55 protein-coding genes (1 of these 55 only partly in view) are annotated in these 57,009 nt (G+C 61.0%); 29 read left to right on the plus strand and 26 right to left on the minus strand.

What is annotated here, in order from left to right; genetic code table 11:
- Positions 1–313 precede the first annotated feature (313 nt).
- Positions 314–595 (plus strand): glutaredoxin 3, encoded by a 282-nt coding sequence (gene grxC / locus IEX57_RS17025; protein WP_188705773.1) that lies wholly within the window; start codon positions 314–316, stop codon positions 593–595.
- A gap of 101 nt (positions 596–696) precedes the next feature.
- On the opposite strand, the gene IEX57_RS17030 is transcribed toward grxC, so the two are convergent.
- On the minus strand, positions 697–1,119 hold the full coding sequence (locus IEX57_RS17030; protein ID WP_188705775.1) for a hypothetical protein: 423 nt from the start codon (positions 1,117–1,119) through the stop codon (positions 697–699).
- A gap of 384 nt (positions 1,120–1,503) precedes the next feature.
- On the opposite strand from IEX57_RS17030, the gene secB reads away from it, so the two are divergent.
- The 4 genes from secB (at position 1,504) to IEX57_RS17050 (ending at position 5,183) form a co-directional block, all read left to right on the plus strand.
- Positions 1,504–1,983: a protein-export chaperone SecB gene (gene secB / locus IEX57_RS17035; protein WP_188705777.1), complete on the plus strand. Its 480-nt coding sequence runs from the start codon at positions 1,504–1,506 to the stop codon at positions 1,981–1,983.
- Between the two features lie 10 nt (positions 1,984–1,993).
- Entirely contained in the window at positions 1,994–2,416 is a 423-nt protein-coding gene (locus tag IEX57_RS17040) for an SH3 domain-containing protein (RefSeq protein ID WP_188705780.1), read from the plus strand.
- Positions 2,413–3,405, plus strand: coding sequence for an NAD(P)H-dependent glycerol-3-phosphate dehydrogenase (locus IEX57_RS17045; protein WP_188705782.1), 993 nt, complete (start codon positions 2,413–2,415; stop codon positions 3,403–3,405). Before IEX57_RS17040 ends, IEX57_RS17045 begins: the two co-directional genes overlap by 4 nt.
- A 164-nt stretch (positions 3,406–3,569) precedes the next feature.
- Complete coding sequence (locus IEX57_RS17050; protein ID WP_188705784.1) at positions 3,570–5,183, plus strand: inorganic phosphate transporter; 1,614 nt, start codon at positions 3,570–3,572, stop codon at positions 5,181–5,183.
- Between the two features lie 60 nt (positions 5,184–5,243).
- Here the strand turns inward: IEX57_RS17050 and bioH are convergent, their stop codons facing one another.
- Genes bioH through IEX57_RS17070 form a run of 4 tightly spaced genes read right to left on the minus strand, consistent with a single transcriptional unit; the run spans position 5,244 to position 8,236 of the window.
- Positions 5,244–6,011: a pimeloyl-ACP methyl ester esterase BioH gene (bioH, locus tag IEX57_RS17055; protein ID WP_188705787.1), complete on the minus strand. Its 768-nt coding sequence runs from the start codon at positions 6,009–6,011 to the stop codon at positions 5,244–5,246.
- Positions 6,008–7,186, minus strand: a complete 1,179-nt coding sequence (gene bioF / locus IEX57_RS17060; protein WP_188705789.1) for an 8-amino-7-oxononanoate synthase — start codon at positions 7,184–7,186, stop codon at positions 6,008–6,010. The genes bioH and bioF overlap by 4 nt, the downstream gene beginning before the upstream one ends.
- Before the next feature lie 10 nt (positions 7,187–7,196).
- Positions 7,197–7,508: an AzlD domain-containing protein gene (locus tag IEX57_RS17065; protein WP_229709084.1), complete on the minus strand. Its 312-nt coding sequence runs from the start codon at positions 7,506–7,508 to the stop codon at positions 7,197–7,199.
- Positions 7,505–8,236, minus strand: coding sequence for an AzlC family ABC transporter permease (locus tag IEX57_RS17070; protein WP_229709085.1), 732 nt, complete (start codon positions 8,234–8,236; stop codon positions 7,505–7,507). The genes IEX57_RS17065 and IEX57_RS17070 overlap by 4 nt, the downstream gene beginning before the upstream one ends.
- A 107-nt stretch (positions 8,237–8,343) precedes the next feature.
- Between IEX57_RS17070 and IEX57_RS17075 the strand changes: the two genes are divergently transcribed.
- Positions 8,344–8,907, plus strand: coding sequence for a chorismate--pyruvate lyase family protein (locus IEX57_RS17075; RefSeq protein ID WP_188705790.1), 564 nt, complete (start codon positions 8,344–8,346; stop codon positions 8,905–8,907).
- A 72-nt stretch (positions 8,908–8,979) separates the two neighbouring features.
- Here IEX57_RS17075 and IEX57_RS17080 read toward each other — a convergent pair whose 3' ends face one another.
- The gene (locus IEX57_RS17080; RefSeq protein ID WP_188705792.1) at positions 8,980–10,197 is read right to left on the minus strand and encodes a hypothetical protein; all 1,218 of its coding nucleotides are present in this window, start codon (positions 10,195–10,197) and stop codon (positions 8,980–8,982) included.
- A 228-nt stretch (positions 10,198–10,425) separates the two neighbouring features.
- Here IEX57_RS17080 and ubiA point away from each other — a divergent pair, with 228 nt between their 5' ends.
- The 8 genes from ubiA to IEX57_RS17120 all read left to right on the plus strand — a co-directional run bounded on the left by ubiA (position 10,426) and on the right by IEX57_RS17120 (position 17,891).
- Positions 10,426–11,301 (plus strand): 4-hydroxybenzoate octaprenyltransferase, encoded by an 876-nt coding sequence (gene ubiA / locus IEX57_RS17085; RefSeq protein WP_188705795.1) that lies wholly within the window; start codon positions 10,426–10,428, stop codon positions 11,299–11,301.
- A 1-nt stretch (position 11,302) separates the two neighbouring features.
- Complete coding sequence (locus IEX57_RS17090; protein WP_188705797.1) at positions 11,303–12,133, plus strand: hypothetical protein; 831 nt, start codon at positions 11,303–11,305, stop codon at positions 12,131–12,133.
- Between the two features lie 80 nt (positions 12,134–12,213).
- Entirely contained in the window at positions 12,214–12,945 is a 732-nt protein-coding gene (locus IEX57_RS17095) for a YebC/PmpR family DNA-binding transcriptional regulator (RefSeq protein ID WP_188705799.1), read from the plus strand.
- A gap of 174 nt (positions 12,946–13,119) precedes the next feature.
- Complete coding sequence (locus tag IEX57_RS17100; protein WP_188705801.1) at positions 13,120–13,668, plus strand: YbhB/YbcL family Raf kinase inhibitor-like protein; 549 nt, start codon at positions 13,120–13,122, stop codon at positions 13,666–13,668.
- A 55-nt stretch (positions 13,669–13,723) separates the two neighbouring features.
- Positions 13,724–14,563 carry a helix-turn-helix transcriptional regulator gene (locus IEX57_RS17105; protein WP_188705803.1) on the plus strand — a complete coding sequence of 280 codons (840 nt, stop codon included), beginning with the start codon at positions 13,724–13,726 and terminating at the stop codon, positions 14,561–14,563.
- A gap of 60 nt (positions 14,564–14,623) precedes the next feature.
- Positions 14,624–16,447: a CHASE2 domain-containing protein gene (locus tag IEX57_RS17110; RefSeq protein ID WP_188705805.1), complete on the plus strand. Its 1,824-nt coding sequence runs from the start codon at positions 14,624–14,626 to the stop codon at positions 16,445–16,447.
- Positions 16,444–16,998: an SH3 domain-containing protein gene (locus tag IEX57_RS17115; RefSeq protein WP_188705806.1), complete on the plus strand. Its 555-nt coding sequence runs from the start codon at positions 16,444–16,446 to the stop codon at positions 16,996–16,998. Before IEX57_RS17110 ends, IEX57_RS17115 begins: the two co-directional genes overlap by 4 nt.
- Positions 16,995–17,891 (plus strand): M48 family metalloprotease, encoded by an 897-nt coding sequence (locus tag IEX57_RS17120; RefSeq protein WP_188705809.1) that lies wholly within the window; start codon positions 16,995–16,997, stop codon positions 17,889–17,891. Before IEX57_RS17115 ends, IEX57_RS17120 begins: the two co-directional genes overlap by 4 nt.
- Before the next feature lie 367 nt (positions 17,892–18,258).
- Here the strand turns inward: IEX57_RS17120 and IEX57_RS17125 are convergent, their stop codons facing one another.
- Together IEX57_RS17125 and IEX57_RS17130 are read right to left on the minus strand one after the other, a co-directional pair.
- Entirely contained in the window at positions 18,259–18,903 is a 645-nt protein-coding gene (locus IEX57_RS17125; protein ID WP_188705811.1) for a hypothetical protein, read from the minus strand.
- Positions 18,904–18,967: 64 nt separating this feature from the next.
- Positions 18,968–19,879 carry an Ig-like domain-containing protein gene (locus IEX57_RS17130; RefSeq protein WP_188705813.1) on the minus strand — a complete coding sequence of 304 codons (912 nt, stop codon included), beginning with the start codon at positions 19,877–19,879 and terminating at the stop codon, positions 18,968–18,970.
- Between the two features lie 100 nt (positions 19,880–19,979).
- Between IEX57_RS17130 and IEX57_RS17135 the strand changes: the two genes are divergently transcribed.
- From IEX57_RS17135 to IEX57_RS17145, 3 genes are all read left to right on the plus strand, one after another.
- The gene (locus IEX57_RS17135) at positions 19,980–20,516 is read left to right on the plus strand and encodes a MarR family winged helix-turn-helix transcriptional regulator (RefSeq protein WP_188705815.1); all 537 of its coding nucleotides are present in this window, start codon (positions 19,980–19,982) and stop codon (positions 20,514–20,516) included.
- Complete coding sequence (locus tag IEX57_RS17140; protein ID WP_188705818.1) at positions 20,513–21,676, plus strand: MFS transporter; 1,164 nt, start codon at positions 20,513–20,515, stop codon at positions 21,674–21,676. The genes IEX57_RS17135 and IEX57_RS17140 overlap by 4 nt, the downstream gene beginning before the upstream one ends.
- Positions 21,677–21,902: 226 nt before the next feature.
- The gene (locus tag IEX57_RS17145) at positions 21,903–23,225 is read left to right on the plus strand and encodes a methyl-accepting chemotaxis protein (protein WP_188705821.1); all 1,323 of its coding nucleotides are present in this window, start codon (positions 21,903–21,905) and stop codon (positions 23,223–23,225) included.
- A gap of 61 nt (positions 23,226–23,286) precedes the next feature.
- Here the strand turns inward: IEX57_RS17145 and IEX57_RS17150 are convergent, their stop codons facing one another.
- From IEX57_RS17150 to IEX57_RS17160, 3 genes are all read right to left on the minus strand, one after another.
- A complete protein-coding gene (locus IEX57_RS17150; protein WP_188705823.1) occupies positions 23,287–24,669 on the minus strand; it encodes an MFS transporter in 1,383 nt (460 codons plus the stop codon).
- Between the two features lie 125 nt (positions 24,670–24,794).
- Positions 24,795–25,757 carry a VTT domain-containing protein gene (locus IEX57_RS17155; RefSeq protein WP_188705825.1) on the minus strand — a complete coding sequence of 321 codons (963 nt, stop codon included), beginning with the start codon at positions 25,755–25,757 and terminating at the stop codon, positions 24,795–24,797.
- 233 nt (positions 25,758–25,990) lie between these two features.
- The gene (locus tag IEX57_RS17160) at positions 25,991–26,356 is read right to left on the minus strand and encodes a hypothetical protein (protein ID WP_188705826.1); all 366 of its coding nucleotides are present in this window, start codon (positions 26,354–26,356) and stop codon (positions 25,991–25,993) included.
- A 178-nt stretch (positions 26,357–26,534) separates the two neighbouring features.
- On the opposite strand from IEX57_RS17160, the gene IEX57_RS17165 reads away from it, so the two are divergent.
- Complete coding sequence (locus tag IEX57_RS17165) at positions 26,535–27,992, plus strand: aminotransferase-like domain-containing protein (RefSeq protein ID WP_188705828.1); 1,458 nt, start codon at positions 26,535–26,537, stop codon at positions 27,990–27,992.
- Here the strand turns inward: IEX57_RS17165 and IEX57_RS17170 are convergent.
- From IEX57_RS17170 to IEX57_RS17180, 3 genes are all read right to left on the minus strand, one after another.
- Positions 27,981–29,186, minus strand: coding sequence for a winged helix-turn-helix domain-containing protein (locus IEX57_RS17170; protein ID WP_188705831.1), 1,206 nt, complete (start codon positions 29,184–29,186; stop codon positions 27,981–27,983). The genes IEX57_RS17165 and IEX57_RS17170 overlap by 12 nt on opposite strands.
- A gap of 77 nt (positions 29,187–29,263) precedes the next feature.
- Positions 29,264–29,902, minus strand: coding sequence for a trimeric intracellular cation channel family protein (locus tag IEX57_RS17175; RefSeq protein WP_229709086.1), 639 nt, complete (start codon positions 29,900–29,902; stop codon positions 29,264–29,266).
- Positions 29,892–32,237: a penicillin-binding protein 1A gene (locus IEX57_RS17180; protein ID WP_188705833.1), complete on the minus strand. Its 2,346-nt coding sequence runs from the start codon at positions 32,235–32,237 to the stop codon at positions 29,892–29,894. Before IEX57_RS17180 ends, IEX57_RS17175 begins: the two co-directional genes overlap by 11 nt.
- 142 nt (positions 32,238–32,379) lie before the next feature.
- Here IEX57_RS17180 and IEX57_RS17185 point away from each other — a divergent pair, with 142 nt between their 5' ends.
- A complete protein-coding gene (locus IEX57_RS17185; protein ID WP_188705834.1) occupies positions 32,380–33,273 on the plus strand; it encodes an HTH-type transcriptional regulator ArgP in 894 nt (297 codons plus the stop codon).
- A gap of 20 nt (positions 33,274–33,293) precedes the next feature.
- Here IEX57_RS17185 and IEX57_RS17190 read toward each other — a convergent pair whose 3' ends face one another.
- Together IEX57_RS17190 and IEX57_RS17195 are read right to left on the minus strand one after the other, a co-directional pair.
- A complete protein-coding gene (locus tag IEX57_RS17190; RefSeq protein ID WP_188705836.1) occupies positions 33,294–33,533 on the minus strand; it encodes a hypothetical protein in 240 nt (79 codons plus the stop codon).
- Positions 33,533–33,769, minus strand: coding sequence for a hypothetical protein (locus IEX57_RS17195; RefSeq protein ID WP_188705838.1), 237 nt, complete (start codon positions 33,767–33,769; stop codon positions 33,533–33,535). Before IEX57_RS17195 ends, IEX57_RS17190 begins: the two co-directional genes overlap by 1 nt.
- A gap of 308 nt (positions 33,770–34,077) precedes the next feature.
- Between IEX57_RS17195 and IEX57_RS17200 the strand changes: the two genes are divergently transcribed.
- The 7 genes from IEX57_RS17200 to IEX57_RS17230 all read left to right on the plus strand — a co-directional run bounded on the left by IEX57_RS17200 (position 34,078) and on the right by IEX57_RS17230 (position 41,482).
- The gene (locus tag IEX57_RS17200) at positions 34,078–36,144 is read left to right on the plus strand and encodes a S46 family peptidase (protein ID WP_229709087.1); all 2,067 of its coding nucleotides are present in this window, start codon (positions 34,078–34,080) and stop codon (positions 36,142–36,144) included.
- A 197-nt stretch (positions 36,145–36,341) separates the two neighbouring features.
- Positions 36,342–36,944: a hypothetical protein gene (locus IEX57_RS17205; RefSeq protein WP_188705842.1), complete on the plus strand. Its 603-nt coding sequence runs from the start codon at positions 36,342–36,344 to the stop codon at positions 36,942–36,944.
- 405 nt (positions 36,945–37,349) lie between these two features.
- Positions 37,350–38,741 (plus strand): GntP family permease, encoded by a 1,392-nt coding sequence (locus tag IEX57_RS17210; protein ID WP_188705843.1) that lies wholly within the window; start codon positions 37,350–37,352, stop codon positions 38,739–38,741.
- A gap of 23 nt (positions 38,742–38,764) precedes the next feature.
- Complete coding sequence (locus IEX57_RS17215; protein WP_188705845.1) at positions 38,765–39,541, plus strand: 3-hydroxybutyrate dehydrogenase; 777 nt, start codon at positions 38,765–38,767, stop codon at positions 39,539–39,541.
- A gap of 39 nt (positions 39,542–39,580) precedes the next feature.
- Positions 39,581–40,288, plus strand: coding sequence for a CoA transferase subunit A (locus IEX57_RS17220; RefSeq protein WP_188705847.1), 708 nt, complete (start codon positions 39,581–39,583; stop codon positions 40,286–40,288).
- Positions 40,289–40,290: 2 nt separating this feature from the next.
- Entirely contained in the window at positions 40,291–40,935 is a 645-nt protein-coding gene (locus IEX57_RS17225; RefSeq protein ID WP_188705849.1) for a 3-oxoacid CoA-transferase subunit B, read from the plus strand.
- Positions 40,936–41,296: 361 nt separating this feature from the next.
- The gene (locus tag IEX57_RS17230) at positions 41,297–41,482 is read left to right on the plus strand and encodes a hypothetical protein (RefSeq protein ID WP_188705851.1); all 186 of its coding nucleotides are present in this window, start codon (positions 41,297–41,299) and stop codon (positions 41,480–41,482) included.
- A gap of 781 nt (positions 41,483–42,263) precedes the next feature.
- On the opposite strand, the gene IEX57_RS17235 is transcribed toward IEX57_RS17230, so the two are convergent.
- From IEX57_RS17235 to IEX57_RS17265, 7 genes are all read right to left on the minus strand, one after another.
- On the minus strand, positions 42,264–43,442 hold the full coding sequence (locus IEX57_RS17235; protein WP_188705853.1) for an FAD-dependent monooxygenase: 1,179 nt from the start codon (positions 43,440–43,442) through the stop codon (positions 42,264–42,266).
- A gap of 48 nt (positions 43,443–43,490) precedes the next feature.
- Positions 43,491–44,801 (minus strand): Xaa-Pro aminopeptidase, encoded by a 1,311-nt coding sequence (gene pepP / locus IEX57_RS17240; RefSeq protein ID WP_188705855.1) that lies wholly within the window; start codon positions 44,799–44,801, stop codon positions 43,491–43,493.
- 93 nt (positions 44,802–44,894) lie between these two features.
- Positions 44,895–45,392 carry an ureidoglycolate lyase gene (locus IEX57_RS17245; protein ID WP_188705858.1) on the minus strand — a complete coding sequence of 166 codons (498 nt, stop codon included), beginning with the start codon at positions 45,390–45,392 and terminating at the stop codon, positions 44,895–44,897.
- Positions 45,389–46,393 (minus strand): allantoicase, encoded by a 1,005-nt coding sequence (gene alc, locus IEX57_RS17250; RefSeq protein ID WP_188705859.1) that lies wholly within the window; start codon positions 46,391–46,393, stop codon positions 45,389–45,391. The genes IEX57_RS17245 and alc overlap by 4 nt, the downstream gene beginning before the upstream one ends.
- 706 nt (positions 46,394–47,099) lie before the next feature.
- Positions 47,100–48,023: an allantoinase PuuE gene (gene puuE, locus IEX57_RS17255; RefSeq protein WP_188705861.1), complete on the minus strand. Its 924-nt coding sequence runs from the start codon at positions 48,021–48,023 to the stop codon at positions 47,100–47,102.
- Positions 48,024–48,040: 17 nt separating this feature from the next.
- Positions 48,041–48,772: an aspartate/glutamate racemase family protein gene (locus IEX57_RS17260; protein ID WP_188705863.1), complete on the minus strand. Its 732-nt coding sequence runs from the start codon at positions 48,770–48,772 to the stop codon at positions 48,041–48,043.
- 145 nt (positions 48,773–48,917) lie between these two features.
- Positions 48,918–49,619: a GntR family transcriptional regulator gene (locus IEX57_RS17265; protein WP_188705865.1), complete on the minus strand. Its 702-nt coding sequence runs from the start codon at positions 49,617–49,619 to the stop codon at positions 48,918–48,920.
- A gap of 326 nt (positions 49,620–49,945) precedes the next feature.
- Between IEX57_RS17265 and IEX57_RS17270 the strand changes: the two genes are divergently transcribed.
- Positions 49,946–51,385, plus strand: coding sequence for an NCS1 family nucleobase:cation symporter-1 (locus IEX57_RS17270; protein ID WP_188705867.1), 1,440 nt, complete (start codon positions 49,946–49,948; stop codon positions 51,383–51,385).
- Positions 51,386–51,464: 79 nt separating this feature from the next.
- Here IEX57_RS17270 and IEX57_RS17275 read toward each other — a convergent pair whose 3' ends face one another.
- Positions 51,465–51,641, minus strand: coding sequence for a hypothetical protein (locus IEX57_RS17275; RefSeq protein WP_188705869.1), 177 nt, complete (start codon positions 51,639–51,641; stop codon positions 51,465–51,467).
- Between the two features lie 45 nt (positions 51,642–51,686).
- Positions 51,687–52,097 carry a PilZ domain-containing protein gene (locus tag IEX57_RS17280; protein ID WP_188705870.1) on the minus strand — a complete coding sequence of 137 codons (411 nt, stop codon included), beginning with the start codon at positions 52,095–52,097 and terminating at the stop codon, positions 51,687–51,689.
- A 189-nt stretch (positions 52,098–52,286) separates the two neighbouring features.
- Here IEX57_RS17280 and IEX57_RS17285 point away from each other — a divergent pair, with 189 nt between their 5' ends.
- Complete coding sequence (locus IEX57_RS17285; protein WP_188705872.1) at positions 52,287–52,673, plus strand: hypothetical protein; 387 nt, start codon at positions 52,287–52,289, stop codon at positions 52,671–52,673.
- Complete coding sequence (locus tag IEX57_RS17290) at positions 52,670–53,497, plus strand: ferritin-like domain-containing protein (RefSeq protein WP_188705874.1); 828 nt, start codon at positions 52,670–52,672, stop codon at positions 53,495–53,497. Before IEX57_RS17285 ends, IEX57_RS17290 begins: the two co-directional genes overlap by 4 nt.
- A gap of 84 nt (positions 53,498–53,581) precedes the next feature.
- On the opposite strand, the gene IEX57_RS17295 is transcribed toward IEX57_RS17290, so the two are convergent.
- Positions 53,582–57,009, minus strand: partial view of a DUF748 domain-containing protein gene (locus IEX57_RS17295; protein WP_444544643.1) — the 3' portion only. 268 nt of this gene lie beyond the right edge of the window; the window shows 3,428 of its 3,696 coding nt (coding positions 269–3,696); the start codon falls outside the window, past its right edge; the stop codon is at positions 53,582–53,584.

The raw sequence follows: 57,009 nt of genomic DNA on the forward strand, positions 1-57,009 counted from the left end.
AAGATCGTTTGCCACATCCACTACGAAACCTGCTAGACTCTTCGTTTTCGCTGTTTCGCTGTTGTGTCTGCAGCGGAGAAACCGAACTATACGGACCTCCCCGACACCCGTCAACACCTTCCTGCAATATTCTTGACCTATTTATGGCAAGAGCCTGATCTGTAAGTGATTTTGATCGGAAATATTTCAGTGCTGTTGTCCGCCCCTCTTGTTTCGGCTTATTCCACCCTCATAATCTTTGCTGTATCCGGCCGTTTTGCGGTCTGTTTTCTGCGCTTTTGAGCGCTTGTATATATAAAAGGGTCTAGAGACGATGCCCAAAGTCGTGATGTACAGCACCGGTGTGTGCCCCTATTGCATGATGGCCGAGCGCTTGCTGAGCCAGCGTGGTGTCACCACTATTGAAAAGGTCCGCATTGATCTGGAAGCCGGCCGCAAGGAAGAGATGATGGCGCGCACCGGCCGCCGTACCGTGCCGCAGATCTTTATTGGTGATACACACGTGGGTGGCTTTGATGATCTGTCCGCGCTGGACCGCGCCGGTGGCCTTTTGCCACTGCTGGCAGGCGAGCCCAGCGAGACGACCAACAAGTAAGCACCCAGGCGTGCTACTTGCAAAACAAAACCCCGCAGTTGCGGGGTTTTGTTTTATACGCGCACATATACATATCTATATATATGTCGTCGTGGCTGGCATCAGGCGTGCCAGGAGCCCTTCACCCAGACCCAGCCGCCATGGCCATTGAATTGCCATACCCAGTGACCCGGCACCCAGTAGTGGTGGTTCGACGGCGGTGGCGGTACCTGTTCAACGATCACAACAGGCATGGGCGGTACGGCTTGTTGCACCCAGCGACCGTGCACCCAGAACCAGTCGTTGCCTTCCCATTTCCAGTGACCCGCTACCCAGCCCCACTCCGGCCCCGGCGCAGTGCCGCGATCTTCATGGATGGGTGTCGGCATCTTGCGCACCACAGGTTGTGCCACCACGGTTTCCTTGACCACGACTTTTTCATGCGTGGCGCAACCTGCAAATGCGCCGACGATGCATGCTGCGGCCATAGTCAGCGCGAGCGTACGTGTCGCCCCTGTCACCGTATTCTTGCCCGACAACTTCATGTTGCTACTCCTCATACTTCTGGATTTGTTGTATTTGCCCCTGAGCGCCAGCGCGTTGCACTGGCGTCGTGTGGCAATCAACGGCGCGCAACAGCCCAGGTTGACCGGATACAGCCGTCGGGCAGGCGGACGGTGATGCGGTTCATCTGAACGGCAGCGGCAATCTGACTGGCCGTGCTGCGGGCGGGACCGGCGTACGCCATGGAAGTCAAAATACCGGCAGGCAGTTCACCGGCATTTCACCCGGTGCACGTCCGGGCGATTCGTGCGATGATTTCGCCCGCGGGTGCGCTCGCAAGCCAGTGCATGCCAGACATGCATTGTTTAAACGATGAATATGAATGAGTCGCGCGACCCAAGCGCAATACCAAGGAAGGAATCGCGATGAGCGAACAGAATCAAGAAGCGAAGCAACCGGTCTTCGCAGTACAGAAAGTGTATGTAAAAGATGTTTCGCTGGAATCGCCCAACAGCCCGCAAAGCTTCATGGAGCAAGAACAGCCGGAATTCTCCGTGCAGTTCCGCAACTCGGCGACCAGCTTTGACAACGGCTTCTACGAAGCCTCGCTGACCGCAACCGTGCAAGCCAAGATTGGTGAACGCACCCTGTTCCTGGTTGAAGTCACCCAGGCTGGCCTGTTCTCTATCGAGAACGTACCGGCAGAAGAAATGGACCCGCTGCTGGGCATCGGCTGCCCGAGCATCCTGTTCCCGTACCTGCGTGAAGCCGTGTCTGACCTGACCACGCGCGCCGGTTACATGCCGTTCCTGCTGCAACCGATCAACTTTGAAGCCATCTATCTGCAACAGCGCGCCCAGGCTGCCGCCGCTGCTCAAAACGATGCAGACCAGACTACCCACTAAGGCGTTCTGGATGTCCGCGCTGCTGGCCCTGCTGGCCAGTGGTGCGGCGCACGCCCTCGATATCCGTTCGGTTTCCCGCCATGGCGTGGTGCTGTACCAGGCGCCACAGGATTCCAGCAAAAAACTGTTCGTCATCAGCCGCGATACCCCGCTTGAAGCACTGTCCGAGACAGATACCTGGGTGCGTGTGCGTGATCGTGACGGCACGCTGGCATGGGTACACAAAGCCGATCTATCCACCCGACATTTTGTACAAGCCGTGAAGCCGCTCGATGTTCGTCAGCGCGCTGATCTGGATTCTCCGGTCCTGTTGCATGCCGACAAGGACGTTCTGCTGGAACTGCTCGACAACAATCACGCTGGCTGGCTCAAGGTGAAACACCGCGACGGCGTGGTCGGGTATGTCCGGATCGAAGAGGTTTGGGGCGCATGAAGTTAGCTGTATTGGGCGCTGGTGCATGGGGTACCGCGCTGGCCATCCGTTTTGCCGAGCAACATCAGGTGGTGTTGTGGTGTCGTGATGCCGATCAGGCCGCCAGCATGGCAGCCGATCACGCCAACACGCGCTATCTGCCCGGCATTCCGTTCCCGGCCAATCTGAGTGTAGAGGCCGATTTCGGCAAAGCCGTTGCCGGCGCCGATCTGGTGCTGGTGGTCACACCGTTGTCCGGTCTGCGCCCGACGCTCAAGGCCCTGCGTGCACTGGATCACCGTGCACCGCTGCTGTGGGCTTGCAAGGGTCTGGAAGCGGGCACGATGAAGTTTCCGCATCAGGTGGCAGAAGAAGAAATGCCGGCCGATGTACCGCGCGGCATGCTCTCCGGCCCCAGTTTTGCCCAGGAAGTCGCCCGGGGCCAGCCGGCTGCGGTGACGATTGCATCCAGTGATCCCCAGTTCGCCCGCAATACCGTGAATGCCCTGAACACCAGCGTTCTGCGCTTGTACGCCAGCGACGATCTGATCGGGGTTGAGATCGGTGCTGCGGTGAAAAACGTGCTGGCGATTGCCGCCGGCATTTGCGACGGGCTGAATCTGGGCCTGAACGCCCGTGCCGCCCTGTTGACGCGCGGTCTGGTTGAAATGGCCCGGTTTGGTGCAGCTGTGGGTGCCCACCAGGAAACCTTTATGGGTCTGGCCGGCATTGGCGATTTGCTGCTGACCGCAACGGGCGATCTTTCGCGCAACCGGCGCGTGGGTTTGCTGCTGGCTGAAGGCCTGAATCTGGACGACGTGCTGGCCAACCTGGGCCACGTGGCCGAAGGTGTACCGGCAGCGCGTGAGGTACTCAAGCAGGCGCATGCCCTGGGGGTCGACATGCCGATCACCGAAGGCGTCTGCCGTGTCCTGTTTGAAAATGCCAGGGTTCCGGATGTCATCAGCACCTTGATGGAGCGTGCTCCCAGAATGGAAAACGGCCTTTGAGGCCGTTTTTTTTCGCCCCGTTTTTGTGCGGCATCCGCCAGGCTTTAACAGGCATTTCTGATCTACTACACCAATAGTCAGACCAGCTTGCGTCATCACGAATCTGCAATAAATCATGCGTAGGTTCATGGGGTTACGTTACCTCATCAACCCGGAGATTCGTCATGTCTGACGCCACGACCGCTGACTCTGCGATGTCAGCCAGCCGTCTGCAGCTTGAAAAGAAAAACGGCCCGTTTGCGGCAATGCTGTTCCTTGTATTGCTGGTGGCCGGTCTGGCATTTACGACGATCAGTCTGGTTAACGATATCGGTACCAGCGCCGCGCCGCAGACCGGCTGGGTGCCTTATGGCCTGCTGGGTCTGGCCTTGCTGATTGCGCTGGGTTTTGAGTTTGTGAATGGTTTTCACGATACCGCCAACGCGGTGGCCACCGTGATCTACACCAATACCCTGCCGGCGACCTTCGCCGTGGTCTGGTCCGGGTTCTTCAACTTTCTGGGCGTGTTGTTGTCCAGCGGTGCGGTGGCGTTCGGGATCATTTCCTTGCTGCCAGTCGAGTTGATCCTGCATGTGGGCAGCAACGCCGGGTTTGCCATGGTGTTTGCGCTGCTGCTGGCTTCCATTGTGTGGAACCTGGGTACCTGGGCGCTGGGCCTGCCGGCGTCCAGCTCGCACACCTTGATTGGCTCGATCATCGGTGTCGGTCTGGCCAACCAGTTGATGGCAGCGGGCAACACCCATACCAGCGGTGTGGATTGGGGCCAGGCCATGAACGTGGGCAAATCGCTGCTGCTCTCGCCCATTGTCGGCTTTATCTGTGCCGCCCTGTTGCTGATCATTCTCAAAAATCTGGTCAAGGTGCCGGCGCTGTACAAAGAACCCAAGCCGGGCAAGGCCCCGCCGTGGTGGATTCGTGGCCTGCTGGTGCTGACCTGCACCGGCGTGAGCTTTGCGCATGGCTCTAATGACGGCCAGAAAGGCATGGGCTTGATCATGCTGATCCTGATCGGGATTCTGCCGACCACCTACGCACTGAACCGCGCCATGCCGGCCAAAGACGTGCTGACCTTCCAGGCTGTATCGCAACAGGCCTCGCACACGCTGGCCCGATATGCCCATGGTCAGGCTCCGGCCGATTTTCGCGCGGATGTAGAACGCTATGTGCAGTCGCACCAGTTGCAGCCGCAAACCGCTGCATCGGTCGCGGCTTTGTCTGATGCCGTATCCGAACAGATTGGCCATTACGACAACCTGCAGCAAGTGCCGCATGCCGTGATCCAGAACGTGCGCAATGACATGTATCTGAACTCTGAAGCGCTGCGCATCCTGCTCAAGGATGACCACAGCGGCCTGAACGATGCCGACAAGTCCGTGCTGACCAACTATCGCAAGTCTCTGGATGGCGCGACCAAGTTCATTCCCAACTGGGTGAAAGTCGCGGTCGCCATTGCGCTGGGGCTGGGTACGCTGGTGGGCTGGAAACGCATTGTGGTGACGGTGGGCGAGAAGATTGGCAAGACGCACCTGACCTATGCCCAGGGCGCCAGTGCCGAGCTGGTGGCCATGGCGACCATTGGTGCGGCTGATGCTTATGGCTTGCCGGTATCGACCACGCACGTGTTGTCATCCGGGATTGCGGGGACGATGGCGGCCAATAAATCGGGTCTGCAGATGTCGACCGTGCGCAATCTGGTCATGGCCTGGGTGCTGACCCTGCCGGCCGCCATGCTGCTGTCGGGCACGCTGTACTGGGTGTTTGTCCAGTTTACGCACTGAGTGCGCGGCCATACGCAAAAAACCCGGCCGCGGCCGGGTTTTTTGTCTGCGCAGACCAGATCACACCGAGTGCAAAAACGCCCGCTGCGCGCTGACGAATTCATCCAGGTGAGAAAGAAACGGCACATGTGCCGCGCCGCGATAAGCATGCAGCTGCGCGCCCTTGATCTGCTGCGCCAGCCATTCTCCGGCCGCCAGCGGTGTCATGGCATCGCGATCGCCGTAATGCAGCATCACCGGCAAATCCAGGGCGCCCACCTGCGGGCGCAGATCGGTATCACGCAGGATATCCAGCCCACGCTGCAGGGCCGCGGCATCTGGCTCGCCGTTGTTGAACAGGTCATCAACCAGCTCGCGCGCAATGGCCCGCGCCTCGCCGCCGCCCATGGTTTGCAGCGAGATAAACCGCTTGAGCGTGCCTTTCCAGTCACCCGCCAGGTTGTCGGTGAACTGCTGTAGCACCGGCAGCGGCGTAGCCTGCGGCCAGTCGTCACGCTGGGCAAAACTGGGCGAGGACGCCACCAGCGTCAGCGAGCGGATTTTCTCTGGCCGTTGCAAAGCCCAGCGCGTGGCGACCGCGCCGCCCAGCGACCAGCCCACCACATGCACCGGAAACGGAAAAGTCTCATCAACCGCCGCCACGAGGCCATCGAGCGTGTAGGGGTTGATGGTGGCGCTGCTGCCGCAACCGGGCAAATCAACCAGCGCGCAACTGAAGTCATCAGCAAGTTGTTCTGCGGCACGCTTGAACACCATGCGGTTCATCGCCCAGCCATGCAGAAAGACCACGCTGTCGCCGTGGCCCAGGGAATCAAAATGAACGCTCAAGAAAGGCTCCGCGGCGATGAAAGAGTGGGCAACAGCGCAATGAGATCATCCGCCAGTTGCTGGACAGCCGCCGTGTCATGCGCGGCAGACAAGGTGATGCGCAAGCGTGGCGTCGGCACCGTGGGCGGGCGGATAGCGGCCACCCAGTGCCCGCGCTGGCGCAATGCCGCCGACAACGCCAGCGCCGCTTCGCTGGAGGGCATCTCCAGTGGCTGAATGGCGGTGGCTGAGGGCATCAGCTGGCAGCCGCCCGCAGCCAGACGATCACGCAGCAGCCTGATGTGATCCTGCAAGCGCTCGCGGCGCCAGGCTTCGTCGGCAATGACGTCGACACTGGCGCTGACCGCCTCGGCAATCAGTGCGGGGGCCGCCGTGGTGTAGATATAGGGCCGCGCCATGTTGACGAGGTAGTCGATGACGATCTCTTCGGCCGCTACAAATGCGCCAGCCACGCCGGCCGCCTTGCCCAGGGTGGCCATATAAATGATGCGGGGCGAATCCAGACCGCACTCGGCCATGCTGCCGCGCCCCTCACCCAGCACGCCAAAGCCGTGGGCGTCATCAATAAACAGCCAGGCATCATGGCGCTCGGCCAGTGCCAGCAAGCCAGCCAGTGGCGCGGTATCGCCATCCATGCTGAATACGGCGTCGGCCACGATCAGCTTGCGCCGGGCCGGTGTGTCGGCCAGCTGGCGTTCGAGCATGTCCAGATCATTGTGGGCATAGCGCTTGAACGTGGCGCGCGATAACAGGCAGGCATCATTGAGCGATGCGTGATTGAGCTTGTCGGCAAAAACGGCGTCTTCACGCCCGACCAGCGCGGTGATCACGGCCAGGTTGGCCAGGTAGCCAGTGGCCAGCGTCAGCGCAGCCGGCTTGCCGACAAATGCCGCGAGTTTGCGCTCGCAGTCTTCGTGCGCGGCTTGATGTCCGCACACCAGATGAGACGCGCCGCTACCCACGCCCCAGCGCGCTGCGCCCGCCTGGGCGGCCGCAACAAGACCCGGATGGGCGGCGAGGCCCAGATAATCGTTGCTGCAAAAACTGGTCAGCGTAACGCCATCTACCACCACCGTGGGGCCTTGCGGTGTGGAGACCACCGGACGGCGCCGGTACAGATGCGCGGCGCGACGTTCGGCCAGGTCTGCTTCAAGTTGCTGGAACGGGTTGGTCATGCGTTTCTCTTCAGAACAGCCATTGCCACAGGCCAAACACCACCAGTCCGCCGCCGATACCCCACAGCAGATGGCGCGTGCGCCAGACAATCAGGCCCGTGACAATCGCGCCCACCAGCTGCGCATTGCGCCAGTCCAGCGACAGATGATCGTGCTGGATCAACACCGTTGGCACGACAATGGCAGTCAGTACGGCGGTGGGTACATACGCCAGTGCCTGTTTGAGCCGGTGCGGAATATGCCCCTTGCCCAGCCAGGTACTGACACGCACCGGATAAGTGACCGCGGCCATGCCCAGAATCAGCAGCAAAGTGGACATCATGATTGCTTGCCCTCCGTCGTCGCCACGGCCATGCCAACGGCGATGCCGGCAAAGGCCGCCGCCATCAGACCCAGTTTATAAGGCAGCCCGTTGGCCAGCATGGCCACTGCGCCGGCACTGAGCGCCGCCGCCACTTGCGAACGGCTCTTGAGCAGCGGCACAACGATCCCGACAAAGGTGGCCACCATGGCGAACTCCAGCCCCCAGCCGGCAATGCCCGGCACGCTCTGCCCAATGACAATGCCCACTGCAGTCCAGAACTGCCAGTTGCTGTACATGGCCGCAGCCGAACCCATGTAATAGCTGGCAATGCGCACGGGCTCGCCGCTATCGATCTTGTGATACACGATGGCAAAGGTTTCATCTGTCAGAAACCAGGCCATACAGGCGCGCAAGGGTTTGGGGATGCCTTGCACGTGCGGCATCAGTGTCGCGCTGTACAGGGCGTGGCGCAGGTTAACGATAAACGTGGTGGCGATAATGACCGGGATGGACGCGCCAGAGGCCAGCAGGGTAACGGCAACAAACTGGCTGGAGCCGCCAAACACCACCAGCGACATCATCATGGTGGCCCAGGTCGGTAAACCGGCCGTGGAGGCCAGTGTGCCAAAGATGACGCCAAATGGCGCGGCCCCGACCAGCATGGGCAAGGTATCGCGCGCACCATGCCAGACGCCGGCGGCAGGTTCAGTACGCTGAACCGGTACAGAAGAAGCAGTGTGATCCATCAACCGGATGATAAATCGGGAAGGCCCCGCTTGTATCGGTGCAGTTCGTCGGGCCCGCCGGCCGAACAGTGCATATAATGGCGCACCGGAACGTTACCCCGAACCCAATGCCTCATCAGTCCCGCTGGCATCACCCGCTGTGCATCGCGCCACGCAAACTCAAGCCGTGGCTGACCGAACGTGGCTCACTCACAGCCCGTCTTGTTGCACACTTCCCGCGCTTTTCCGTGCGTGTGCTGCGCCAGCATGCCCACACCGTCCATAACGATGAACTGCGCACGTTGCATATCCAGCGCCAGCAAAAGGCCATCACCCGCGATGTGCTATTGATGAGTGGCGATACGCCACTGGTCTACGCCCATAGCGTGGCCACCCGCGCCGCCACAAAGCGCGGTTTCCGAGGGTTGCGCGGCATTGGTAACCGCTCGCTGGGCTCCATGCTGTTTGCCGATCCCACCATCCGCCGCAGCCCGCTGGCCTGGCGCCGGGTAGATAAACGCCATCCCTTGTGGCGGCAGGCGCAAGCGGCCGTCGGCCCCATGCCACGCGGCTTGTGGGCGCGGCGCTCGCTGTTTGCCACCGGGCCTGATCTGTTGCTGGTCACCGAAGTGTTTCTGCCACCCGCCTTTGAGGTGCCGTTTGGCCCCGGTCTGACCTTGACCCCCACATAAACGCATCAAAAAAATGTATCAATAAAAAAACCCCGGCGCTGAACCGGGGTTTTGTTTTGCCGCACGACCAGATCAGTACGACAAGGTATTGGTGCCGCCCGTACCCAGCGCCAGCAAGCGGTAGTAAAAGAAGCTGACCGAGCGCAGATCGGACGACGTTTGCGGGTTGGAACCCGTCCAGGCCGTGCCGGTGGTGGTGCCGTTCAGCGCGATACCGCCGCCACCGACCGCAACAAATTGCGAGCCGTACACTACCGAATACAGGTTCTCTGTGGTGTTGCTGGTCTGCGGATACCAGGTCGATGCATCAGCGCTTTGCAGGATCGTGCCATTGGCGCCGACCGCCACCCACAGGCTGTTGCCGGTCGCGATGCTGTACAGATCCTGGCTTGTACCGGAGTTCAGCAGCGTCCACTGCCAGCCGTTGGTGCTGGACATCAGCAAGCCACCCTGACCCACCGCATAGAACGTGCTGTTGGTGCTGTCATAGGTAATGCCGTAGAAATTGCTGGAGGTCGGCGAGGTCTGCACGGTCCAGTCATAGGCATTGGTCGAGGTCATGACGGTGCCGTTATCACCCACGGCCACATAAAACGCGCCGTTCTGCGCCACCGCGCGCAAGGTGGAACTGGTCAGCGTACCGCTGGTCTGCACCTTCCAGGTTACACCGTCCTGGCTGGTCACCACGGTGCCGTTGGCACCGACCGCGACATACACGTCTGCCAGCGAGGAGGTATACGTTGCCGAATACAAATCTTCACTGGTGCCGGAGCTTTGCGGTGCCCAGGTCGCGCCGTCACTGCTGGTCAGGATGGCCCCGCCCGCACCAACCGCCACATACATACCCAGGTTGAAGGTCTGACCATAGATATTGGCCGCCGACATCGGCGCGCTGTTGGTCCAGGTGTAACCCGATGCCTGCGGAATGACCGAGAGCGCCGCCGTGGCCGGGCCCGCTTTGTCCGAGCCGGTGTTGGCATTCATCAGATACGAATACACCAGACCGTTGGTAAGCCCGGTGGCGACATAAGGCGAGGTCACGCCATCGACCAGCAGGCTGCCCGGTTGGGAGAGCACGTTCTGTACGGTCAGGTCAGACGATTGCGCCCCGAACATCCAGTAGTTGACGCCCAGTTCCTGATTCCAGGTAATGATGGCCGCACCATCGGCCGGCTGAACCTTGAAGCCGGTGGGTGCAGGCTGGTTGGACGAAGACGAGTCACCCGAGTTGCAGGCCGCCAGCAAGGCGCACGTGCCCGCAATAGCCAGCAAGTTGAAAAGCGTGTTCACGATGAACGGATTCCCTGTTTGTTGACTCCGCCGCTGCGGAAATGGTCTGGATTCTGTGCGCTGCGCCCGTGCCGGCCGTACCGGCGACAGGGGCAGCCTTGTCATTAACGTGCCATAAAGCCGGCGGATTACACGCCCGCACGCCGCCAGGGAAGTTCTGTACGGCTTTTCAGTGGCCGGTGCTTTGCGGCACACTGCGCGCTTGCACCAACTGCCTGCCTGATCGCCATGAATACCACCGCCAAACCGTCGCGCCTGTCGCTGTATCTGAAACTGACCCGGATGGATAAGCCCATCGGCACGTTGCTGCTGCTGTGGCCCACCCTGTGGGGCCTATGGTTTGCCGGCGCCGGGCATCCGGATGTGCTGGTGGTGCTGATTTTTGTGGCCGGCACGTTCCTGATGCGCTCTGCCGGTTGTGTCATCAACGATTACGCCGACCGGGATTTCGACGGCCACGTTGAGCGCACCAAAAACCGCCCCATGGCCGCCGGTCTGGTCAGCACCAAAGAGGCGCTGTGGCTGGCCACCATCCTGGCGCTGATTGCCTTTGCGCTGATCCTGCCCTTGAACGCGCTGACCAAATGGATGTCGATCCCGGCGGTGTTCGTTGCCGCCAGCTACCCGTTCACCAAACGTTTCCTGGCGATCCCGCAGGCCTATCTGGGCATTGCCTTCGGCTTTGGCATTCCCATGGCGTTTGCCGCACTGACCGGCACACTGCCCGCGCTGGCGTGGCTGTTGTTGCTGGCCAATGTGTTCTGGAGCGTCGCTTACGATACGGCCTACGCCATGACCGATCGCCCGGATGATCTGAAAATCGGCATCCGCACCTCTGCCATCACCTTTGGCCGCTTTGACGTGGCGGCAATCATGCTGTGCCACTTTGCTTTCCTCGCCCTGATGGCGTTGGGCGGTTACCTGGCCGGGCGCGGTGTGGTCTATGCCATCGGTCTGGGTGCCGCATTTCTGTTGATGGTGTTTGATCAGTACCCGCGCATTCGCGGTCGCGAACGCCAGCCCTGCTTCCAGGCGTTTCTTGCCAACAACCGGATCGGCGCGGTGATCTTTGCCGGTACCGTGCTTGATTACTGGCTGCACTGATTTGCGTGCTGACCCGCGCCAGGTGGCGCTGACGCTGTCTGATCTGGAATCCGGCACTGCGCGCCAGTGGTACTGGCTGGAGATCGCCGCGCTGTATCCGGCTGCGGCGGCTTCTGGCACCAGCCGCTTTGTCTGCCGCCTGTTGCGGCGTTTTGGCCCGTTGCTGTGCTGGTCGGCCTTGCTCAAAAGCGGGGTGGAAGGCACCGGGCTGTACGCCCCCCAGATGCAGTTGTTGCAAAGACGCACGCGCCAGGTCCTGCAAGATGCCGCGTTGTTTACCGCCGTAATACCCATGCTGCTGGCCGGTTTTGGCCGGCTGCCCGCCACGGTGGCGTTTACGCTGTGGCTGGGCGTTTTGCTGGGTCCGGTGTGGCTGGCCCTTAATATCGTGCGCAAAACCCCTGCCCCGGTCGTACCCGACCTGAACGGCACCGATGAGCTCCCTGATCGGGCAGGCCCGGAAGACGTGGTCGGCCTGCAAGCCATGCTGGTCGCCACCGGCATTGCGCCGCGCCAGGCCGGCCTGTTGATCAGCAATCTGCATACCGAACCGCTTACCGCCCTGCCCATGCTGGGCAGCCTGTTGCCTGATCTGGTCCCGCCGCCGCCCACGCGCCGCGAGTACATCCTGAACGCCATCCGCACCTGGCTGGCGGTGACGCTGCCCGCTGCGGTGGCGTGTGTATATCTGCCGCTGGTGGGCACGCTGGCGTGGTGCGTCGTGTGGAGTGCGCTGGCCGTGGCACGGGCCGGCCGCCGGCGCGCAGCCTTGCTGATCCTGGTCAGCGCGGTGGTGGCCTACGCGTTCGGACGGGTATCGCACTGGTTGTAATTGCTGGTGGCTCTCTTGTTTACAGACGCTGTGCTAAAATCACCGGCTATTTTCTTTTACCGTTTTCAGGAATCCGCATCATGGCCGGCCATAGCAAATGGGCGAACATTCAACACCGTAAAGGCCGTCAGGACGCCAAGCGCGGCCAGGTCTTCACGCGTCTGATCAAGGAAATCACCGTTGCCGCCAAGATGGGCGGGGGCGATCTGAACATGAATCCGCGTCTGCGTCTGGCCGTGGATAAAGGCCTTGCGGCCAACATGCCCAAGGACAACATCCAGCGCGCCATCGACCGCGGCACCGGCAATCTGGAAGGTGTCGACTACGTTGAAACCCGTTACGAGGGTTACGGCATTGGCGGCGCCGCCGTCATGGTGGACTGTCTGACCGACAACAAGACCCGTACTGTTGCAGATGTGCGTCACGCGTTCTCCAAGTACGGCGGCAACATGGGTACTGACGGCTGCGTGGCGTTCCAGTTCAAACACTGCGGTTATCTGGTGTTTGCCCCGGGCACCAGCGAAGACGCCCTGATGGAAGCCGCGCTGGAAGCCGGCGCAGAAGACGTGATCACCAATGACGACGGCTCCATTGAAGTCATCACCCCGCCGTACGAGTTCGTCGGTATTCGCGATACGCTGGAAGCCGCAGGCTTCAAGGCAGAAATGGGCGAAGTCACCATGAAGCCGCAAAGTGAAACCGAACTGCTCGGCGACGACATCGCCAGGATGCAAAAGCTGATCGATGCGCTGGAAAGCCTGGATGATGTACAGGACGTGTACACCACCGCCCTGATGGACGAAGAAGAATAATCGTTCAGCCAGCACCGGCAACCACAAAAAGCCCGTTCACCTGAGCGGGCTTTTTTTGTGGCCGCCATTCACGCAATTGATCGGATCGGCACCAAAGTTGCCGATTCTGGAACGGTGGCCCAAGGCCCACATGGGCAGACTGAAGTCATCCCTTCAGCCCACAAGGAGCCCACCATGACTTCCCCCATTGCCGCTGTGATCATCGCCGGCAGTTTTATTGCCGCCGGCGCCGCCATGGCCGAGCCGTTCACTGTCAGCAGCCCGGACCTGCAATCGGGCGTCTTCAGCAACAGCCAGATTGCGGGCGCGTTTGGTTGCCAGGGCGGCAATACTTCGCCCGCCGTGGCATGGCACAACGCGCCGGCCGGCACCAAAAGCTTCCTGGTCACCATGTATGACCCGGACGCCCCGACCGGTTCCGGCTTCTGGCACTGGGTGCTGGCCAATGTGCCGGCCAGCGCCAGCAGCCTGCCGCGCGGCGCCGGCAGTGACGCCAGCCTGTTGCCGGCCGGTGTCATGCAGATCAGTAACGATACCGGCAAGCCCGGTTATCTTGGCCCCTGCCCGCCCACTGGCGAGACGCATCGCTATGTCATTACCGTCACCGCGCTGAATGTCGATAAACTGGCCATTGAACCCGGCGTGACGCCTGCGGTGGCCGGCTTTGTGGCGCACTTCCAGACGCTGGGCCAGGCCACGTTTACTGCGCGTTACGGCCGTTGATCGCCCCGCCCCGGCCCATGTCGGGGCGGCTTTGCAACCTGAATGAAGATTGCGCATGGAACGCACCATCACCACCCGTCCCGGCATTGGCGCCAGCGCCCATATCCTGCAATACGGCGGGCTGGAGATGGCACGCGTGCCGATTGACCTGGCCATGCTGATTCTGGTGACGGCCGGCAGCAAGCTGATGCGCTGGGGCGATGAAGCGCGCATGGTAGAACAAGGCCAGGCCATCGTGATTGCGCCGGGCCAGACTTTTGATGTCACCAACCGGCGGCCCCATGCAGGCGTGTATGAATCTGTCTGGCTGGCCTGGGAGCCTGCGATCATGGCGCCCTTTGCGGCCGGCATGGGGCAAATGGCCGTGGCCGACGCCTGCATGATCGAGCGTCCGGATCAGACCTTGCTGCAATCCATTGCCCAGGCGCGCGCCGCCTTGGCCGATAACAGCATGCCAGCCGCCATTGCCACGCACCGCATGCAGGAAGTCTTGCTGTGTCTGGCCATGCAGGGCGTGCGGTTCAAGCCTGAAGCGCCGGCCACGCTGACGCAGCGGGTACGTGCGCTGATCAAGGCGGCACCCGCGCACGACTGGCGCGGCCCAGATCTGGCGGCGCAACTGGCCATGAGTGAGGCCACACTGCGGCGCAAACTGGCGGCAGAGGGGATGTCCTTGTCTGACTTGCTGGTGGATGTACGCATGTCGCTGGCGCTGATCCAGCTGCAATCGACCGACCATCCGGTGTCGCAGATCGCGCTGGATTCGGGTTACGAGTCGCAATCCAGGTTTGCCATCCGCTTTCGCAAACGCTTCGGTTTTGCGCCGAGCGAGGTGCGTGGTCACTTGCGTCACCCTGAGCCAGGTCAGCAACAAGGCATTTTGCGTCGGGCCTGATTGGGTCGCGTCACTGCGCATGATATAAATCTGCGCAAGATCACAACTCACTCTTCACCCATGTGGCAACAACGCCTCGGCTTCTGGCCTGTCCTGCTGTTCATGTTGCTGCTGATTGCCGCAGATTACGGCGGCCTGCACCTGACCCGCGCGGTCGATCACGCCGTCAATGACCGCTTGCTGGCCAGGCACGCCCAGACCCGCGCGCCGTCGCCGGATATCGTCCTGGTCGATATCGACCAGAAAAGCCTGACTGCACTGGCCGATGAAGCCGGCGCCTGGCCCTGGCCGCGCGCCCTGCATGCCGAAATGCTGGATGCGCTGGCACGCCAGCAACCCAAAGCCATCATTTTTGACCTGATGTTCAACGAGCCCGATACCTTCCGGGCCGACAGCGACAAGCTGTTCCAGGACACCGCACGCCAGCACGCCAGCCTGTTGTATCTGCCCAGCGTGCAACTGGCCGATGGCACCGGCCCGCTCTTGCGTAATCTGCCGCCTTCGCTGGGCCTGCAGCGCAGCGCCAGGGCCGTGCCGGATGCCAGCCTGCCCTTGCTGTTGCCCTGGGTGTTACCGCAAGACGTATGGCGCGGCGGGCTGATCAATTTCCTTGCCGATGCCGACGGCATTGGGCGCCGCTACCGGCTGGCCCAGGAAACGCAAGGCTGGCGGATTTTGTCGCTGCCCGCGCAACTGGCGGCCGATCAGCACTGGCCGTTGCCTGACAGCAAGGCGATCACGCTGAACTGGACCGCCCCGCACCCGCGCGTGAGCTACAGCGATCTGTATCTGGATTTCAACAGCGAGCACCCCAAACGGGCAGCCAATGAGTTTGCCGGCAAGATCGTTATCATCGGCACCGCTGCACCGGGCCTGCAAGACCTGCGCCCGACGCCGTTATCAGCCACCTGGCCGGGCGTGGAAATCCTGGCCACCGCCATCGACAACCTGCAGCACCAGGACTGGCTGCGCCAGCCGCATCGCGCGGGGTTTGGCCTGTGGGCTGCGGTGCTGTGCGCGCTGCTCGTTACCGGCTTTGCGCGCAGCCTGAATACGCTGGGTCTGGGCGCGGCTTTGCTGCTGGCCAGCGCGGCCAGCATGGCCACCGGCTGGCTGGCCCTGGGGCGGCACTGGCTGCTGCCCTTGTATGCGCCCCTGTTGTTTGCCTGGGTGTGTTACATCCTTTGCGCCTTGCAAGCCTGGCTGGCCGAAAAGCGCCGGCGCGAACGCACCATGCAGATGTTCGGCCGGTTTCTGGACCCGCGCGTGGCCAGCACACTGGTTGAAAGCGGCGACATGGCCGCCACCATGCAGCCGCAGACCCGCAATATCACGGTACTGTTTTCCGACATCCGCGGCTTCACCAGCCTGTCAGAAAGCCGGCCGCCCGAATACATTGTGGCGCTCCTGAACCAGTACTTTACCCGCCAGGTCGAAGTGGTCTTCAAACACGGCGGCACGCTGGACAAATTCATTGGCGATTGCATCATGGCCTTCTGGGGCGCCCCGGCAGACGACCCGCAGCACGCCCGTCATGCCGTTGCCGCAGCGCTGGATATGGCCCGCGAACTGGAGGCCTTCCGCCAGAGCCTGACTGATCTGGATGTCGAATTTGATGTCGGCATCGGTATTCACACCGGCCCGGCTGTGGTGGGCTTCATAGGCGCGCCGTCACGGCTCGATTACACCGTCATCGGCGACACGGTGAATCTGGCCAGTCGCATTGAAGGACAAACCAAAGGCATTGCACGTGTGCTGGTTTCTGAGGCCACGCGCCAGGCTTGCGGCCCGGATTGCGAATTTGATTTTGTCGATCATGGCCAGCATCAGGTCAAAGGCCGCGACAAACCCGTACAGTTGTTCGCCCCCCAGGAAAAACAATGACAACACAACCGCACCTGTTACACCGGATCAAGCCGCTGGCTTTGGGTCTGGCGCTTTGCCTGGCGCTGGCCGGCAACGCGCTGGCTGAAAGCGGGGTCTTGATCCGCAAATCAGACCTGAAACAAAAACCGTTTCTGGATGCCGCCACCACGGGCAGCGTGGCCAGTGGCAGCACCGTGACCATTACCAGCCGCCAGGGCGCATGGTTGCAGGTCAAATCGGCCAGTGGCCAGAGTGGCTGGGTCAAGCTGCTGAACGTGCGCACCTCCACCGCGAACAGCAGCGGCAGCGTCGGCGGCACCCTGGGTACGCTGGGCAAAGTCATTACCACCGGTTCATCCGGCACCACGGTCACCACGGGCGTGAAGGGTCTGACCAGTGGCGAAGTCACCTCCACCCATCCGGACCCGCAGCAGTTATCCCGGCTGAACAGCTACGCCACCAGTTCCAGCCAGGCCGCGCAAAGCGCCCGCAGCGCCAACCTGAGCCGCAAGAACGTGCCGGACATCAGCGTCACCAGCACCGCCACCAGCCAGGGGGGCGACCAATGATGCGCCGTAGCCTGATTGCATTCGCGCTGAGCGCCGCCTGCGCCGCGCCCGTACAGGCCGCCAACCTGGGCGATATTCTGAACCAGCTCAACAACAACCCGGATCTGGTCAACGCCATTGGCGGCACGGTGAAAAACCTGACCAATGCCAACCGCACCATCGGCCCGCAGGAAGAACAGGAGATCGGCAACGGTCTGGCCTCCAACATGCTGGGTGCTGCGCCGCTGGTCAACGACAGCAACCTGCAACGCTACGTCAACGATGTTGGCGTCTGGGTAGCCAGCCAAAGCGGCGCCACCGGCATCAACTGGCGCTTTGGCGTGATCGATACCAATACGATCAACAGCTTTGCCATGCCCGGCGGCGTGGTGTTCATCACCAAGGGCCTGCTGGCCCAACTGCATAGCGAAGCCGAACTGGCCTGCGTGCTGGGGCATGAATCCACCCACGTGCTGCGCCATCATCACATCCGCGCCATCCAGTCTGCCGCCGGCAAGGATGCGCTCTCCAATGCGCTGCAAGGCGTGGTGGCGTACAAGGGCAACCAGCAGGCGCAACAGATCGGCGCCAACCTGGCGTCGGGTTTCTCTGAGGTCTACGTGCGTGGCCTGGACAAGAGCGACGAGTTTGAAGCCGATATAAACGGCATGGTGTTGTGTGCGCGCGCCGGCTATAACCCCTACGCCCTGCCCGCCGTGCTGCAGACGCTGGACGCCCTCAACCCGCAGGACTCCAACCTGCAAATGATGTTCAGCACCCACCCCAGCCCGCGCGCCCGGCTGGACAAGATCGATCAGGTGGTTGGTGACCGGCTGGAACCCTGGGCCAGCGGCACTGAAAACACCTTGCGGTTTGGCGCAGCCACGGCCCGCTATACCACGCCTGCCCGTTGATCTGCCGCGCAACCGTCTGTCGCGCTTTGCTAATGGCGAGATTGAGATTCTTTAAGAAACAACGCATTGAAAGTAGTGCGTTCAACATAAATTGAGACTATCTACCTCAAAAGCTGAGACAACGCGGCAAGACATGCAAAAGCTGAGACAATATATTTTTTTCCCCTCTCGTAATTAAGCGGATAAGCCTGGTTCAGCCCTTGATTGGCACCTTGCATCTATTGCCGCCTAAAAAGTAAACGCCGCACAGTTTTGGCTGATGCGGCGTGCACTTACTTGAACTACCCCAAAGGTTATCCACAGATTTTGTGGGTAATTTCAGGCAGTAACGGCGATGCATCTTGTCGGATTGAGTTTCCGCGCAATATCAGGCCGGGATGGGGTAACGCGCCGAGGTGATGTATTTGCGGGCGTTGTTGATTGCCGTGTCGCTACCCTGTGGGGTCTCGCCGGGTCTGCGAATGCCCGAGGTCCAGCTGGCAATGGAGCGGAGTGGAAGCTTGCCGTTGATGTTGTCTGCAACATCATCGTAAGCGCGACCATCTTGCCCCATCAGCGTGGGTATCCAGTGGTGATCCGAGGTCCCTTGATAGAACGTGACGACTGACGCGCTGTATCGTTTTGCCGCCCCGACTAGCGTGGTGTTGGCATTGAGTTGCTGTTCAAGCCAGGTCCGATCTTTATCAGAGAGGTTGCCGGTGACTTTGAGTTTGCCGTCCTGCAAAACCGTATCCCAGTTGCTGTTTGCAATCTGGGGGTGGTTTTTTGCCAGATCACTCTGGATCTTGGACATCTGGTCGTACACGATCTGCATTGAGTCGGTCGCCTGCTGCGACGGCTGTTCAATGTATTTATCTACCCCATTCAGGAACTCACTCATCTTGGTTGGGGCAGCAGAGGAAGCAATTTTTGGATCGACGCCTGTTAACTTGTTTGCATCCGCCATCTGCGGGGTAGCCTGACCGAGACTTAGGGTTGAGCCGCCGGTAGTCGGAATATAAGAAACACTCATGTGGGTTGCCTCCTGTTTTAATCCCGGCCAGGGAGAGAACATGACCGGGTGCAAATCAAATCAATTACCAGCGTCCAAGGTAAGTTTCCTGGCAGATCCGCCACCATTCGATGGTGTCGCTGGTATTCGCACCCACATTGGGTGCAACTGGCTGTGCAGATGCCGCAGAGATCATCCACTCCCCTTGCTCAGCCGTACCTTGCCAATGATCAGTCGGTAATCCTGGCGCGGCATACGTCACGGGGGCTAGCGGGCTAAGGCACGAACCAAAGTTGAATGTCGTCGTTGCCATGCCAAACACGTCGGTCTGCGCAGTCTGGGTCTGTGTTATGCCGGGTTGCCTCACGATGAAAGTGACCGTCTCACCAGGAATAGCCCTGTTCTGGCTATCCTTGATGGTCGCACTGAGGGTCAGATAATTCGCTGCCTGCAATTGCCCGCGTACCGGATACCAACGACTGATGTTTTCGTTGTTGATCTGGTTCATGCTCGCGATGTAGCCATCGCCCACACCCGCACGCAACGAATACCACTCGATCCCGGCGGCAGCATTTGCACCCCAGACCCGGACCATGATCCCGTAGGGGGTTGTCGTGCCGGCGGTATTCCCAGGCAACCCGGTGAACGTGAAGGTCTTGCCCGTATCGGTCGTGGCAATGTTTTGCGGTGTGGACCAGAGATAGCCATTCGCCAGTTTCTGCACCAACCAGAAAGTCACACCCACATTAGCAGTGAAATTCAACTTTATTTCGGCTGCAGTCTGACCAACCTTTAGCGGAAAGAAGTAATAATCCTGGTCAGCGGCAGGGGTGTCGATGTTGGCGGAGATGGACGTATTCATGTTCAATTGTGTTGCCGTCGATGGCTTGTCGTTCGGCTCATAGCTATTCCAGTTCGCTCTGGAGAAGGCTCGGAACTGGAACGTTTGGCCCCCGGTTGTCTCATCTTTTGGTTGGAAAATCTCATCTTTAGTCAAACATGACACCGTCTGTCCATCCAGGCAGGCGGTTGCGCTTTCTGTTCTGCGCGTTTATATGCATGATGCATACATCAGTCTCTCTGGTGATGAGGACATCATGGCGCTGCCTGTCGAAAACCTGTTGGGCGTACTGGCCTTGCATGTGATGGATGAACTGCAAGACTTGCCGGCCCCGGCGCCCTTGCATGGCCTCACCACCCGCGCCGCGCTCAACGCGGTGCATGCTTACCCGGGCTGTTCTATCGAAACCCTGCGCGAAGTCCTGGACCTGTGCCACCCGGCGGCGGTGCGTGCCGTGGCGGGGCTGGTCGAGGCCGGGCTGGTCCGCAAAGACCCTGGTCGCGACAAACGCACGGCGGCGCTCAACCTGACCGAAGCGGGCAAGCTGGAGCTTCACCGCATCATGCGCGCGCGCGACCATATGCTGTCGCGCGTGGTGGGCCGGCTGGACGCCCCGGAGCAACAGCAGCTGGAACAACTCTTGATCAAGATGCTCTGGTCCGAGACCCGTGACAGCCCGCATTCCATGCGCTTGTGCCGGCTGTGCGACGATGGCCCGTGTCTGGCTGCAGGCTGCCCGGTTGAAAACCGCGCCACCGACTTGCCCATGCCCCTGCGGGAAACCACTGCATGACCACCGTCACCCGTCCCGACTGGCGCGCGATTTTCGCGCTGACCAGTGTTTCCAGCCTGGCGCAGATCGGGCAGTTTGGCTTTGGCTTCATGGTGTTGCCATTGTGGCTGGCTGATCACGCGCTGGACCCTGCCCGCGCCGGGCTGTTTGCCTCATTGCAATGGGCCGGCATGCTGGTGGGTTTGCTGGGCACGCCATGGCTGGGCGCCCGCGTGGGGCCGCGTTACGCGGTGCTGGCGGGCCTGCTGGTCAGCGTGGCCGGGTTTGCGCTGATGCCGTGGGTACAATGGCCCTGGTGGTTGTTATCGGCGTTCCTGATTGGCGCGGGTCTGGGCATGCGCTGGATCGCCAATGAATCCTGGCTGTATGGCCTCGTCCCGCCCCGCTGGAGTGGCCGTGTGGTGGGCGCACATGAAACGCTGATTTCGCTAGCGGAAATCATAGCGCCGACGCTGGCCTTGCTGCTGGGCAGTGGTGGCAACGCGCCCTTCATCGCCGGGATTGTGATGACGCTGATCGCCGCACCGCCTCTGTGGCTGGCACCGCAACCCCATCATCATGACGCGGCCAGCGGCGCCGCCGAACCCGGTCAGTTGCGCTTGCCCACCGTCCAGCTTGGGCTGGCGACGGCGCTGGTGGGCGGCTTGTGTGCGGGTGCGCTGTATGGGCTGTTTCCACAATTTGCCACGGCGCACCAGTTCTCTGCCGCGCAAACCGCCACGCTGCTCACCATTCTGGGGGTCGGCGCCATGGTCTGGCAGATTCCGGTTGGCTGGCTGGCAGACCGGGCCGGGCTGGCTGGCGCGGTGCTGGCAGCCAGTGTCGCCGCGCTGATCGCCTGTGTTTTGTTGCTGGCCGGATCAACGCTGTTGATCGGTGCCGGGGTGTTTTTGCTGGGCGGGGTCAGCGCGGCGTTTCTGACCCTGGCAGTGTATGCCGCCGCCACCCGGCCCGCGCCACAAATCGCCCGTGTCATGCGCTGGATTACAGTCAGCTATACCGGCGCATCCATCATCGGCCCGCTGGGTGCGGGCGTGGCCATGAAAACCGTCAGCGCCGATGCGCTGGTCTGGCAAGAGGCGGCCCTGACCCTGCTGCTGGCTGTGGCGGCGCTGGTGAGCGTCAACCGCGTGCGCGCGCGCACCGGTGCGGCCGCGTAATCTACCACGGCGGTTTTTGCTGGTCCTGATCTGATCCTGGCACCCTGATATGGATGTCAGATTGTCATTGTATTGCTGTCGCATATAGTAACCATTGGGCTGGTATAACCGGAACGCCCGACCCCATGGTTCTGGCGAACAAATGCGTACACCTCGTACCCGGTGTCCTGGCTCTCAGGCAGTCTTGATTGTCGCCCTGGAATGCCCTTGAATCCGAGGAGATCGCATGTTTAGTCAGAATATGAAGGATCAGCTATCCAAGCAGGCCGGTTTGCTTCGCCAACATGATGCGTTCCTGAAAGCGCTGGATCGCTCCATGGCCGTCATCGAATTCCTGCCCGACGGCACCGTCATCAACGCCAATGATAATTTTCTGAAAGTCACCGGATACGAGCGCGGCGAGCTGCAAGGCAAGCATCACCGCATTCTGTGTGACAGCAGCTACGCTTCCTCACCTGAATACGCCGATTTCTGGCGCCGCCTGGCGGCGGGTGAATACTTCAGTGGCCATTACAAACGCATGGCCAAGGACGGCCACCGCATCTGGCTGGAAGCCACGTACAACCCGATCTTTGATGATGATCGCAAAGTCGTCAAAGTCATCAAGTTTGCCCAGGATATCACCCAGCAGATTGAACACGATCTGGCGCAGGAGAACATGCTCAGCGCCATCGACCGCTCCATGGCGGTGATCGAGTTCAACATGGATGGCACCATCATCAACGCCAACGAGAACTTTCTTAAAGCCACCGGTTACCGGCTGGATGAAATCAAGGGCCAGCATCACCGCATGTTCTGTCAGCCCGACTACCGCAACAGCCAGGAATACGCCGATTTCTGGCGTGCGCTCAACCGGGGCCAGTTCATGTCCGGCCAGTTCAAGCGCATGAACAAGCAAGGTGGCGAGTTGTGGCTGGAAGCCACCTACAACCCCATCTTCGATAGCGATCACAAACCGTACAAAGTGGTGAAGTTTGCCAACGACATCACCCTGCGCATGGAGCAACAGGAAGCCGATGCGCAAAATGCGCGCCACGCTTATGAGATCTCTGAAGAGACTGACGCCGTCTCAGAGCAAGGCAAACAGGTGATCCAGAACGCCGCGCAGGAAATGCACGATATCGCCAGCAATGTGCAATCGGCCTCCCGGCTGATTGAAGACCTGGGTTCCAAGTCCAGCCAGATCAGCAGCATTGTGAACACGATCAAGGAAATTGCCGACCAGACCAACCTGCTGGCCCTGAATGCTGCCATTGAGGCGGCCCGCGCGGGCGAGCAAGGCCGCGGCTTTGCCGTGGTGGCCGACGAAGTGCGCAAGCTGGCAGAGCGCACCGGGGTATCGACCACCGAAATTGCCGGCATGACCAGCAAGATCCAGGAAGGCACCCGATCGGCCATCCAGAGTATGGAAGCGTGCGTGAATCAGGCCAACGACGGGGTGAACCTGGCCAATCAGGCCGGGGATGCCATTATCCGCATCAGCGAGGGTTCCAAGCAGGTGGTGCGGGTGATCCGGGAGTTTTCTTCAGTCAAGACGGCCCGGCTTTGACTGCGTGCCGTTGCCCACAAAAAAGCCCCTGCGAAAGGGGCTTTTTTGTTGTGGGGTGCGTTCAGGAGCGCCGGGCCATTTCGGCGCCCGCATCATGCGGCAAGCGGCTGGTGACCGGGATCGACAGAATCGAGAAAAACCCGACCACGACAAAGGCCGGCCAGAAGTCGGCCTCGGTAATATGCGCGTGGCCTTGCAGGTGGTTGGACAACTGCAACGTCATACCGGCAATGATCACGCCCAGGCCCAGCGACAATTGCTGTACCACGCTGGCAAGACTGGTGGCGCGGCCGGCGTCTTCACTGCGGATATCGGCGTAGACAATCGAGTTCAGACAAGTGAACTGTAAAGACGGGAAGAAGCCGCCCAGCACCACAATGGTCAGGATCAGCCAGACCGGCATGCTGGAGGTAAACAGGCCGAATGACGCCAGCGCCAGGCCGGCCAGCAAGGCATTGATCATCAGTACGCTGCGAAACCCGTAACGCTTGAGCACACGCGGGCCGATACTCTTCATGAACAGCGCGCCAAACGCCGAGGCGCAAGTGATCATGCCAGAGTGAAACGCGCTCATGCCCATGCCTTCTTGCAGCGCCAGCGGCAGCAAGAACGGCACCGAACCCAGGCCAATCCGGAACAGGGAACCGCCCAGCACACTGGCGCGGAAGGTGGGAATCTGCAAAAAGCGCGGGTCCAGCAAAGGACGGCTGGCGTGCATGGCGCCGCGGAAGTACCACACCAGAATGGCCACGCCGACCACCGTCATGCCGATGGCCCAGCCCAGCGGCACCAGATGGCTACCCAGCAGCGCCAGCCCTAGCATGGTCAGCGAACTGCCCAGCGCAGAGGTAATGAAACCAGGAACGTCCAGCGGGTCCTGACTGTCTTCGCGGGTATTGCTGATAAAGCGCCCGGCCAGATACAGGCCCAGCAAGCTCACCGGGATATTGACGAGGAAAATCCAGCGCCAGTGAAAATACGTGGTGATAAAGCCACCCAGCGGCGGCCCGATGACCGGCCCGAACAAGGCCGGCATGGTCAGATAGCCGATGGCCTTGACCAGATCGGCCCGCGGCACCGCCCGGAAAATGATGATGCGCCCGACCGGCACCATCATCGCGCCGCCCATGCCTTGCAAAAAGCGCGCGCCTACAAACGCCGGCAAGGTGCTGGACACCGCACACAGCAGCGAGCCGGCCATGAAAATGCCGATCGCAGTCCGGAACACGGTGCGGGCGCCAAAGCGGTCTGCCACCCAGCCGCATACCGGAATGAACACACCCAGCCCGACCACGTACGCGGTCAGCGCCAGCTTGAGGGTAATGGGGTTCTGGCCAAGGTCTCGCGCCAGCACGGGCAACGAGGTGGAGATCACCGTGGCATCCATGTTTTCCATGAATAGCGCACAGGCCACAATCAGCGGAATGATAAACGGGCGGGACATGCGTGAAACCGGGAAGCACCACCTTGCAAGTGGTGCCCGCATTGTACCGGGCCGACTGATATTTCAGCGTAACAGGCTGTAAGCGGGCAACCGGGGCACAACCCGGCTGCGCGGCTGACGGGTCATCACGTGGTGGCGGGCGTGGCGGGGTGCAAGAGTTCGGGCAGTTCTGCCTCAAACCAGGCTTCCAGACCGCCTGCCAGCGGCAAGGTACGGGTCCAGCCCATGCCACGCAACTGGCGGGCCGCCGCTACGGCGGTCACGTCGTTCGGGCAACTGCAATAGACCACGATATCCCGGTCTGGCAGCAAGATCGACGCCGCCGTGCCGATCTCCTTGAGTGCGATCGTGTAGGCACCGGGCAAGGTGCGCGGGTCCAGCAGCCGCCCTTCGGCCGAGCGCACGTCAATGATCACCGGATCACGCCCGGCGGCCAGATCAGCACGCAGCTGGGCCACGGAAATCCGCGGCATGTTGTCTGATTGCTCGGCAGCGCGACGGCGGCGGATCACCCGGCCAATCAGATAAATCACCACCAGCGCCGCCAGCGACCACACGGCGCCCTCGCCCAGTTGCGCCAGTACGGTCAGCACCAGATCAAGTTCATCACTGAACAGCGCGCCCAGCCCCAGGAACACCACCGACCAGAACAGCGAAGCCGCGATATTCCATTTCAGGAACGAAAACCAGGACCAGCCCAGCGCACCGGCCAGCGGTGGCGCCACGGCAGAGATACCGGGCACAAACTTGGCGGCAAACAAAGAGATCCCGCCCCATTTGACGAACAGGGTTTCGCTCTGGCGCACACAGACGTCAGCCGAGAGCGAGACTTTACAGATGACGCCCAGCACGCGCCGGCCCAGCCGGCGGCCAGCGATGAACCAGACCATATCGCCGATCGCACCACCCAGCGTGGCGGCCAGCAGCAGCGCCAGCGCAAACTCGCCCGAGGCGACCGACAACGCCCCCACCATCACCAGCAAGGGTGAAGCGGGCAGCGGCAGGCCGGCGCGGGAGACCAGCGTCACCAGAAACGTCAGCGGTAAAGCGTAGTGCTGGGTCAGGCCCAGCAAGAGATGCAAATCCATGTTTGGCACAGTGGGTCATGGCGCGATATGCGCGCGCGTGGTTTTAGCGTCGATTATTCAGGGAATTGAGGGTGAACAGACGCGATGCAAGAGGCATATCCGACTATTGGCAGAGTAGCCGGACTACCTTCTGGCTGCAACGCAGCACTTTGCGTTTTGTCGTGTGGCTACCACGCAAACAAAAACCCGCCAGGCGGCGGGTTTGATGACAGCCAGAACAGCGGCAGAACAGATCAGCGTTCGCTGACCAGAACAGCGGGCCGGCGCAGGCGGGCCAGCGTGGCAACCACCCGGCCGCCAGCACGCAGCAGCGTTTTGATCCAGGCCGGTCGCTCCGCCGCGATAAACCCGACACAGCGCAGCTGGCCACTTTGAGCGGCATAAAGCGTCGACCAGCCCTCTTCTTGCAAGGTGTAAACGTCGCCGTTATCCAGATAGCGCGGCATCTGCATGACATCTTCCGCCAGCCAGCGCGGCGCTTCGGCCAGATGCATGCGGCCGGAGAGCACATGCAGGGTCATCCCGGGGCGGCCGTGAAACTGGAAAGTCTGGCCGTTGAGCATTTCAATGGTGAGAAAGGATTCGGGCTGGCGTGGCATGCTGGCGTTCTCCGGCGGGTGGGATATGCCATACAGGTTATCGGGGGCCCCTGGCTGCCAACAGGCACACGCACGGAATCTGTTCTGCGCAACAAGACCGGCAAAGTGCATCTGTTACGATGCAGTCCGGAAAAATCTGTATCTGTTATGGCTCAGGCCCCAGGCACAGAATGAAGCCATGGACCAATTTCCGCTCTATCGCCAGCTTGCCAGTCACTACCGTCAGGCCATTGAGGCCGGCACCTTGCGTGCGGGGGAAAGAATGCCCTCGGTACGCACCTTGATGGAGCGCCACGACGTCAGCCTGTCTACGGCGTTGCAGACCTGCCGCTATCTGGAAAGCCAGGGCATTGTGGAAGCGCGCCCGCGCTCGGGCTACTTTATCTGTCACAAGCCGCGCAATGCGCTGGCCCGCGTGCCAGAGCCGCGTATTGTCCTGCCCGATACCGCGCAATACGCCGGGATCAACGAGAAAGTCTCTGCCATTCTGGTCAAGGCCATGAGCGCCAATGTGCAAACCAATCTGGGGGTCGCCTGCGGTGCGCCAGAGTTGTACCCGAATGAACCCTTGCGCCAGGCCGCGGTGCGCGCGTTGCGCCAGCATCCGGAAATCTACGGCCGGGCCGTACCGCGCAATGGCCATGCCGGTTTGCGCAGCGTTCTGGCCAAGCGCGCCATGCATGCCTCCATGAACCTGACCGCAGACGATATCGTGGTCACCCACGGCTGCACCGAGGCGCTGAATCTGGCTATCCGCGCGGTAGCACAGCCGGGCGATATCATCGCCGTGGAATCCCCGACCTTTTATGGCGTGCTGCAGATTCTGGAAAGCCTGGGCATGCGTGCGCTGGAAATCCCCACCAGTCCGGAAACCGGTATCTCGCTGGAAGCGCTGGAACTGGCCGCGCAGACCTATCCCAACATCAAGGCGCTGGTGGTGGTGCCGCACCTGCAAAATCCGCTGGGCGCCATCATGCCGGAGAGCCACAAGGACCGGCTGGTCACCTGGTGCGAAGCCAACCACATTGCGCTGATTGAAGACGACACCTATGCCCTGCTGACCGATGACGACACGCCGCTGCCCGCGCTGAAAAGTCGCGATTACACCGGCAACGTGATCCACTGCGCCAGTCTGCACAAAACGGTAGCGCCGGGTATGCGCGTGGGCTGGATGAGCGCCGGCAAATGGCGTGGCCGGGTCGAGATGCTCAAGTACGCCCATTCGCGGCCCAACGAGGCCTTGTCGCAGGTTGTTGCAGCCAGTTTTCTGGGATCAGGCGCGTTTGACCGTCACTTGCGCCGTTTGCGCACCCATCTGTTTACCCAGCGCCAGCAAGTGGCGCAGGCGATTGCCGGTTATTTTCCGGCCGGCACCCGGCTGACCGTGCCGGCAGGTGGCTTTGGCTTGTGGGTGGAACTGCCGGACCGGCGCGACTCGCAAGCGGTGTTTGAAACCGCGCTGGAACAAGGCATACGCGTGGCGCCTGGCGTGTTGTTCTCCAATTCGTCGCGCTTTGCCTCGTTCTTGCGCATCAGTTGTGGCACGCCCTACAACAGCGAACTGGATCAGGCCGTACGCAAGCTGGCGCGCATTGTTGAAACCGCGCCCGCGGTAGCCACACATTCAATCGTCTGATTGCGCCATGAACGCCGCCGGCACCTTGCCCCAGGTGACTTGCGGCGTTGCGTGCCAGTCGGCGCAGCGCTGAATGGCACGGCCAATATCGCCCGCCAGCCGGGCACTGAGCCGCACGCCGTCTTCCAGATACAGGCTTTTGATTTCGAATACGCCCCTGGCGCGGTGCGCCTTGGCATCCAGCCGCCCCACCAGCTTGCCACGACTCAGGATCGGCAGGCAGAAATAGCCGTACTTGCGCTTGGGCGCGGGCGTATAGCATTCCAGCGTGTAATCAAACCCGAACAAGGCAGTAGCGCGTTTGCGGTCCCACACCACCGGATCGAACGGCGACAGCAGCGTGGTCACGCTGGAGGCCACCTCGCCGGCGTTGGCCGCCTCAATCAGTCCGGCCTGATCACGATGCACCCAGGTGGCCTGTTTAAAACCGGGCACCGTCACCGGCACGATTTCGCCGTCCGCTTCCAGCGCCGCCAGTTCTGCCAGCCAGGACACCTTGCGCAGCCGGTAGTAATCCGCCACCCAATCAGCCCGCACCACGCCCAGCGCCTGGCAAGAGCGACGAATCAGTTCCCGCTGGACCGTGGCCAGATCAGGCAGGTCACGCGCGTCGTTCCAGTCCGGCAAGACGCGTTCGGTCAGGTCATAGACCCGGTGGAAGTTGCGGCGCTCGCTCACCATCAACTCGCCCGTGGTGAACAAGACTTCCAGATGGCGTTTTTCGGGCTTCCAGTCCCACCAGCCGTTGCTGCTGCCTTGTTCGCGGGCAAAGTCGGCCGAACGCACCGGGCCGCTGGCGCGGATCTGGCCGATCAGTGCGTCGATCTCGGACTGGTATTGCTGGTGCCAGTTGGCCGCGTATTTCCAGCCCATGCCAGACGGATCAAGCATGCGGTGTCGCATCAGGCCGTAATCTTCAATCGGCAAAAAACACGCCTCATGCGACCAGTATTCAAACAGGCGCCGCTCCGCCAGCAGTTGCTCCAGCCAGGCCTGATCGTAGGCACCCAGGCGGCTGAACAGCACCAGATACGGGCTGCGGGCCACCACGCTGATGGTGTCGATCTGCAATTGCGCCATGCGGCTGATGGCGGTCAGGACATCGGCTTTGACGGCTTTGCGCCGTGGCGGCGTGAGCAGGCCCTGGGCGTTCAGATGCAGGGTACGGGCGGCGGTCAGCGAGAGCGTGTGCACGGCGGGTGAAAGCTCCGGATAGGTTGGCGCTATTCTATGCCGTGAATGCGGACAGAATCCGCCCTGATTACGACAAGTTATTCAAACCCGCGAATACCGGTGCCCGAGAACCCCGGCAGTTCCCACTTGAAGCGGATCGCCAGCGCGCGAAAGACACAACCGGTGCCCAGCGCCATCAACAGGGCCTCGCCCGGATCGGTGCCCAGCTTATGCAGGCCGACATAAATGGCGCCCGTGACCAGCGAGACGCTGGCATACATCTCGCGCCGCAGCACCAGCGGGATTTCATTGCACAGAATGTCGCGCAGCACGCCACCAAAAATGCCGGTGATCATGCCGAACACCACCGCCACCGCCGGGTGTACGCCCACCCCCAGCGCGATATCGCAACCCAGAATGGAAAACGCCACCAGCCCCAGCCCATCTACCAGCAAGAACAGGATGCGCAAGCGGTGCACATGCCGCGCCAGCATGGCGGTGACGAGGGCGGCAGTGATGGTAAACGCCAGGTACAGCGGGTGCGCCACCCAGCCCAGCGGATAGTGTCCCAGCAGCATGTCGCGGATCGAGCCGCCGCCCAGCGCGGTGACCGTGCCAACGAGGCACAGCCCGAACAGATCCATACCGCGCCGCATGCCCATGATGGCGCCGGACATGGCCTCTGCCACAATCGCAACCAGGTAGATGTAATGCAGCAGCATGGCCTCAGTCGTCATTGGAGAACATCTGGATGATGGCGTCACGTTCCGATTGCTCGTGCCCTTCTTGCGCTGCGGCGGACGACGTATCCGTCACCACCACGCGAGCGCACTTTACCGCACTGCGGATAAAGCCGTGCGCGTCATCCACGCAAGCGCCCTGCGTGTATTCGGTATACACATAGTCTTGCATTGTCTGCGCCACACCATCGGGCACCGGGCGTTCCCGCTGCGGGCGATCAGCCAGGGCAGTTTTCATGTAATCCACCCAGACCGGCAAAGACAGCGTACCGCCCGTGCGCCGGCCCAGACTGCGCGGCTGGTCGTAGCCCATCCACACCACGGTCACAAGGTCGCCGCCATAACCGGCAAACCAGGCATCACGCGCATCGTTGGATGTCCCCGTCTTGCCGGCCAGATCATCCCGCCCCAGCACCATCGCCCCGCGCCCGGTCCCTTCATGCACGACCGAACGCAACAGGCTGTCCACCATCCAGGCGTTGCGTTCAGAGACCACCCGCCGGCCTTTGGGGCGGGCCGGTTCTGCAATCAGCACCTTGCCTTTGCGATCACGCACCGACTTGATCAAGCGGGGCGAGTACAAGGTGCCGCCATTGGCAAACACCGCATATCCCGCGGCCATCTGCGTCGCCGTCACCGAGCCCGAACCCAGCGCCAGCGGTAGCGAGGGCGGGTTGCGGGCGGCGTTAAAGCCAAACTGCATGGCGTACTGCTGGGCATAAGGCGCCCCGGCAGCTTGCATCAGCCCCACCGCCACCAGGTTTTTGGAGCGTGCCAGGCCGCGGCGCACGGTGATGAATCCTTCATAGTTATCGCCATAGTTTTTGGGCCGCCACGGCTGCGCACCGGTTTCTGTGCGCCCCAACTGGCGCTGGGTATCATCAACCAGCGTACCGGGGAAAAACCCCTTTTCAATGGCCGCACCATAGATAAACGGCTTGAAGGCCGAACCAGGCTGGCGATAAGCCTGCAAGGCGCGATCATATTTGTTGCGGTCAAAATCAAAGCCCCCGACCAGCGCCTCGATATCCCCGGTCTGGCTATCCAGCGAGACCAGCGACGCTTCCATTTGCGGCAACGAAATCAATTGCCAGCGCGCCTTGCCCATGTCCCGCGCATAAACAATGGCCCCGCGCCCCAGCTTGCCGGCGGCCGCGCTTTTATCAGAGACCAGTTCCAGCGGCGTACCGTCGCGCTGCACCGCATTGAATACGTCGCCTTGCCGCCCGGTGATCAGCACCGCCAGCACATCATCGGCGCTATCCGGCGTGGCGGCCAGCAAGCTGCGGATGGTTTTGGCATCCGGGCCATCGTGCGAGAGCGCAACCGTTTTGACCGCGCCACGAAAACCGCTCGCCGCCTGCAGATTCAGCAAATGCGCCCGCACCACGGCATCGGCATGTTTTTGCGCGGGCAGATTGATCGTGGTCGTGATATCCAGCCCCAGCGCATAGGCCTGTTCGCCATAACGCGCCACGGCCCATTGCCGCACGGCTTCTACTGGCCAGGCGGCCTCACGGATGGCGGTGTGATCCGGCGCCAGTTGCAGCGGTTCGGCCAGCGCCGCCTGGTACTCGGCATCGCTGATATAACCCAGCTCCAGCATGCGCTTGAGAATATATTGCTGACGCTGCCGGGCGCGCTCCGGGTTGTTGACCGGGTTGTTGGCAGACGGCGCCTTGGGCAGGCCCGCCAGCATGGCCGCCTGCGCCAGCGTGATCTCGCTGACCGGTTTGCCAAAATAGATATTGGCCGCTGCGGCAAAGCCATAGGCCCGCTCACCCAGGTAAACCTGGTTCATGTACAACTCAAGCAGCCGATCCTTGCCGTATTCCTGCTCCAGTTTGAAAGCCAGCAGCATCTCGGTGATCTTGCGGGTGAAGGTTTTTTCGCGCGTCAGATAAAAATTGCGCGCCACCTGCATCGAGATCGTGCTGGCACCCTGACCATGGCGCCCGGTCGTGATATTGGCCAGCGCAGCCCGCGCCATACCGCCGAAATCAACCGCGCCATGTTCGTAATAGCGCGCGTCTTCAATGGCCAGCAGCGCCAGTTGCATGCGCTTGGGGATAGCCGACAAGGGCAGCACGTCGCGCCGTTCTTCGCCATATTCGGCCAGCAAGGTCTTGCCATCATCGGCATAGATGCGCAGCGGTTGGGCCGGCTGGTAAACAGCCAGTTCCTTGATTGAGGGCAAGCCTTGCCAGACTTGCCAGAGCCACCAGCCCGCGGCGCAACCCAGCGCCACCGTCAGGCCCAGCAACAGCCCCGCAACCAGCGCAAAGATGCGCAACCAGGGGCGGCCTGGCCGGGACGAATTGGAAGCATTCATATTGTTTTTCCATTCATATTCGTCGAATTATCAGAAAAGCGATGATCTTTGATGAACCAGGTTTAAGATATATCCGCTACCCTTAAAAATTCTTCATTGAGAAACTATTCACAAAGCCGGAACCCGCCCAAGAGAAACCGCAGTGAGACTTGATCCCAAGCAGACAGAAGCCCTGTTGACCGTTATTGAGACCGGCAGTTTCGAACAAGCCGGTGCCCGCCTGCATGTCACGCCGTCGGCCATCTCGCAACGCGTGCGGGCGCTGGAAGAAGAAATGGGCGCTGCGCTGGTGATCCGCAGCCGGCCGGTACGTGCCACCCGCACCGGACAGCGGCTGTTGCAGCATCTGCGCCGGGTCATGCTGCTGGAAGAAGACCTGGCCTCTGACCTGGCCGAACAACGCCACGCGCCCTTGTCAGTGACTATTGCAGTCAATGCCGATACGCTGGGGACGTGGTTTTTCCCGGCGCTGGCCGAACTCCTGGCACACGAACAAGTGCTGCTTGATCTGATCGTGGAAGACCAGGATCACACCTATGAAGTGCTGGAAACCGGCATGGCCACCGGCTGCGTCAGTACCGAACCGCGCCCGATGAAGGGGTGCTTTGCCGACCCGCTGGGCATCATGCGTTACCGCATGATCGCCAGCGCCGCCTTTGCCGAACGCTGGTTTCCCGAAGGCCTGACCCGCGCCGCTGCCCGCACCGCGCCGGTGGTGGCCTATACCCGCAAAGACAGCCTGCAGGCCAATTTCCTGCAAGACCGGCTGGGCCTGACGCCGGGTGCCTACCCGTGCCATTACGTGCCCGGGTGCGACCCGCACTACACCGCCATCCATTACGGCCTGGGTTATGGTCTGGTGCCCGAGTTACTGGTGCGCGAGGCCCTGGCCAAGGGCACACTGGTTGATCTGGCCCCGGCGCACCCGGTTGATCTGGCGCTGTTCTGGCACGCCTGGAAAGTGCAATCACCGCGCATGGAAATCATGTCGCGCCGGATTGGCGAAGCGGCGCGGCAATTGCTGGCGCTGCGGTAAACCGGCAAATCATCGCCCCCTCAGCGCAGCGAGCGGCTTGGCTGGCCGGCCAGCACGTGGCCGGGCCGGGGCGACAAGCCGTTGATACGTTCGGCACGCTGGGCCGCTTGCACCGGTTTGTCAGTTGCGCTCATCACCCATTCGATCGCATTCAAGGTCAGCAAGCCGCAGAACACCGCACTGCCCATAAACACCAGCCAGAACCTCAGACGCCCCGTCCCGCCGGTTTTCGCTTGTCCAGCATCATTCTGGCGCTTCATTATTGTTCCCCCGCCTGCAAGGCAGAAAGCGAAGCCTGCGCCGCGGGCAGGGCTACCCCGCCCAGGGTATCCGGCGCCGTCAGCGAACCGACGCCATGGCTGGCGGTAGCCAGATCAACCGCGGCCAGCGCCTGGGCCTCGGCAACCTTGATGCGGTCAACGATGTTGAATGCGGCGTGAGTAGCAAAACCGCCAACGACAGCGGCAACAAGCAAGACGGCAAGTGTGCGTTTCATGTGGGTGATCTCCGTGCTGTATCTGGTTTAAGGCAGCAAGCTTTTGCGGCTGCTGACCAGACACAGTGTGATCGGCCCGAGCGATAACATGAATTTAGCTAAGCATTAGTTTGTTATGCATAAAATATCTTAATAAACGCTTCCAGGAAGTGCGCTGTTGTGTAGTGATTTCCTGAAATCTGCATATTGGTCATTCATGACAAGCACGTAACAATGAACACCGGCATGACACATGCCGACCGGCCACATCCGGCCACCCGGAGATGGTTTGCGGAAATACCCACCGCCTTCCTACAAGAGAGAAAATTTTGCGCAAATTACTGGTTTTGAGCAGTTTCCTGATACCCAGCCTGGGGCTGGCCGCTGAAGGGATGTGGACGCTGGATCGTTTGCCGACCCAGGCCATTGCCCAGCAATACGGTTTCACGCCGGACGCTGCCTGGACTGACAAGGTCATGCATGCGTCGGTGCGGATTGCCGGCGGCTGTTCGGCCTCTTTTGTCTCCCCCACCGGGCTGGTGCTGAGCAACCACCACTGCGCCTTGTCTTGCGTTGAGCAGTTATCCAGCATCAAGAAAGACTTCGTGAAAGACGGTTTTCTGGCCGCCACACCGGCCCAGGAAGTGCGCTGTCCGGAGATTGAACTGAACCGGCTGGATCGCATTACGGATGTGACCAAAGAAGTCAAAACCGCAACCGCCGGCTTGTCGGGCGGTGCATTCCGCGACGCCCAGAATGCCGTGAAGGCCCGGCTGACCGCCGCTTGCGCGGGCGATGCCAAAGCCACTACCCGCTGTGAAGTGGTAGACCTCTATCACGGCGGTCGTTACGACCTTTACCAATATCACCGCTACCAGGACGTGCGCCTGGTGTTCGTGCCGGAAAAATCGCTGGGCTTCTTCGGCGGCGATCCGGACAACTTCAATTTCCCGCGCTACGCCATTGATATGTCGTTGCTGCGCGCTTATGAAAACGGCAAACCGGCTGTGGTGAAGGATTACTTCCCGTTCAACCCGGCCGGCGCGCAAGAAGGCGAGCTGACCTTTGTGACCGGCAACCCCGGCCGCACGCAGCGTTTGCTCACGGTGGCGCAGCTGGAAACCCAGCGTGATACCGTCATTGAGCACCAGTTGCTCAGCCTGGCGCAGCTGCGCGGCATCCTGACGCAATACAGCGCCGAGAGCCCGGAAAAAGCCCGCGTAGCGGCGACTGACCTGTTTGGCATTGAAAATTCCTTCAAGGCCCGGCTGGGCCAGTTGCAGGCGCTGCAAGACCCGGTCCTGATGGCGCAAAAACGCCAGGAAGAAGCCGATCTGCGCGCCTTTGTCGCCAAAGACCCGACGCTGGCCAGCAAGGCCGGCGGCGCGTGGGATGCCATCGCCAAAGCCCAGACCGTGTACCGCGAGATCGAACCGGATTACCTGATGAAGGAAGTCGGCCTCGGCTTTAACAGCCAGTATTTCCGGATCGCCCGCAACCTGGTCCGCGGCGCGGATGAGCGCGCACTGCCCGATCAACAGCGCATGCCGGAGTTCAACGAAGCCGCCCTGCCGCAACTGGAACAACGCTTGTTCTCCAGCGCGCCGCTGTATCCGGATTTCGAACGCGTCAAACTCACCGCGTCGCTGACCCGGCTGCGCGAGATCCTGGGCACGGATGATCCGTTTGTAAAACAGGTGCTGGGCAAGCAATCGCCGGCTGATCTGGCCCGCCAGTTGACCGAAGGCACGCAACTGGCCGATGTCGCCCGCCGCAAGGCCCTGTGGGACGGTGGCAAGGCCGCCATTGCCGCGTCGGATGACCCGATGATCAAACTGGCCCGGCTGGTTGATCCGGCCGCGCGCGCAGTGCGGCTGAAGTATGAGAACGACGTGGACGCGGTCGAGCAAAAGAATGCCGAACTGATCGCCCAGGCCCGCTTTGCCCAGTTGGGCGACAAGGTTTACCCGGACGCCACCTTCACCATGCGCTTGTCTTATGGCGAGGTGCGTGGCTGGTCTGAGCGCGGCCAGCCGGTGCCGCCGTTCACCCACTTTGCCGGCCTGTATGACCGCGCCACCGGGGCCGAGCCTTTTGCCCTGCCACAGAGCTGGATCACGGCAAAACCGAAACTGGACCCGCAGCAACGCATGAACTTTGTCACCACCAACGACATCATTGGCGGCAACTCCGGCAGCCCGGTGATCAACCGCCAGGGGCAGATTGTGGGCCTGGTGTTTGATGGCAATATCCACAGCCTGGGTGGCGCGTTCTACTATGACCCGGTAAGCAACCGTACCGTGGCGGTGCACAGCGGCGCCATCCTGCAGGCGCTCAAGTATGTGTACGGCGCCGATCAACTGGTGCAGGAGCTGACCGTGCCGGCCACGCATTAAGCGGCCTGCCGTTCATCCAGCAAATGGCATATCGCGCAGCCCGCGGTATGCCATTTGTCGTTTCAGGGCGTTAGTTACATGGGCGATACAATTACGGCCCGTAAAGACAAATACCGGATACAAATGGCTGTTTTAATTGCAGTTTGTGGCCATCCGCGCTGGCCACGCCATGTGCAGCAACGCAAGGAGACGCGCCCATGACCAGCAGCATCTCATCCAGCAATTATTCGTCCCTTTCTTCCTTGCTCGGCGCCACCGGCACGAGCACCGCCAGCACCAGCGGCACTTCATCGACCGATTCGCTGCTTGATACCGTGCTGGCCGCCGAAGAAGCAGCCAGCTCTAGCACCGCCAGCCCCAGCACAACCGTCACGCTGGGCAGCAGTAACAGCAATAGTGACGCGACGACGTACAACTCGTCCGGTTTGCTCACTGAACTGAACCAGATCATTGAACAGAACACCCTGAGCGACCCGCTGTTGTCCGGCGACTCCGGCAGCACGGACGACTTGTTCTCCTTGCTGTCTGGCGCCAGCGATACCGCCAACAACACGCAATCGACGCTCGATTCCCTGGTGGCGCAACTGGAAGGCAACAGCGGCAGCACCGCCAGCAGCAGCGCGTCGGGTACAACCAGCTCGACCGCAGCCAGCGGCACGACCAGCAGCAGCGCCAGCAGTTCTGGCAGCACCGCCTCGGTCGAGAGCGAATGGGCGCAGATTCTGGCAGCCAATCCGCAAGCCGCATCGCAGCTGACGCAGGCTTCGACCGACGAGTCTTTGATCAACTCACTGTTGTAATTGCCCCCCGCCCTGGCAGCCCGGTAGCACTCGCTCACCCACTACGTTTTTGCCTGACAAGACAACACGGCCACCGCTGCAACCGGGTGGCCGTGCTGCTTTCTGCCGCCCGGCCAGCCGCTGTTTTGTCTCCATATCGAGAATTAGTCTACATACAGAGACAAAATCGCCCATTTTGCGCTGCCGCCATTGATCCCCCTCAACTTGCTGCGACCGCACATGAGCACCCGGTTGTCTACGTTCAGAGACAAAACTCCGCCCAATCTGGCCAGAACCCGCATTTTGTAGTCAATTCTGGCCTGGTACAGAATCTGCTAGAACCCTCTTGCGCACTCTTTGCGTGCAGGCAGCCCAAGGCGCCTGACTCATGAATGGCTTTACAAAAAATGCCACTGGAGGAGTTACATGGCTCTGCTGATTGTTCTGGCCGCACTGGCCTTGCTGATGTACACCGCATATCGCGGTTATAGCGTGATCCTGATGGCGCCGATCTGCGCGCTGGCCGCCGTCTTGCTGACTGATCCCACCCTCGTCGCCCCGGTCTTCAGCGGCGTGTTCATGGAAAAGATGGTGGTGTTCGTCAAACTGTATTTCCCGGTGTTCTTGCTGGGTTCACTGTTTGGCAAGCTGGTGGAGTTGTCCGGTTTTTCCAAAGCCATTGTCAACGCCGTGATCGGCTGGATTGGTCGCGAGAAAGCCATCGCCGTGATCGTGGTTGTCTGCGCATTACTGACTTACGGCGGCGTATCGCTGTTCGTGGTGGTGTTTGCGGTTTACCCGTTTGCCGCCGAGTTGTTCCGCCAGGGCAATATCCCCAAGCGGCTGATCCCCGGCGTGATTGCGCTGGGCGCGTTCTCGTTCACCATGGATTCGCTGCCCGGCACGCCGCAGATCCAGAACATCATCCCCACCACCTTTTTCAAGACCACCACCTGGGCCGCGCCGTGGCTGGGCACGATCGGCGCGCTGTTCATTTTTGTGGTGGGTTTGTTGTACCTGAACTATCGCCGCCGCCACCTGATTGCTTCAGGTGAAGGCTATGGCACGCAGTTGCAGAACGAACCTGCGCCGGTCGATACCAGCAACCTGCCTTCGCCCTGGCTGGCCATTGCGCCGCTGGTGCTGATTGGCGTCGTCAATTTTGCGCTCACCCGGCTTATCCCCCAATGGTACGGCGCCAGCCACACGCTGGCCTTGCCGGGCCTGGCCAAGCCAGTCACGACGGCGATCCCGTCGGTGACTGCGATCTGGGCCGTCGAAGGCGCGTTGCTGTTTGGCTGCCTGTTTGTGCTGCTGACCGCCTTTGGCGCAGTCAAAGCCCGCGTGCAGGAAGGCAGCAAACAGGCCGTGGCCGGTGCCTTGCTGGCCGCCATGAACACGGCATCTGAATACGGTTTTGGCGGGGTGATCGCCGCATTACCGGGCTTTATTGCCGTCAGCCACGCGCTGGCCGCCATCCCCAACCCGCTGGTCAACGCGGCCATCAGCGTCAGCACACTGGCCGGCATTACCGGTTCGGCCTCTGGCGGCATGAGCCTGGCACTGGCCGCGCTCTCCGAGCAGTTCATTGCCGCCGCCAACGCCGCGCACATCCCCATGGAAGTCTTGCACCGCGTGGTGGCCATGGCCTCTGGCGGCATGGACACCCTGCCGCACAACGGCGCGGTGATTACCGTGCTGGCCGTCACCGGCCTGACCCACCGCGAGGCCTACCGCGACATTTTCGCCATTACCGTCATCAAGACGCTGGCGGTGTTCTTTGTGATTACCGTGTACTACCTGACCGGTCTGGTCTGACGTTGCACCAGGGAGCTTTATCCATGACAGACCTCAAAGGCAAAACCGCACTCATTACCGGCTCAACCAGCGGTATCGGCCTTGGCATTGCCCAGGCGCTGGCCGGCCACGGCGCCAACATCATCCTCAACGGTTTTGGCGACGTGCTGGCCGCCCAGCAAAGCGTGACCCATCACGCCGGCCGCGTGGGTTACCACGGCGCGGACCTGATGAAACCGGCCGAGATCACCGATCTGATGCGCTACGCCACCAGCGAGTTTGGCGGCGTGGATATCCTGGTCAACAACGCCGGCATCCAGCACGTAGCCAGCGTGGAAGACTTTGCGCCAGAACGCTGGGACGCAGTAATTGCGCTCAACCTGTCTGCCGCTTTTCACACCATGCATCTGGCGATCCCGGGCATGAAGCAACGCGGCTGGGGGCGGATTATCAATATTGCCTCGACGCATGGTCTGGTGGCCTCTGCGCAGAAGTCAGCTTATGTGGCGGCCAAACACGGGATTATCGGCCTGACCAAAAGCGCCGCACTGGAACTGGCGCAAACCGGCGTGACCTGCAACGCCATCTGCCCCGGCTGGGTAAAAACTCCGCTGGTGGAAAAACAGATTGCCGACCGGGCGCAAGCGGGGGGCATCAGCGTGGAACAGGCCACGCGCGATCTCTTGCTGGAAAAACAACCCTCCGCCGAGTTTGTCACCCCGCAGCAACTGGGCGAACTGGCACTGTTCTTATGCAGCGACGCCGCCGTGCAGGTGCGCGGCGCAGCCTGGGCCATGGATGGCGGGTGGACGGCACAGTGAGCCCGCCCCGCCCCAGAACAAGAGGAGCACATTAAAAGAATGAACAAACTCTACCCCGATGCAAGCATCGCACTGGCCGATATCGTGGCCGATGGCCAGATCATTGCCGTTGGCGGCTTTGGCCTGTGCGGCATCCCCGAAGCCCTGATCGGCGCCCTGCGTGATGCAGGCGTGCGCAACCTGACGGCGATTTCCAACAACGCCGGGGTCGATGGCTTTGGCCTGGGGCAACTGCTGGAAACCCGCCAGATCCGCAAAATGATTTCCAGCTATGTGGGCGAAAACAAAGAGTTCGAGCGCCAATATCTGTCTGGCGAGCTGGAACTGGAATTCACCCCGCAAGGCACGCTGGCCGAGAAACTGCGCGCAGGCGGCGCCGGCATCCCGGCGTTCTTCACCCCCACCGGCTACGGCACGCTGGTGGCCGAAGGCAAGGAAACGCGCGAATTCAACGGCAAGATGTACGTGATGGAAACCGCGCTGGTGGCGGATGTTTCGCTCGTCAAAGCCTGGAAGGCCGACAAGGCCGGCAACCTCGTGTACCGCCGCACCGCGCGCAACTTCAACCCCAATGTCGCCACCGCCGGCAAGATCACCGTGGCCGAGGCCGAAATCATTGTCGAGATTGGTGAACTGGACCCGGATGAAATCCATACACCCGGCATCTTTGTTCACCGTCTGGTGCACAACCCGCACCCGGAAAAACGCATCGAACAACGCACCACCCGCGCCGCCAAGGAGGCCTGAGCATGGCATGGACCCGCGAAGACATGGCCGCCCGTGCCGCCCAGGAATTGCGCGATGGCTTTTATGTAAACCTGGGCATCGGCCTGCCCACCCTGGTGGCCAACCACGTCCCGGCCGGGATTGAAGTCTGGCTGCAATCCGAAAACGGCTTGCTTGGCATCGGCCCCTTCCCCACCGAAGACCAGGTCGACCCGGACCTGATCAACGCTGGCAAACAGACCATCACCACCCTGCCCGGCTCTGCCACGTTCGCCAGCGCCGATTCATTTGGCATGATCCGCGGCGGCAAGATCAACCTGGCCATTCTGGGCGCCATGCAAGTGAGCGAACACGGCGATCTGGCCAACTGGATGATCCCCGGCAAGATGGTCAAAGGCATGGGCGGCGCCATGGACCTCGTCGCCGGCGTGGGGCGGGTGATCGTGCTGATGGAACATGTGGCGCGCAAAAAGGACGGCACGGTGGAGCTGAAACTGTTGCCGTCCTGCACCTTGCCGCTGACCGGGGTTGGCGTGGTGGATCTGATCATTACTGATCTGGGGGTGATGGAGGTGGATGGGGATGGTTTGCGGGTGATTGAACTGGCGCCTGGGGTGACGCGGCAGCAGATTCAGGAGGCGACGGGGGTGGGGGTACGGTTTGGGTGAGGGAAGTATTTCAGCAATGATGGCGGCAAGTCCATGACCCAGGCCAACAACGGTAATGGCAATGGCCAATTTCAATACGCATCCCATAGACTCGTCATTCCAGCCCTCGGCAGCCCCTTGGGCTGGAATCTGGTCTGGGACGCGTGCCGTGGCACTGTTGCAAAACCTTAACCGCTGTTAGCGCCTTCGGCGCAGGGTTTTAAAAGCATTTGATACCCGCGGTGGCGGGAGCACCCTACTTTCTTTGCTTCGCCAAAGAAAGTAGGCAAAGAAAGGCGACCCCAGCCCGGCGGCCCTCCGGGCTGCCCTCAGTCGGTCGGGAGCCTGGGGTCTCCCTCCACTCCATCGGCGCTTGGCTTTAATGGGGGAGGAAAGGCAAAAACAACCCCAACTTCAACTGCAACTGCAACTACAACTGCAACTACAACTGCAACTACAACTACAACTGCAACTGCAACTGCAACTGCAACTGCAACTGCAACTGCAACTGCAACTGCAACTGCAAAAACGAAACCCCAAGCTAACGACAACGACAACATCTACGTAGCGTGCGTCCCACTAACTCGTCATTCCCGCGGAGGCGGGAATCCAGTACGGGGCCGGAACGCCCCCTTTGCGGGCAAGAACGTAAACGCCTACCGTAGGGTGGATTCGGAGCGAAGCGACAATCCACCATCGCCAGGGCCACCTGCGGCGGCCGTTCTGGATTCCGGCCAAGGGGGCCGCCGAGGTCCGGAATGACGAAGTGATGGAGCAGACTGGTCATTCTTGCGACGAGTGGTCTGCGGGGTTGGGGGTGCCTTTGACGTGTCTTTACCATGTCCAGCATTGCAGCTGGATTCCGGCCTCCGCCGGAATGACGAAGTGGTGGGGCAAACTGGTCATTCTTGCGAAGAGTGGTTTGCGGGATTGGGATTGGGGTTGCAGTTGATTTTCGGGGTTGCAGGTGCAGGTGCAGTTGCCGTTGCCTTTGGCTTGCCTCCCCTTGACTGCGCCGAGCATCGCAGCGAAGTCCGGGGTTGCGGCGGAGGGGTGTTTGAGCGAAGCGAGTTCCCGTAGCCAGCCGGACTTCGCGAGAAGCGCAGGGAACCCACGTAGTGGGCGCTGTCGCAGGGGTCGCCTTTTCTTTGGGTACTTTCTTTTGGCGATCCAAAAGAAAGTACCGTGCTCCGGGCACCCCCGGTATCAAAACCACCGCGCCGCAGGCGCTAACAGCAGTCAAGTCTTTAAAGGCAGCAGCAGGAGGATTGTCGCCACCGCTCCGAATCCACCCTACCCGCAGCAGCCATGCAAACCATTCACCCCCGCAAAAGCCCACCCCTGGGCATTCACTTCACCCCATAAACCAGCCGCCGCGCAAACCCCCTGCGCAAAGGCCCGATCTGATCCAGCGCCAGCATCCCCAGACTACGCGCATGCTTCATCAGCACATTCGGCTGGTCAAACAGCGTAATCAGATTATCGGTAAACGCCGTCACCGCGCCGGCGTCCTTGCGCCGCAGCGTGGCGTAGCGTTGCAGCATGGCGGCCTCGCCCAGCGTGTGGCCGGGCATGGTGGCGATGACGTCTGCCAGCGTGGCGGCGTCACGCAGGCCCAGGTTCAGGCCCTGGCCTGCCACGGGGTGCAGGGTCTGGGCGGCGTTGCCGATCAGCACCATGCGATCGGCAACGACGGAATCGAGCGTTTTCAGCGCCAGCGGCCAGCTGCGGCGCGGGCCGACGGCGCTGAAGCCGGCGACGCGGCCAGAGAAGCGGTTGGCCACGGCGGTCATGAAGGTTTCGTCGTCCAGCGAAAGCCGCGCTTCGGCTTGTTCCGGGGTTTGCGTCCAGATCAGCATGTAGTCGTCGCCAAACGGCAGCAGCGCCATCGGGCCGTCGTCGGCAAAGCGTTCGAACGCCACGTTGTTGTGCGGCACGGTCGGGGTCAGCGTGGCCAGGATGGCGTGCTGGTTGTAGGACTTGACGGTCTGTTGCACGCCGTCGATCTCGCCCACCAGCTTGCCGCCATCGGCCAGGATCACCAGCCGCGCGGTCATGCTTACCGCGCCGGTTTGTGTCGCCAGTTGCAGCTCGGCAAACCGCGACAAACTGCGCACGCCGGTGACACGTGTACCCAGCGCCAGTTGCGCCGGGCCGGTGGCCAGTTGTTCCAGCGCGATTCTGGCCAGCTTTTCATAACTGACCACGTAACCCAGCGCCGGCAGGTTGAGTTCTTCGGCGGTGAGTTCGGTTCGGCCGATCGAGCCCTGTTGCGAAACATGTACGCGGCCAATGGCCGTGGGCGCCAGGCGCTCTTGCCACAGCCCGGCTTCCAGCAGGTTCTGGTAGCTGGACCACGACAACGCCAGCGCGCGCGGGTCGGTCGCGCCATCGTCCACGCTTTGCCTTGCCTCGATGGCAATGGCGTTGCGCCCCTGCCGTGCCAGTCTTTGCGCCACCAGCGCGCCCACGGGGCCGCCGCCGACAATGGCGATATCAACATGGCAAGGCAGGTTACGGACGATCATGGGCGGGTTCCGTTGTGGTGTTGGGAGCGGTTCAGGCGGCGCAGCGGCTTAGCGGTTCATGACGGCTTCGATCTCGGCCACGGTGCGCGGGCAGTCGTCAGACAGGATCAGCGGGCCGTTTTCGGTCAGCACAATGTCGTCTTCAATACGCACGCCGATGTACTCATACGCCTTGGGCACGTTATCGGCCGGGCGGATGTACAGACCCGGTTCAATGGTAAAGGCCATGCCGACTTCCAGCTCGCGGTCTTCGCCGTCGATCTTGTAGCGGCCCGCGTCGTGCACGTCCAGCCCCAGCCAGTGGCCGGTGCCGTGCATGTAGAACTGGCGGAAGGTTTTGTTCTCGATCGCTTCATCGACCGTGCCGGTCAGCAAACCCAGTTCGATCAAACCGGCCGTGAGTGTGCGCACGGCGGCGTCGTGCATGGCGCTGTAGCGGTTGCCCGGTCTGGCCTGTTCCAGCGCGGCGCCGTGGGCGGCCAGCACCAGTTCATAGATGGCTTTCTGTTCCGGCGTGAAGCGGCCGTTGATGGGGAAAGTGCGGGTGATATCGCTGGCGTAGCCTTCGATTTCGCAACCGGCATCGATCAGCAGCAGATCGCCTTCCTGCATCAGCCGGTCGTTCTTGTCGTAATGCAGCACGCAGGCGTTGGGGCCGCTGGCCACAATCGAGGTATACGCCGGAAAACGGCTACCGCTGCGGTAGTACTCGTGCTGCAGTTCGGCCTCGACCACGTATTCGCGAATCCCGGCTTTGGCGGCCTGCATGGCGCGGATATGGGCGGCGCTGTTGATCTTGCCGGCGCGGTGCATGGCGTCGATTTCATGGGCGTCCTTGAACAGGCGCATCTCGCCAATGATCTCTGCCGCATCAACCACCTCTGCCGGTGCCGTCACGCCCGTGCGCGATTGCTTGCGCACGCCGTTGATCCAGCCCGTCAGGCGCGCATCCCAGCCGGCATCCGCACCCAGCGGAAAATACACGCGCGGCTGGTTCTTCAAGAGATTGACGATCTCGGTATCGAGTTCATCCATGGTGTAGGCCGCATCGAACCCGAACTCCTCTTTGGCCGCAGCCGGGCCGTAGCGGAAACCGTCCCAGATTTCATGCAGTTCGTCTTTGGGGCGGCAGAACAGGACGGCGCTGGATTCTTCCTCGCCAATCACCAGCGCAATCACGGCTTCCGGTTCCTGAAAACCGCTCAGGTAGTAAAAGCTGGAATCGAACCGGAACGGAAAGGTGGAGTCGGCATTGCGGGTTTGTTCAGGCGCAGTGGGCAGAATCAGCACGCCAGGGGCGAGTTGTTCAAACAGACGTTGGCGACGGGCGGCAAAGGGTTGCGAGACAGCGGCTTGCATCAAGGACTCCGTGATGCGGGCGATCCGGATCGCGGTCGCACGCGTTTATATATGATGTTGATGCATGCATTATACCGGCAAGCGGGCCAGTGCTCAGGCCGGGATCACACCGTTCGGTTGCAGGATGATTTCATCGCAATTGCCGCCCGGCCCGGCGCGGTCGATCACCAGAAAATCACTCACCGCGTGCAGCGCCAGCAACGGGTGATGCCAGGTGCCCGGCGCGTAGTTCACGCCCTGATCATCGCGCGCCAGAAACACCCGGACATCCGCCACCGTCACGCCCTCGCCCGCTGGTGCCACCGCCACCAGATACGCCCGCCCCGACAACGGCATGAAGGCCTGACTGCCTTTGGGATGGCGCTCCAGCATGCCCAGCGTAAACGGCAAAGCGCGCGGCTGGCCGCGAAAAATACTGACAATGGCGTGGCCGTCGGTATCGGTGGCAATGGTCATCAGATCATGAAAGCGCTCGGTATTGCCGCCATTGATGGGGAAATGCCGCGCCGCGTCCGATGCCTCGATCACATCGCCAAACGGCGAGAATGCCTCTGTCGTCAGCGGCTCCACGCTGAGCACGATGGGCGTCATCGGGCCACCTTGCCCCAGATACGCAGCCGCGACACGCCGCCATCCGGAATGATATTGAGCCGCACATGCGTCACCGGCCCCAGCGCGGCAATGCCATCGCTGAAGGTGTGGATCGCATCCATCTGCAATTTGCGTTCATCCAGCAGCACCGGCCAGAACATGCTTTGCGTGATGATGGATTGATCCGTACCACCGTCCATGCGCGCCGCCTGGATCATGCAGCGATCCGGATAATTGCCTTTGAAATGCGCGGTATCGACCTCAATGCGCTCAACAATACCCGGCGCGCCCAGGGCGATGATGCACCAGTCATTACCCGGCTCGCGGCGACGGCGGGTTTCCCAGCCATCCCCCATATTCACGCCCCGCCCGGGCAGCAGCAGATTGGACGCCGCGCCAAAGTGCGCATCATTGAACGCCACCGCCCGCCCACCGTTCTCCAGCGCGGCCAGATCGTATACCTTGCCCGGCTCATCAAACGCCCCGATTGGCTGGCCATACACCCGCAACCGCGCAATACCGCCATCCGGATAGATATGAATACGCAAATGCGTATACGCAGTGGTGTCTGTTGCGGGCAGAAAGTGGTGGCTATTGCCGGAAAGGCTGGTGGAGACAAGGACCTCCGTCCACGTCGCGCTGGCCAGCGCTGCGGGGTCATCACTCAGGCTGTCCGTCGCTTCAATCGACACCGCCGGGGCGTAGTTGCCGGTGAAGTGACTGGTATCGACATCAAACCCCGCAATCACCCCTTTGCGGCCCAGTTTGATGATGGACCAGTCATGCCCCATGCTGCGCTTGCGACGGGTTTCCCAGCCATCCATCCACTTGCCGTTCTCGTCGTACTTGCCGGGAATGAACACCGCAGGTTCCGGGTTGAGCATGCGGGAGAGCGGGGCGAAGAACTCATCGCTGGCGGTGATGGCCAATGCGCCCAGGCGCGGGTCTGCCAGGTTGATGGTGGTTTTGGTCCAGGTGGGGAGTGCGGTGTCAGTAGTCATGGATGTGTGCGGAAGTGTTAGCGCCTTTGGCGCAAGTAAATGCATTTACAAACCCGGGGGTGCCCGGGAGCACGACACTTTTCTTTGGCCGCCAAAGAAAAGTGTCCAAAAGAAAGGCGGCCCCCGGACTTTTTCGCTCCGCGATTCCCTCAATCCGTCGGGAGCCCGAGGTCTCCCTCCCTCAATCGGAAAAGTCCTTGCAAGGGGAGAACGACAAAACCCAACAACAACAACACCCCCCGTTGCACACAGACGGTTTTCAGCAGTTGCAGTTGCCTTTGACCTTGGGCCCCTTGACTGCGCCGAGCATCGCAGCAAGGCGCGGGGTTTCGGCGCAAGGGTGTTTGAGGGCTTTAGCCCGAGTTCCCTGGAGCCAGCCGCGCCTTGCGAGAAGCACAGGAAACTCGCGCAGCGAGCGCAGTCGCAGGGGTCGCCTTTTCTTTGGTTACTTTCTTTGGGGCCGCCGAGGCTGGCGAAGCAAAAGAAAGTAACGTGCTCCGGCCACCGCCGGTATCAAAACCACCGCGCCGCAGGCGCTAACAACGGTTCATCCGCCACGGTGGATTGTCGCTAAAGCTCCGAATCCACCCTACACCGCTTTCTTTCGGGCAGCCGAGGCTGGCGAAGCAAAGAAAGTACCGTGCTCCGGCCAGCGCCGGTATCAAAACACCCGCGCCGAAGGCGCTAACAACCGCACCTCCCCGAATCACCCCCCAAAGGGATGAACCTCCCGCCAATGCCCCGCAATCTCATCCCGCCGACAAACCCAAACCCGATCATGCTTCTCCACATGATCCAGAAACCGCTGCAACGCCCGCATCCGCCCCGGGCGCCCCAGCAAGCGGCAATGCATGCCGACGCTCAGCATCTTCGGGCTGTATTCCCCTTCTGCGTACAACACATCAAAGGCATCACGCAGATAGGTAAAAAAATCATCGCCCTGTGAAAACCCCTGCGGCAGGGAGAACCGCATGTCGTTGGTGTCCAGCGTATACGGCACGATCAGGTGCGGCGTTTGCTCGCCATTGCTTTTGGTCACCGTGGTCCAGAACGGCAAGTCGTCGCCGTAATAGTCCGAGTCATACAAAAAGCCGCCGTAATCGGCCACCAGCCGCCGGGTATTGGGGCTGTCGCGGCCGGTGTACCAGCCTACCGCGCGCTGGCCAGTCAGCCGCTGGATGATCTCCATGCCCACGCGCATATGTTCGCGCTCCTCAGCCTCTGGCATGTCCTGATAGTGAATCCAGCGCCAGCCGTGGCAGGCAATTTCATGGCCAAGTTCAACAAAGGCCTGGGTCACATCCGGGTTGCGCTCCAGCGCCATGGAGACGCCAAACACGGTCAGCGGCAGACGGCGTTTTTCAAACTCGTTCAGGATGCGCCACACACCGGCGCGGGAGCCGTATTCGTAGACCGATTCCATCGACAAATGCCGCGCCGGGAAAGACGCCGGGTTGAACATCTCGCTTAAAAACTGCTCGGACCCCTTGTCCCCATGCAAGACGCAGTTCTCGCCGCCTTCTTCGTAGTTCAGGACAAACTGCACGGCGATTTTTGCCTTGCCGGGCCAGTTGGCTTGCGGCGGGTTGCGGCCGTAGCCGATCAGGTCACGCGGGTACGCTTGCGTCATGAAATCGTCCGGGTCGATCAGCGGGAATAACGGGCAAATTCACCAGTAAACGGCTTGGCGGGCGGCGCGGCCAGGTCGCCAAATTTGCTGGTCTGCAGTTTCAGTGTAACCAGAGATTCCGCCAGCGCCACCGCCGCGGCGACGCCTTCTACCACCGGCAGGCCAAGGCTGTACTGCAAACGGGCGGCCAGATCGGCCATGCCGCCGCAGCCAAGCACAATGGCGCCAATGCCGTCTTCATCACGCGCACGCAGGCATTCCGCCTCGATCAGCCTGTAGGCGGTGTCAGCCTCATGCTCCAGCGCCAGCACGGGGATTTCCGCGGCGCGCACTTTGCGGCAGCGGATACCCATGCCGTATTCGTGCAGCAAGCGTTCGGCCATGATGGCGGTGCGGCCCAGCGTGGTCACCACCGAGAACCGCGTGGCGATCAGGCTGGCCATATGAAATGCCGCTTCAGCAATACCGATCACCGGCGCATGGGTGAGTTCACGCGCGGCATACAGGCCAGGATCACCAAAACAGGCGATCACATACGCGTCTGTGCCGGCGGCTTCCCCCGCGCGGATTTCCTCACACACGCCCACCGCGGCTACCGTTTCATCAAAATGGCTTTCAATGGTGAGCGGGCCGCTGGCCGGGTTGACCGCAATGATCTCGGTGCCAGGCCTTGCGACGTTGAGCGCGGCCACGCCCATTTTGTCGGTCATGGCGGCGGAAGTATTGGCGTTGATGATGCGAATGCGCATGATGGTGTCCTGGTCAAAAAGCATGGTCGCCGGCAACGGGCACACAAAATCCGGCGAAACGGTTCTGACAAGGCGCGTGAATGCAGACCGTCATTCGGGCACGGCAGCTTCACGCAACCAGGTCAGAAGGGTTTTGTGAGCCCCTTCATGCAAGACCTGTGCCACGCCTTTTGGCGATATTGCCAAGAATGGCTTTCAAGTCCGGTTCTGCATCTGCGCTGGCAAAGGAACAACTACGTTCTACTTCCAGCAGATGCTGGTCCATCCAGGTTACGGCGGCGGCGGTGTCGCGGCGGGCGATCAGATCCAGAATCTGTTCGTGTTCGCTATGGCGGCACGACACGGCAATCGGCGCGCCATAAGTGGCAATGATCAGCGACGAACGTGTGACCAACTCACGCAGAAAATGCGACATCGTGTCGTTATCTGCAATGCGGATCAGCGCCAGGTGGAACTCGCCGGAAAGCCGGATGGCCGCCTGGCGATCACCCGCCAGTTGCGCGGCATCTTCTTTTTCCATGATCTCGGACAGCGCCTTGATTTGTGCGGCGCGGGCATGGGCGATCACCTGGGGCAAAGCGGCGCATTCAATCATGCGGCGCGCGGCAAAGACCTCGCGCGCTTCCTTGACTGAGGGCTGCGCGACGGACGCGCCCTTGTTGGGGACGATCTCGACCAGCCGCTCATGCGCCAGCCGCTGCAATACCTTGCGGATGCCGGTGCGCGATACGCCAAAAGTCTCCGCCAGATCGTCCTCTGGCAGGCGCGTGCCCGGGGGCAGCTGCACTTCAAAAATGGCGGTGTGCAGGTTCTCGTAAATGGCTTCGTCACGTGTTCTGCCAGACATCTTTTACCCCTGTTTTTGCCTGTTTCTGGTGCAAGCCGCACCAGTTTGACTCAATCTTGTATTCGTTTTTTCTGATTATTGTATACAAAATTCATGTCATATGAATGACACCCATCGTAGCACCAATGCCGGCCTGATCGCCAACATGGCCTTTATCCGCTGTATATAGTGCTTCCTGGAACGCTTCTTGCTCACCTGACTTGTGCAGACCCGTCCAATCACGAATGACGCAGTACAAGGGTCGATGCATCTGATTGTATACAAAGTGCGTTGCATGCGGCCCTGCCCCATGCGGCATGGCAATCCAACAGGTCAGGAGTCATTCAATGTCTGAGCAAACCCCTGCCGGTTATAGCAGCCGGCTTTATAACGAAGATCTGGGGCCGCTGAAAAAGCAGAACTGGAACTGGTACAACATCTTTGCGTTCTGGATGTCCGACGTGCACAGCGTGGGCGGTTACGTGTTTGCCGGCAGCCTGTTTGCGCTGGGTTTGTCCAGCTGGCAGGTGCTGGTGTCGCTGCTGCTGGGTATCTGTCTGGTCAATCTGTTTGCCAACTGGGTTGCCAAACCCAGCCAGCAAGCTGGCGTGCCCTACCCGGTGATCTGCCGCCTGGCCTTTGGTGTGTGGGGCGCGAACATTCCCGCCATCATCCGCGGGCTGATCGCCGTGGCCTGGTATGGCATCCAGACCTTCCTTGCCTCCAGCGCGCTCACCATTGTGCTGGTGCGCTTCTTCCCCGGCCTTGAGTCGCTGGGCCATACCCAGTTTGCCGGTTTGTCTTATCTGGGCTGGATGGGCTTCATGATCATGTGGGTGTTGCAAGCCATCGTGTTCTGGAATGGCATGGACACCATCAAGAAGTTTATCGACTGGGCTGGCCCGGCCGTCTACGTGGTCATGCTGGCGCTGGCGGTGTGGATTGCCATGAAAGCCGGCCCGGGCAAGATCACGCTCAACCTGGGCGAGGTCAAATATCACGGCCTGGCCGCCATCGGCCCGATGATCACCGCCATTGCGCTGGTGGTGTCGTATTTCTCTGGCCCGATGCTCAACTTTGGCGATTTCTCGCGCTATGGCAAGTCGTTCTCTGAAGTGAAACGCGGCAATTTCTGGGGTCTGCCGGTCAACTTCCTGGCGTTCTCCATCGTCACCGTGGTCATTACCTCCGGCACCATCCCGGTGTTTGGCCAGATGATCACCGACCCGATCCAGGTGGTGGCGCGCATCGATAACACCACGGTGGCCGTGCTGGGCGCGTTCACCTTTGTGACGGCGACTATCGGTATCAATATCGTCGCCAACTTTGTGTCGCCGGCGTTTGATTTCTCTAACTGCAATCCGGGCAAGGTGTCGTTCCGTACTGGCGGCTTCATTGCCGCCATCGGCTCTGTGTTCATCACGCCGTGGAACCTGTTCAACTCGCCGGACGTGATCCACTACACGCTCGATACCCTGGCCGCCTTTATTGGCCCGCTGTTCGGTATCTTGCTGGCTGACTTTTATCTGGTGCGCGAGCAGAAGATTGAAGTGGATGATCTGTACAAAGACGGCCCGGCTTCGGCCTACTGGTATGACGGCGGCGTGAACAAGCGCGCAGTCATGGCGCTGGTGCCCTCGGTGGCCGCCGGTTTGCTGATCACCTTTGCCGGGATCAAATCGCTGGCGGATTTCAACTGGTTCATTGGCTGCGCGCTGGGCGGCGTAGCGTATCTGGCGCTGATGAAAGCCCCGATGCCGGCCCGTGCGGCACGGCAAGTGGCTTGATGTCGCGGCTCTGAAAAACCAACACCCCGCAATCGCGGGGTGTTTTCATTTTCACCGATAAGGTGTCATCAGCAGGCGGTCATTGTGACGTTGGCTCGTCGTCTTCGTCCTCGGCATCAGCAGCAAGCGGCGGCGCAAAAAAACCCAGAACATCGACCACGATGCCAAGAAGCATCAGTGCTGCCGCACTGCGCACCAGGGAGAACAGATAAAAAACCCCGGCCACGACCATCAGCGTTAACCCGATTGTGCTCATACGGTATTTCACGCTTGCCTCGCCAATGAAATTCCGGAGAGAAAACTACCGCAGTGCCCGCGCCTGTGACGGATAGCGTTTGACCAGCTCATCCACCAGGTGGTTTTCAGCGGTTTTGTCGGTGTCGATAAATTGCAGGCCAAGCCGGAAGCTGCGCGAGGCGCCGTCATGCACAGCGTAGATCACCCGCACTTGCAGTTGCAAAAACTGCACTACGCCGCCTTCGGCAATGGTGGTTTGTGGTGGCACTTCCAGAAAAAGATTACCCGTCCAGCCCACCGGCAGATTGTGTTCGCAGTGCATGGCCATGCCACCTGCTGCGATATTCACGCTGCGCCCGTGCCGCGTCAGATTGCCGCCCACCAAGGCGGCGCGCCAGCGCACCGGCAGGCGAACGATCCGTTTCTGGTTGCTATCAAGGTTGGGGTCGCGGGCGTAGGCGAGGACGGAGTCCATGATCTTGCTTTTGTTATGCGGTTTTTATGCGGGAGCGCAAAGAATTCTAACCGGTTTTATGATGCGACCCTCGACTAGCATGCAGGGGTGTTGGAACTATGAGACGCCCACTCCCCACCCCAATGCAGATGACATTTTTTCTTTCTTGATCATGGGCTTGAGCGCAAGAAAACAGCAGCAAACCCCGGTATGTCCACGCAAAAAAGCCGGGTGAGAAGCGGGCTGGCACCCGGCACGACGGCGCGCGGCGTCGCCGCCAGGCCGGTTGCAGAACAAGCGCCGGGTAGCGAACTTTATGCCGCCGCAACGGCCGAACGCGCAGACGGTGTCGTTGCAACAATGCGTCAGCAAGATGCGGAGGGTGAGCGCCAACGGGTGAGCTGGCGTGCCGCTGTTGTAGGAATAAACCTCTCCGTAAAAGGTCGTATCCGCTCTTCGCAACACCGCGCCGTTTCTATTAAAAAAGAGTGTCATCCCGCACTGCGGGAAAACGTTGATTGCATAAAATTTGTGCAAAACCGCCCACCGAAGGCCGCTGTATACCCTGCAGCCGGCTGGTCTGGAGAAGGCTTATGACACAACCCGCTGCCGGGCAACTTGCGTGGAATTTCCAGGAAATCGACCTTTCGCAGATCGATTTACCGCGAATCCGGAACAATGAAAGCCTGTTCTATCTGCTGATCGCGTCCTCGTTCATTGAAAGCGGTGCTGATCTGTACACCAGCAATCTGGTTGATTTCTTCGCCGGCGATCCGGAAGTCTCCAGCTGGCTGCAAAGCCGCTGGGAAAAAGAAGAAATGCAGCATGGTCAGGCACTGCGGGCCTATGTCCAGCACGTATGGCCGGATTTTCCGTGGCAAGCCGCGTTTGATGACTTCTTCACGGAATACGCCACCTTGTGCGTGGCCGAGGAACTGGAACCCACCCGCGCCCAGGAACTGGCAGCGCGCTGCGTGGTAGAGACCGGGACATCCAGCCTGTACCGCGCCATCATGAGTTGCACGGATGAACCGGTGCTGCGCCAGATCACCGACCATATCCGCCGGGATGAAGTGACCCACTACAAACACTTTTATCACTTCTTTTTGCGTTACCGCGAAACCGAACGCCTGACCCGCCGCAAGACGCTGGGTACCTTGTACCGGCGTTTGCTGGAACTGCGCAGCAGCGATGCGGAGATCGCCTTGCGCCATGCCTTCAACCACCACAACCCGACCGCATCTGAACGCTATCGGCATGAGATCAATCACCGCGTCAGCGGCATGATCCGCCGCAACCTGCCGGTGGATATGACGATCAAGATGTTGCTCAAACCCTTGCTGCTGACCCCGCCGGTACAAAAGGCCCTGCAATGGCCGTTGCTGGGCGTCACGCAGGTGTTTTTGCGCATGCCGATTTAACCCGGCCCATGGCGGGTTGGGTGTCCCAGACAAAACAGGCGCCGTTTCGGGCGCCTGTTTTGTTGTGCAGCCGGCCGGGGTGGATCAACCCAGCTTGAACGCCGCCCGGGTTCTCGGGCCGCCGTCTTTGGGTTTTTCTACACCGCCACCATCCACGCGCGGCTGGGTGACGTACAGGCGCGCGGCATCGGCACCCTTTTGCTGCAGGAAGTTCTTCACCGCCAGCCCGCGGTCCACCGCCAGCTGGCGCAGGTCGTTATCGCTTACCGGCAGTTTGGTATATAGCTGTTTCTCCATTTCCTCGACCGGCAGGGATTTATCCATGCCAATCAGGTTGGTCGGTTTGTCCGGGAACCGGGCCTGTTTGTAGACGCGCGCCAGCAGTTGCGGGTACTCCTGCGGGGTGATTTCCAGCGCAGATTCATCGGTCACGGTTTCGCCATGGTCGGTCAACTGGCGGGCCTTGATGGCTTTCATGCGCGATTGCACCATGTGCTTGCGCAGGCCTTCCAGATCCAGTGTCGGGTCAGACCAGCCGGTGATTTCCAGCTTGATGGCCGGGCGATCCGCCAGCGCTTTTTGCAGCTTGTCCAGGCTGTCCTGGGCTTTGTCGTCCAGCACGGCAGAGCCCGGCTCAAACGGCGCGTAGGCAAATTGCGGGCCGCCGCCAAACGCGCTGGCCAGCAGATCAAACGGCGCCGTCACGGCTTTTTCCAGCAGATTGACGATCACCTTGATGATCAAGCCGCCCACACTGAACTGCGGGTCGTCCAGCGAGCCGGCAATGGGCAGGTCCAGGTTGATCTGGCCGTTGTGATCGGTCAGCAACGACAACGCCAGCCGCACCGGCAATTTGGTTGCTTCCGGGCTGTCTACCTTGTCGCCCAGGGTCAGTTGATCAAGCTGGATCTTGTTCTGGGCTTTGAGCTGGCGATCGGCAATCTGGTAGTGCACGTCCATCGAGAGCTTGCCTTTCTCAATGCCGTAACCGGCATATTTGGCCGAGTACGTCGACGCTGCCGACAGCTCGTAGCCTTTGACCGAGGCATTGATATCCAGATACAGCTGCTGCGAGAGCGGGTTGAGCTGACCGCTGACCGCCACTGGCGCAATCCGGTCTACGCTGCCTTTGATATCCACCGCCGCGCGGGCATCCTGGGCAGAAGACAAACCCGTGATCGTGCCGGCCATATCGGTCAGATTGGCGGTGTAGTTCGGCTTCACAAAGTTATCGGTGTAATTGATATTGCCGCCCGCCAGTTTGATGGTGCCGATCTTGATGGGCGGCAAGGGTTTGGCCGGTGCCTTGACCGGGGCAGAGGCCACCGCGCCTGGCTTGGGCGCGGGTGTCGGGGTCGGCGTGGCCGCTTGCGGCGCCGAGGCATTGGCCGCGATATTGGTCAGCGAGACCCGCTGGCCGCGCGGCTGGCCTTGCTTGATCACGATATCAGCCAGGTTCAGGTGGCCGTCCGGATACAATACCAGCCGTGAGTAGAAGTTCTGCAAGGAAATGGTTTTGATATCCACGCGCATGGGATCAAAGCGCGCGTCAATGCCGTTGACGTCCAGCGACTTCCATTTCAGGAAATCCTCGCCCGTCACTTTATCCAGCGAGTACAGATCAGTGACTCGCACATTGCCCTTGTAGCTACCGGTGAACCCGCGCGCGGTGCCAAACACCAGATCGCCTTTGACCGAAACCTTGATCGTCGGCACGGTGACATTCAGCCACTGCGAAAAGTAGGCCTGCCCGTAGCCGACATCCACGTTTTGCAGATCAAGCTTGAGCTTGCCCGCCGCCGGCGTATTGGCCACCGAACCGGACACATCGTACTTGCCGCCCTTGCCCCCCAGCGCTTGCAGTTTGATCTCTGTCGGCGTGGCGGACGGGTAATCGATCGGGCCGGTCTGCAAAGAAAGGCTTTTGAGCGTCAGCGGCGGCAGCTTGGGCAGTTGGTGATCAACAAAGCGGGAGGTGTAGTTGCTGACCGCGATGCCGCTGGCCGTCACCCGCAAAGGTTTGTTCGGCGCGCTGCTATTGCTGCTGTGCGCACGTGCCGCCATGGCAGGCTGCGGTTTGACAAGGCGGGTCCAGTCGATCTGGCCATCGGTCCCGCGGGAGGCATTCCAGACCGGATCAGCCAGCGCAACCTGCCCCAGATGGTAACGCTGCTCAGCCAGATCAAATGCCGCCCCGGTCAGCGAGAATTTGCCGATCTGCAGGCTGCCGTCTTTGCTGTTGGTCAGATCCAGCCGCAAGTTATTAAGCGCGGTATCGACGCCCTCCACGCGCAGCGCGCCGCCATCGCCATAGTGCAGCTTGCCATGCCAGTCGAACGTGCCATTGGTGATGGCACCATTGATATACGGCGCCACATAAGGCTGATAGCGCGGCAGCGCCAGCGCACTGATGCTCAGTTCGCTCTCTACCGCCAGCGGCTGCAGGGTCAGCGTGCCTTGCTGGGTGATCTTTTCACCGGCGGCGGTACTGGCCGACAACTGCACCGTCGCCGGTTGTTTGCCCGCCAGGGCGACGTGCTGCAGCGTCAGATCAAGCGGGTCCAGGCTGGCACTGAACGTGGGTTTGACGCTGTCGTCCTGCCAGTCCACACGGGATTTATGCAGCGCCACGCTGGCAATCTGTACGTCCGGCGTGGTGGATTTTTCGTCGTGTTCCGCTTCGGCGGCAGCAGCGGAGGCCGCACCACTGGCCGGCCTGGCCTGCGCTTTGGTCGCGCTCGCGCCCGGCGGGTTCAGCGCACGCGTCCAGTTCAGCGAGCCATCTGCCGCATGGGTCACGGTCAAATGCAGACCTTCGGTCTCGATACTTTGCAGGTGATACACCCCCGCCAGCGGACGAACATCTGCCAGCACGGTCCGCATTCTGGGCAGCACCAGGAGCGGTTGCCCCTGGGTATCGGTCAGGTTCACATCGCGCAATTGCGCCGCACCGGTCAGGCGCAGTTGCGGTTGGTTGTTTTCCTGGCGAAATACCAGCTGCAACTGGCTGTCGAACTTGGCGGCCGGCAAACGCAAGCCCAGTTCAACCGGCACGTATTGCAAGTAGGCCGGGATATCCAGCCCGTCTACCTTGAGGTCGACCGTGGTTTGCCGGTTGTTTTCAAACGGGGTGGTCTTGCCGCGGATATCAAATGGCGAACCATTCAGCCGGAACGCCAGATGCGGCTCGACCACGGTCTCGACATACACCGGCAGGCTGGAAATAAACGGAATGCCCAGGTTGATGGCTGTCACCTGGCTGGTCTTGTTGACCACCCGGTCATCAAAATCGATACGGCCGTTGTTCAGGCTGATGTTGTACAGCGCAAAGCGTAGCGTGCCTTCGTCTTTTTTGGGCTGCGGCGAGGGCTTGAGCAGATCAGACCAGTTATATTGCTGGCCGGAGACCCGCTGCACCCAGACATAAGGCTGGTCCAGCGTCAGTGCCGACAGCACCGGACCACGCCGCCAGACAGAGGCCCAATCCAGATTGGCGGTCATGTGCGCGGCCG

It is taken from the genome of Silvimonas iriomotensis, from assembly GCF_014645535.1.
In the GTDB taxonomy this organism is placed as follows: Bacteria; Pseudomonadota; Gammaproteobacteria; order Burkholderiales; family Chitinibacteraceae; genus Silvimonas; species Silvimonas iriomotensis.

Coding starts and splice junctions, on each gene's coding strand:
- grxC (WP_188705773.1), top strand. CDS start 314: ATGCCCAAAGTCGTGATGTACAGCACCGGTGTGTGCCCCTATTGCATG.
- IEX57_RS17030 (WP_188705775.1), bottom strand. CDS start 1,119: ATGAAGTTGTCGGGCAAGAATACGGTGACAGGGGCGACACGTACGCTC.
- secB (WP_188705777.1), top strand. CDS start 1,504: ATGAGCGAACAGAATCAAGAAGCGAAGCAACCGGTCTTCGCAGTACAG.
- IEX57_RS17040 (WP_188705780.1), top strand. CDS start 1,994: ATGTCCGCGCTGCTGGCCCTGCTGGCCAGTGGTGCGGCGCACGCCCTC.
- IEX57_RS17045 (WP_188705782.1), top strand. CDS start 2,413: ATGAAGTTAGCTGTATTGGGCGCTGGTGCATGGGGTACCGCGCTGGCC.
- IEX57_RS17050 (WP_188705784.1), top strand. CDS start 3,570: ATGTCTGACGCCACGACCGCTGACTCTGCGATGTCAGCCAGCCGTCTG.
- bioF (WP_188705789.1), bottom strand. CDS start 7,186: ATGACCAACCCGTTCCAGCAACTTGAAGCAGACCTGGCCGAACGTCGC.
- IEX57_RS17065 (WP_229709084.1), bottom strand. CDS start 7,508: ATGATGTCCACTTTGCTGCTGATTCTGGGCATGGCCGCGGTCACTTAT.
- IEX57_RS17070 (WP_229709085.1), bottom strand. CDS start 8,236: ATGGATCACACTGCTTCTTCTGTACCGGTTCAGCGTACTGAACCTGCC.
- IEX57_RS17075 (WP_188705790.1), top strand. CDS start 8,344: ATGCCTCATCAGTCCCGCTGGCATCACCCGCTGTGCATCGCGCCACGC.
- ubiA (WP_188705795.1), top strand. CDS start 10,426: ATGAATACCACCGCCAAACCGTCGCGCCTGTCGCTGTATCTGAAACTG.
- IEX57_RS17095 (WP_188705799.1), top strand. CDS start 12,214: ATGGCCGGCCATAGCAAATGGGCGAACATTCAACACCGTAAAGGCCGT.
- IEX57_RS17100 (WP_188705801.1), top strand. CDS start 13,120: ATGACTTCCCCCATTGCCGCTGTGATCATCGCCGGCAGTTTTATTGCC.
- IEX57_RS17105 (WP_188705803.1), top strand. CDS start 13,724: ATGGAACGCACCATCACCACCCGTCCCGGCATTGGCGCCAGCGCCCAT.
- IEX57_RS17110 (WP_188705805.1), top strand. CDS start 14,624: ATGTGGCAACAACGCCTCGGCTTCTGGCCTGTCCTGCTGTTCATGTTG.
- IEX57_RS17115 (WP_188705806.1), top strand. CDS start 16,444: ATGACAACACAACCGCACCTGTTACACCGGATCAAGCCGCTGGCTTTG.
- IEX57_RS17120 (WP_188705809.1), top strand. CDS start 16,995: ATGATGCGCCGTAGCCTGATTGCATTCGCGCTGAGCGCCGCCTGCGCC.
- IEX57_RS17125 (WP_188705811.1), bottom strand. CDS start 18,903: ATGAGTGTTTCTTATATTCCGACTACCGGCGGCTCAACCCTAAGTCTC.
- IEX57_RS17135 (WP_188705815.1), top strand. CDS start 19,980: ATGGCGCTGCCTGTCGAAAACCTGTTGGGCGTACTGGCCTTGCATGTG.
- IEX57_RS17140 (WP_188705818.1), top strand. CDS start 20,513: ATGACCACCGTCACCCGTCCCGACTGGCGCGCGATTTTCGCGCTGACC.
- IEX57_RS17145 (WP_188705821.1), top strand. CDS start 21,903: ATGTTTAGTCAGAATATGAAGGATCAGCTATCCAAGCAGGCCGGTTTG.
- IEX57_RS17150 (WP_188705823.1), bottom strand. CDS start 24,669: ATGTCCCGCCCGTTTATCATTCCGCTGATTGTGGCCTGTGCGCTATTC.
- IEX57_RS17155 (WP_188705825.1), bottom strand. CDS start 25,757: ATGGATTTGCATCTCTTGCTGGGCCTGACCCAGCACTACGCTTTACCG.
- IEX57_RS17160 (WP_188705826.1), bottom strand. CDS start 26,356: ATGCCACGCCAGCCCGAATCCTTTCTCACCATTGAAATGCTCAACGGC.
- IEX57_RS17165 (WP_188705828.1), top strand. CDS start 26,535: ATGGACCAATTTCCGCTCTATCGCCAGCTTGCCAGTCACTACCGTCAG.
- IEX57_RS17175 (WP_229709086.1), bottom strand. CDS start 29,902: ATGACGACTGAGGCCATGCTGCTGCATTACATCTACCTGGTTGCGATT.
- IEX57_RS17180 (WP_188705833.1), bottom strand. CDS start 32,237: ATGAATGCTTCCAATTCGTCCCGGCCAGGCCGCCCCTGGTTGCGCATC.
- IEX57_RS17190 (WP_188705836.1), bottom strand. CDS start 33,533: ATGAAGCGCCAGAATGATGCTGGACAAGCGAAAACCGGCGGGACGGGG.
- IEX57_RS17195 (WP_188705838.1), bottom strand. CDS start 33,769: ATGAAACGCACACTTGCCGTCTTGCTTGTTGCCGCTGTCGTTGGCGGT.
- IEX57_RS17205 (WP_188705842.1), top strand. CDS start 36,342: ATGACCAGCAGCATCTCATCCAGCAATTATTCGTCCCTTTCTTCCTTG.
- IEX57_RS17210 (WP_188705843.1), top strand. CDS start 37,350: ATGGCTCTGCTGATTGTTCTGGCCGCACTGGCCTTGCTGATGTACACC.
- IEX57_RS17215 (WP_188705845.1), top strand. CDS start 38,765: ATGACAGACCTCAAAGGCAAAACCGCACTCATTACCGGCTCAACCAGC.
- IEX57_RS17220 (WP_188705847.1), top strand. CDS start 39,581: ATGAACAAACTCTACCCCGATGCAAGCATCGCACTGGCCGATATCGTG.
- IEX57_RS17225 (WP_188705849.1), top strand. CDS start 40,291: ATGGCATGGACCCGCGAAGACATGGCCGCCCGTGCCGCCCAGGAATTG.
- IEX57_RS17230 (WP_188705851.1), top strand. CDS start 41,297: ATGGGGGAGGAAAGGCAAAAACAACCCCAACTTCAACTGCAACTGCAA.
- IEX57_RS17235 (WP_188705853.1), bottom strand. CDS start 43,442: ATGATCGTCCGTAACCTGCCTTGCCATGTTGATATCGCCATTGTCGGC.
- pepP (WP_188705855.1), bottom strand. CDS start 44,801: ATGCAAGCCGCTGTCTCGCAACCCTTTGCCGCCCGTCGCCAACGTCTG.
- IEX57_RS17245 (WP_188705858.1), bottom strand. CDS start 45,392: ATGACGCCCATCGTGCTCAGCGTGGAGCCGCTGACGACAGAGGCATTC.
- alc (WP_188705859.1), bottom strand. CDS start 46,393: ATGACTACTGACACCGCACTCCCCACCTGGACCAAAACCACCATCAAC.
- puuE (WP_188705861.1), bottom strand. CDS start 48,023: ATGACGCAAGCGTACCCGCGTGACCTGATCGGCTACGGCCGCAACCCG.
- IEX57_RS17260 (WP_188705863.1), bottom strand. CDS start 48,772: ATGCGCATTCGCATCATCAACGCCAATACTTCCGCCGCCATGACCGAC.
- IEX57_RS17265 (WP_188705865.1), bottom strand. CDS start 49,619: ATGTCTGGCAGAACACGTGACGAAGCCATTTACGAGAACCTGCACACC.
- IEX57_RS17270 (WP_188705867.1), top strand. CDS start 49,946: ATGTCTGAGCAAACCCCTGCCGGTTATAGCAGCCGGCTTTATAACGAA.
- IEX57_RS17275 (WP_188705869.1), bottom strand. CDS start 51,641: ATGAGCACAATCGGGTTAACGCTGATGGTCGTGGCCGGGGTTTTTTAT.
- IEX57_RS17280 (WP_188705870.1), bottom strand. CDS start 52,097: ATGGACTCCGTCCTCGCCTACGCCCGCGACCCCAACCTTGATAGCAAC.
- IEX57_RS17285 (WP_188705872.1), top strand. CDS start 52,287: ATGTCCACGCAAAAAAGCCGGGTGAGAAGCGGGCTGGCACCCGGCACG.
- IEX57_RS17290 (WP_188705874.1), top strand. CDS start 52,670: ATGACACAACCCGCTGCCGGGCAACTTGCGTGGAATTTCCAGGAAATC.